The sequence below is a fragment of the Nocardia sp. XZ_19_369 genome (assembly GCF_015355715.1).
GTDB lineage: Bacteria > Actinomycetota > Actinomycetes > Mycobacteriales > Mycobacteriaceae > Nocardia.
In genome coordinates, this window is the sequence record NZ_JACVED010000010.1 from 171375 (window position 1) to 228476 (window position 57102).

Annotated in this window: 55 protein-coding genes and 1 pseudogene (2 of these 56 running past the window's edge); 24 read left to right on the top strand and 32 right to left on the bottom strand. The window is 67.4% G+C overall.

Annotation, left to right across the window (positions count from 1 at the left end):
- On the top strand, positions 1-800 hold the 3' portion of the coding sequence (locus IBX18_RS33670) for a hypothetical protein (RefSeq protein ID WP_194837519.1). Its footprint begins 400 nt before the window's first position; only the last 800 of its 1200 coding nucleotides appear in the window; its start codon lies beyond the left edge, outside the window; it ends in the stop codon at positions 798-800.
- A 310-nt stretch (positions 801-1110) separates the two neighbouring features.
- Here the strand turns inward: IBX18_RS33670 and proB are convergent, their stop codons facing one another.
- The 10 genes and pseudogenes from proB to IBX18_RS42465 form a co-directional block, all read right to left on the bottom strand.
- The gene (gene proB / locus IBX18_RS33675) at positions 1111-2247 is read right to left on the bottom strand and encodes a glutamate 5-kinase (protein WP_194837520.1); all 1137 of its coding nucleotides are present in this window, start codon (positions 2245-2247) and stop codon (positions 1111-1113) included.
- Positions 2248-2341: 94 nt separating this feature from the next.
- Positions 2342-3796: a GTPase ObgE gene (gene obgE, locus IBX18_RS33680; protein ID WP_194837521.1), complete on the bottom strand. Its 1455-nt coding sequence runs from the start codon at positions 3794-3796 to the stop codon at positions 2342-2344.
- A 116-nt stretch (positions 3797-3912) separates the two neighbouring features.
- On the bottom strand, positions 3913-4179 hold the full coding sequence (gene rpmA, locus IBX18_RS33685; RefSeq protein ID WP_040732806.1) for a 50S ribosomal protein L27: 267 nt from the start codon (positions 4177-4179) through the stop codon (positions 3913-3915).
- Positions 4180-4201: 22 nt separating this feature from the next.
- Positions 4202-4513 carry a 50S ribosomal protein L21 gene (gene rplU, locus IBX18_RS33690; RefSeq protein ID WP_040732804.1) on the bottom strand — a complete coding sequence of 104 codons (312 nt, stop codon included), beginning with the start codon at positions 4511-4513 and terminating at the stop codon, positions 4202-4204.
- A gap of 342 nt (positions 4514-4855) precedes the next feature.
- Positions 4856-7990: a translation initiation factor IF-2 N-terminal domain-containing protein gene (locus tag IBX18_RS33695; protein ID WP_194837522.1), complete on the bottom strand. Its 3135-nt coding sequence runs from the start codon at positions 7988-7990 to the stop codon at positions 4856-4858.
- Between the two features lie 429 nt (positions 7991-8419).
- On the bottom strand, positions 8420-8836 hold the full coding sequence (gene ndk, locus IBX18_RS33700; protein ID WP_107654803.1) for a nucleoside-diphosphate kinase: 417 nt from the start codon (positions 8834-8836) through the stop codon (positions 8420-8422).
- Between the two features lie 99 nt (positions 8837-8935).
- Positions 8936-9352, bottom strand: a complete 417-nt coding sequence (locus tag IBX18_RS33705; RefSeq protein ID WP_147128828.1) for a DUF4233 domain-containing protein — start codon at positions 9350-9352, stop codon at positions 8936-8938.
- Entirely contained in the window at positions 9349-10719 is a 1371-nt protein-coding gene (locus tag IBX18_RS33710; RefSeq protein WP_228542243.1) for a folylpolyglutamate synthase/dihydrofolate synthase family protein, read from the bottom strand. The genes IBX18_RS33705 and IBX18_RS33710 overlap by 4 nt, the downstream gene beginning before the upstream one ends.
- Before the next feature lie 95 nt (positions 10720-10814).
- Positions 10815-11066, bottom strand: coding sequence for a hypothetical protein (locus IBX18_RS42460; protein WP_306796545.1), 252 nt, complete (start codon positions 11064-11066; stop codon positions 10815-10817).
- Positions 11043-11378, bottom strand: a pseudogene (locus IBX18_RS42465) (class I tRNA ligase family protein); the annotation flags it as partial. The pseudogene IBX18_RS42465 and the gene IBX18_RS42460, both read right to left, overlap by 24 nt.
- A gap of 172 nt (positions 11379-11550) precedes the next feature.
- On the opposite strand from IBX18_RS42465, the gene IBX18_RS33720 reads away from it, so the two are divergent.
- Positions 11551-11865, top strand: coding sequence for a helix-turn-helix transcriptional regulator (locus IBX18_RS33720; RefSeq protein ID WP_240771706.1), 315 nt, complete (start codon positions 11551-11553; stop codon positions 11863-11865).
- A 132-nt stretch (positions 11866-11997) separates the two neighbouring features.
- Here the strand turns inward: IBX18_RS33720 and IBX18_RS33725 are convergent, their stop codons facing one another.
- The gene (locus IBX18_RS33725; protein WP_194837524.1) at positions 11998-12921 is read right to left on the bottom strand and encodes an NAD(P)/FAD-dependent oxidoreductase; all 924 of its coding nucleotides are present in this window, start codon (positions 12919-12921) and stop codon (positions 11998-12000) included.
- 173 nt (positions 12922-13094) lie between these two features.
- Between IBX18_RS33725 and IBX18_RS33730 the strand changes: the two genes are divergently transcribed.
- Together IBX18_RS33730 and IBX18_RS33735 are read left to right on the top strand one after the other, a co-directional pair.
- The gene (locus IBX18_RS33730) at positions 13095-13688 is read left to right on the top strand and encodes a helix-turn-helix domain-containing protein (protein WP_194837525.1); all 594 of its coding nucleotides are present in this window, start codon (positions 13095-13097) and stop codon (positions 13686-13688) included.
- Positions 13689-13819: 131 nt separating this feature from the next.
- Positions 13820-14494, top strand: a complete 675-nt coding sequence (locus IBX18_RS33735) for an AAA family ATPase (RefSeq protein ID WP_306796528.1) — start codon at positions 13820-13822, stop codon at positions 14492-14494.
- A 97-nt stretch (positions 14495-14591) separates the two neighbouring features.
- Here the strand turns inward: IBX18_RS33735 and IBX18_RS33740 are convergent, their stop codons facing one another.
- Entirely contained in the window at positions 14592-15536 is a 945-nt protein-coding gene (locus tag IBX18_RS33740) for a diacylglycerol kinase (protein WP_306796529.1), read from the bottom strand.
- Positions 15533-17110 carry an FAD-binding oxidoreductase gene (locus IBX18_RS33745; protein ID WP_194837689.1) on the bottom strand — a complete coding sequence of 526 codons (1578 nt, stop codon included), beginning with the start codon at positions 17108-17110 and terminating at the stop codon, positions 15533-15535. The genes IBX18_RS33740 and IBX18_RS33745 overlap by 4 nt, the downstream gene beginning before the upstream one ends.
- 138 nt (positions 17111-17248) lie before the next feature.
- On the opposite strand from IBX18_RS33745, the gene IBX18_RS33750 reads away from it, so the two are divergent.
- Positions 17249-17869: a TetR/AcrR family transcriptional regulator gene (locus IBX18_RS33750; protein ID WP_194837527.1), complete on the top strand. Its 621-nt coding sequence runs from the start codon at positions 17249-17251 to the stop codon at positions 17867-17869.
- The gene (locus IBX18_RS33755) at positions 17866-19416 is read left to right on the top strand and encodes a glycerol-3-phosphate dehydrogenase/oxidase (protein ID WP_194837528.1); all 1551 of its coding nucleotides are present in this window, start codon (positions 17866-17868) and stop codon (positions 19414-19416) included. Before IBX18_RS33750 ends, IBX18_RS33755 begins: the two co-directional genes overlap by 4 nt.
- 166 nt (positions 19417-19582) lie before the next feature.
- Here the strand turns inward: IBX18_RS33755 and IBX18_RS33760 are convergent, their stop codons facing one another.
- Both IBX18_RS33760 and IBX18_RS33765 read right to left on the bottom strand, forming a co-directional pair.
- Positions 19583-20128, bottom strand: a complete 546-nt coding sequence (locus IBX18_RS33760; RefSeq protein ID WP_306796530.1) for a GNAT family N-acetyltransferase — start codon at positions 20126-20128, stop codon at positions 19583-19585.
- A gap of 16 nt (positions 20129-20144) precedes the next feature.
- Positions 20145-20873: a TetR/AcrR family transcriptional regulator gene (locus tag IBX18_RS33765; RefSeq protein ID WP_228542186.1), complete on the bottom strand. Its 729-nt coding sequence runs from the start codon at positions 20871-20873 to the stop codon at positions 20145-20147.
- Between the two features lie 131 nt (positions 20874-21004).
- Here IBX18_RS33765 and IBX18_RS33770 point away from each other — a divergent pair, with 131 nt between their 5' ends.
- From IBX18_RS33770 to IBX18_RS33780, 3 genes are all read left to right on the top strand, one after another.
- Complete coding sequence (locus IBX18_RS33770; protein ID WP_228542187.1) at positions 21005-22420, top strand: MFS transporter; 1416 nt, start codon at positions 21005-21007, stop codon at positions 22418-22420.
- A 66-nt stretch (positions 22421-22486) separates the two neighbouring features.
- A complete protein-coding gene (locus IBX18_RS33775) occupies positions 22487-23323 on the top strand; it encodes an SDR family oxidoreductase (protein ID WP_194837529.1) in 837 nt (278 codons plus the stop codon).
- Positions 23324-23684: 361 nt separating this feature from the next.
- Entirely contained in the window at positions 23685-25016 is a 1332-nt protein-coding gene (locus IBX18_RS33780) for an FHA domain-containing protein (RefSeq protein WP_194837530.1), read from the top strand.
- A gap of 165 nt (positions 25017-25181) precedes the next feature.
- Here the strand turns inward: IBX18_RS33780 and IBX18_RS42470 are convergent, their stop codons facing one another.
- From IBX18_RS42470 to IBX18_RS33795, 3 genes are read right to left on the bottom strand one after another with little or no spacing between them, the layout of a single operon-like run.
- Positions 25182-27767 carry a protein kinase gene (locus IBX18_RS42470; RefSeq protein ID WP_306796531.1) on the bottom strand — a complete coding sequence of 862 codons (2586 nt, stop codon included), beginning with the start codon at positions 27765-27767 and terminating at the stop codon, positions 25182-25184.
- A complete protein-coding gene (locus IBX18_RS33790) occupies positions 27764-28603 on the bottom strand; it encodes a hypothetical protein (RefSeq protein WP_194837531.1) in 840 nt (279 codons plus the stop codon). Before IBX18_RS33790 ends, IBX18_RS42470 begins: the two co-directional genes overlap by 4 nt.
- Complete coding sequence (locus IBX18_RS33795) at positions 28600-29718, bottom strand: hypothetical protein (RefSeq protein ID WP_194837532.1); 1119 nt, start codon at positions 29716-29718, stop codon at positions 28600-28602. The genes IBX18_RS33790 and IBX18_RS33795 overlap by 4 nt, the downstream gene beginning before the upstream one ends.
- Positions 29719-30097: 379 nt before the next feature.
- On the opposite strand from IBX18_RS33795, the gene IBX18_RS33800 reads away from it, so the two are divergent.
- From IBX18_RS33800 to IBX18_RS33815, 4 genes are all read left to right on the top strand, one after another.
- Positions 30098-32395, top strand: a complete 2298-nt coding sequence (locus IBX18_RS33800) for an FdhF/YdeP family oxidoreductase (protein WP_194837533.1) — start codon at positions 30098-30100, stop codon at positions 32393-32395.
- Positions 32388-33227 (top strand): formate dehydrogenase accessory sulfurtransferase FdhD, encoded by an 840-nt coding sequence (gene fdhD, locus IBX18_RS33805; protein WP_194837534.1) that lies wholly within the window; start codon positions 32388-32390, stop codon positions 33225-33227. Before IBX18_RS33800 ends, fdhD begins: the two co-directional genes overlap by 8 nt.
- Before the next feature lie 80 nt (positions 33228-33307).
- Positions 33308-33838 carry a hypothetical protein gene (locus IBX18_RS33810; RefSeq protein ID WP_194837535.1) on the top strand — a complete coding sequence of 177 codons (531 nt, stop codon included), beginning with the start codon at positions 33308-33310 and terminating at the stop codon, positions 33836-33838.
- A gap of 112 nt (positions 33839-33950) precedes the next feature.
- The gene (locus IBX18_RS33815) at positions 33951-34466 is read left to right on the top strand and encodes a hypothetical protein (protein WP_194837536.1); all 516 of its coding nucleotides are present in this window, start codon (positions 33951-33953) and stop codon (positions 34464-34466) included.
- A gap of 191 nt (positions 34467-34657) precedes the next feature.
- Here IBX18_RS33815 and mihF read toward each other — a convergent pair whose 3' ends face one another.
- Complete coding sequence (mihF, locus tag IBX18_RS33820) at positions 34658-34972, bottom strand: integration host factor, actinobacterial type (protein WP_029895202.1); 315 nt, start codon at positions 34970-34972, stop codon at positions 34658-34660.
- A gap of 539 nt (positions 34973-35511) precedes the next feature.
- On the opposite strand from mihF, the gene IBX18_RS33825 reads away from it, so the two are divergent.
- The 6 genes from IBX18_RS33825 to IBX18_RS33850 all read left to right on the top strand — a co-directional run bounded on the left by IBX18_RS33825 (position 35512) and on the right by IBX18_RS33850 (position 40158).
- Entirely contained in the window at positions 35512-35889 is a 378-nt protein-coding gene (locus IBX18_RS33825; RefSeq protein WP_135235480.1) for a nuclear transport factor 2 family protein, read from the top strand.
- 191 nt (positions 35890-36080) lie between these two features.
- On the top strand, positions 36081-36896 hold the full coding sequence (locus IBX18_RS33830) for a hypothetical protein (RefSeq protein WP_107654784.1): 816 nt from the start codon (positions 36081-36083) through the stop codon (positions 36894-36896).
- 191 nt (positions 36897-37087) lie between these two features.
- Positions 37088-37687, top strand: coding sequence for a DUF3558 domain-containing protein (locus tag IBX18_RS33835; protein ID WP_194837537.1), 600 nt, complete (start codon positions 37088-37090; stop codon positions 37685-37687).
- A 1-nt stretch (position 37688) separates the two neighbouring features.
- Complete coding sequence (locus tag IBX18_RS33840; RefSeq protein ID WP_194837538.1) at positions 37689-38075, top strand: hypothetical protein; 387 nt, start codon at positions 37689-37691, stop codon at positions 38073-38075.
- A complete protein-coding gene (locus tag IBX18_RS33845; RefSeq protein WP_194837539.1) occupies positions 38072-39376 on the top strand; it encodes a hypothetical protein in 1305 nt (434 codons plus the stop codon). The genes IBX18_RS33840 and IBX18_RS33845 overlap by 4 nt, the downstream gene beginning before the upstream one ends.
- Positions 39377-39378: 2 nt before the next feature.
- Entirely contained in the window at positions 39379-40158 is a 780-nt protein-coding gene (locus IBX18_RS33850) for an ESX secretion-associated protein EspG (protein WP_194837540.1), read from the top strand.
- Positions 40159-40162: 4 nt separating this feature from the next.
- Here the strand turns inward: IBX18_RS33850 and IBX18_RS33855 are convergent, their stop codons facing one another.
- Positions 40163-40609 (bottom strand): DUF4254 domain-containing protein, encoded by a 447-nt coding sequence (locus tag IBX18_RS33855; RefSeq protein WP_194837541.1) that lies wholly within the window; start codon positions 40607-40609, stop codon positions 40163-40165.
- A 702-nt stretch (positions 40610-41311) separates the two neighbouring features.
- Between IBX18_RS33855 and IBX18_RS33860 the strand changes: the two genes are divergently transcribed.
- Both IBX18_RS33860 and IBX18_RS33865 read left to right on the top strand, forming a co-directional pair.
- On the top strand, positions 41312-42190 hold the full coding sequence (locus tag IBX18_RS33860) for a helix-turn-helix transcriptional regulator (protein WP_194837542.1): 879 nt from the start codon (positions 41312-41314) through the stop codon (positions 42188-42190).
- Positions 42187-42393, top strand: coding sequence for a DUF397 domain-containing protein (locus tag IBX18_RS33865; RefSeq protein WP_194837543.1), 207 nt, complete (start codon positions 42187-42189; stop codon positions 42391-42393). The genes IBX18_RS33860 and IBX18_RS33865 overlap by 4 nt, the downstream gene beginning before the upstream one ends.
- A gap of 64 nt (positions 42394-42457) precedes the next feature.
- Here IBX18_RS33865 and IBX18_RS33870 read toward each other — a convergent pair whose 3' ends face one another.
- The 4 genes from IBX18_RS33870 to IBX18_RS33885 form a co-directional block, all read right to left on the bottom strand.
- The gene (locus IBX18_RS33870) at positions 42458-43360 is read right to left on the bottom strand and encodes an ADP-ribosylglycohydrolase family protein (protein ID WP_194837544.1); all 903 of its coding nucleotides are present in this window, start codon (positions 43358-43360) and stop codon (positions 42458-42460) included.
- A gap of 186 nt (positions 43361-43546) precedes the next feature.
- Positions 43547-43741, bottom strand: a complete 195-nt coding sequence (locus IBX18_RS33875; RefSeq protein ID WP_194837545.1) for a hypothetical protein — start codon at positions 43739-43741, stop codon at positions 43547-43549.
- A gap of 440 nt (positions 43742-44181) precedes the next feature.
- A complete protein-coding gene (locus IBX18_RS33880) occupies positions 44182-44757 on the bottom strand; it encodes a DinB family protein (RefSeq protein WP_194837546.1) in 576 nt (191 codons plus the stop codon).
- A gap of 60 nt (positions 44758-44817) precedes the next feature.
- Complete coding sequence (locus IBX18_RS33885; protein WP_194837547.1) at positions 44818-45342, bottom strand: hypothetical protein; 525 nt, start codon at positions 45340-45342, stop codon at positions 44818-44820.
- A gap of 166 nt (positions 45343-45508) precedes the next feature.
- Between IBX18_RS33885 and IBX18_RS33890 the strand changes: the two genes are divergently transcribed.
- On the top strand, positions 45509-47209 hold the full coding sequence (locus IBX18_RS33890) for an alpha/beta fold hydrolase (protein WP_194837548.1): 1701 nt from the start codon (positions 45509-45511) through the stop codon (positions 47207-47209).
- A gap of 287 nt (positions 47210-47496) precedes the next feature.
- Here IBX18_RS33890 and IBX18_RS33895 read toward each other — a convergent pair whose 3' ends face one another.
- Positions 47497-48114, bottom strand: a complete 618-nt coding sequence (locus IBX18_RS33895; protein WP_194837549.1) for a LysE family translocator — start codon at positions 48112-48114, stop codon at positions 47497-47499.
- 110 nt (positions 48115-48224) lie between these two features.
- On the opposite strand from IBX18_RS33895, the gene IBX18_RS33900 reads away from it, so the two are divergent.
- Positions 48225-48677 carry an Lrp/AsnC family transcriptional regulator gene (locus IBX18_RS33900; protein ID WP_107654769.1) on the top strand — a complete coding sequence of 151 codons (453 nt, stop codon included), beginning with the start codon at positions 48225-48227 and terminating at the stop codon, positions 48675-48677.
- A 60-nt stretch (positions 48678-48737) separates the two neighbouring features.
- Here IBX18_RS33900 and IBX18_RS33905 read toward each other — a convergent pair whose 3' ends face one another.
- From IBX18_RS33905 to IBX18_RS33935, 7 genes are all read right to left on the bottom strand, one after another.
- Positions 48738-49016 carry a 50S ribosomal protein L7/L12 gene (locus tag IBX18_RS33905; RefSeq protein WP_194837550.1) on the bottom strand — a complete coding sequence of 93 codons (279 nt, stop codon included), beginning with the start codon at positions 49014-49016 and terminating at the stop codon, positions 48738-48740.
- 36 nt (positions 49017-49052) lie between these two features.
- Positions 49053-49379 carry an STAS domain-containing protein gene (locus tag IBX18_RS33910; protein ID WP_306796532.1) on the bottom strand — a complete coding sequence of 109 codons (327 nt, stop codon included), beginning with the start codon at positions 49377-49379 and terminating at the stop codon, positions 49053-49055.
- Positions 49380-49742: 363 nt separating this feature from the next.
- Positions 49743-51023, bottom strand: coding sequence for an ATP-dependent Clp protease ATP-binding subunit ClpX (clpX, locus tag IBX18_RS33915; protein ID WP_107654767.1), 1281 nt, complete (start codon positions 51021-51023; stop codon positions 49743-49745).
- A gap of 448 nt (positions 51024-51471) precedes the next feature.
- Positions 51472-52143 (bottom strand): ATP-dependent Clp protease proteolytic subunit, encoded by a 672-nt coding sequence (locus tag IBX18_RS33920; protein WP_107654766.1) that lies wholly within the window; start codon positions 52141-52143, stop codon positions 51472-51474.
- A 68-nt stretch (positions 52144-52211) separates the two neighbouring features.
- Entirely contained in the window at positions 52212-52799 is a 588-nt protein-coding gene (locus IBX18_RS33925; RefSeq protein ID WP_107654765.1) for an ATP-dependent Clp protease proteolytic subunit, read from the bottom strand.
- A gap of 194 nt (positions 52800-52993) precedes the next feature.
- Positions 52994-54394 (bottom strand): trigger factor, encoded by a 1401-nt coding sequence (gene tig / locus IBX18_RS33930; protein WP_194837552.1) that lies wholly within the window; start codon positions 54392-54394, stop codon positions 52994-52996.
- Positions 54395-54564: 170 nt separating this feature from the next.
- Positions 54565-55140 (bottom strand): FKBP-type peptidyl-prolyl cis-trans isomerase, encoded by a 576-nt coding sequence (locus IBX18_RS33935; protein ID WP_194837553.1) that lies wholly within the window; start codon positions 55138-55140, stop codon positions 54565-54567.
- A gap of 111 nt (positions 55141-55251) precedes the next feature.
- Between IBX18_RS33935 and IBX18_RS33940 the strand changes: the two genes are divergently transcribed.
- A protein-coding gene (locus IBX18_RS33940; protein WP_228542190.1) for a phosphoketolase crosses the window boundary here: on the top strand, positions 55252-57102 show its 5' portion. Its footprint extends 609 nt past the window's final position; only the first 1851 of its 2460 coding nucleotides appear in the window; its start codon is at positions 55252-55254; its stop codon lies beyond the right edge, outside the window.

The window sequence follows — 57102 nt, forward strand, 5'->3', positions numbered from 1 at the left end:
CGGCGCACGTCATCGACGCGAAGATGGCGGAGGAGGCGCTGCGCCAAGAAGCCGTGCTGGCCATGAACATGGTGTACAAGCCGGCCTACGGAATGGCAGGCAAAGCCGTTCCCGCACTCCCCCCGCCCCCGCAGTTGCCCGCGGAAGTAGCGCCCGCGCCCACCATGCCGCAGCAGCGGCGAACGGTGCCGATCCAACCGGAATGGGTGCCGCCACAGCAGGATCAGCCGGACGGGCAGCGCCCCGACGGGCAGCAGCCGAACGGTCGCCCGTCGACCCCCACACCCTCGGTGCCGGAATCGCAAGCGCCGCCGAGCACTACGACCCCACCGCGACCAGTGCCCGACCCGACGCCGACGCCACCGCCGACAACACAGGCACCCCCGTCGACCCAACCGGCACCACCGCCGACCACTGAGGCACCGCCGACGCAGCAAGCACCACCCTCCACGCAACCGGCACCACCGACTACTCAGCAGGCACCCCCACCGACCGCCGAGGCACCACCATCCACGCAACCGGCGCCTGCCCCGTCAACTCAACAGGCACCCCCACCGGAGCCACCCCCGACGCAACAGGCCCCACCCCCGCCACCACCGGCTCCGCCGACCGAGCAAGCACCGCCACCCCTCCCCTCGCCACCACCCCAACAACAGATCCCAGACCCGGCACAACCCCCTGTGCCGCTCCCGGATCCAGGTGGCCAACCAGGTGTCACCGGCCCCATCCCCTCGGAAGACGAACAGCCACAACCCCCTTCAACCACCAACCAGCCAGGCGTGGTCCCCTCCCAGAAGTAGCCTGTCAAGCCTGGTTTCCGTGACCAATGGGGCATGGCGGCGCAAACCCCGCCACCATGCCCCGGCTCGGCGCGCAGCCAGTCGACAAGGGGACATGTCGGCGGGGAAGTGCGCGTAGGAGCGCCCCTATGTCCCGCTCGGCGCGCAGCCGGTCAACGAGGGGACATATCGGCGGAGAAGTCAGCGTAGGAGCGCCACCACGTCCCGCTCGGCGCGCAGCCAGTCAACGAGGGGGACATGGTGGCGGAGAAGTGCGAGTGCGGGCGCCGTGATGTCCCGTCGATCATGAACGGCACCGTTGGTGCTTGGGTCAGACCTTGACGAGGTCGTCGGCGTGGATTACCGGGCGCTGCATGGTGTCCGGGAGTTCGGCGGTGGAGTGGCCGAGCATGGTGGACAGTTCGGTGCTGTCGTAGGCGACTACGCCGCGGGCTACGACGTGGTTGTCGGGGGCGACGAGGTCTACGACGTCGCCGCCGTAGAAGCGGCCGCGTAGGCCGGTGATGCCTGCGGCGAGGAGGGAGCGGCGGGCTGCTACCGCGTGGGCCGCGCCTTCGTCGATGAGCAGGGCGCCTCGGCTGTCGGCGGCGTGGCGGACCCAGAACTTGCGGGCGGACAGGCGAACTGGGCGGGCGGCGAATGCGGTGCCGACCTTGCCGCTGGTCAAGGCCTCGTCCGCTGCGGTGGCGGCGGCAAGGAGCACGGGGACGCCGGCGTCGGCGGCGAGGCGGGCTGCGGACAGCTTGGAGGCCATGCCGCCGGTGCCGAGCGCGCCTCCGCTGCCTGCGATCACACCGTCCAGGTCGGCGCTGCTGCGCACCTCGGGGATGAAGCTGGCGGCACCCTTGCGCGGGTCGCCGTCGTAGAGGCCCTCCACGTCGGAGAGCAGCACCAGCGCGTCGGCGCCGACGAGGTGGGCGACCAGCGCGGCCAGCCGGTCGTTGTCGCCGAAACGGATCTCTTCCGTTGCGACGGTGTCGTTTTCGTTCACCACGGCGACCGCGCCGAGCGAACGCAAGCGGTCGAGGGTGCGCTGCGCGTTGCGGTGGTGCTCGCGGCGCGCGAAGTCGTCCGCGCTCAGCAGAACTTGGCCGACGGTACGGCCGTAGCGCGCGAACGAAGTCCCCCACGCGTGCGCCAGCGCCAGCTGCCCGACACTCGCCGCGGCCTGCTTCGTCGCGAGATCACGTGGGCGCGTGGTCAATCCGAGCGGCGCGATACCCGCGCCGATGGCACCCGAGGACACCACCACCACATCGGATCCCGCGCGCATCCGCGCCTCCACCGCATCGGCGAGCCGATCGAGCCGTTCGGTGTCCAGCCCACCTGCCAAACTGGTGAGCGCCGACGAACCGATCTTCACCACCACCCGGCGCGCCGAAGCGATCGCCAGCCTGGCCTCACTCAACCCCGAATCCGCCGCCGTAGCACCCGAACTCACCGTCATCGCCCTCGAACTCCCTGCGCAACAACAACACTCGCCGACACCGAACCCACCATTACAAGCTCCCGCTCAACGAAGCATCGAAACGCGGGCACGGCTACTCCTCGTCGTCCTGCACCAACCCGCGGCGCACGCGCGAGGCATGCTTGCGCTCGGCGGCGCTGATCCGGTCGTCCTGTTCCAGTCGAATGTCGGTGCCTCGCCCGGTGGGCACCCTTTCGATGCCCGCGGTGATCTGTGGTTCCCACTCGAAGGTCACATTGCCGATCGTCACCGGAGCACCAGGTTCGGCACCCTGCTTGACCAGTTCGTCTTCGACGCCGAGGCGGGCCAGGCGGTCCGCGAGGTAACCGACGGCCTCGTCGTTGTCGAATTGGGTCTGCTTCACCCAGCGTTCCGGCTGTGCGCCGCGCACGATGAAGCCGCCCGGCTCCTGCGGATCCGCGATCACGCTGAAACCGGACTCGTTGACCGCGATCGGCCGGATCACCGGACGTGCGGGCGCGGCCTTCGGATGCGCCGCGCGATACTGGAGCACCAGGTCCGCGAGCGCGAAGGTCAAGGGCCGCAAGCCTTCCCGGCTCACGGCGGAGATCTCGAAGACCGGCCAGCCGCGCGCGGTGAATTCGGGGGTGACCATTTCGGCCAGCTCGGCGGCGTCCGGCACGTCGATCTTGTTCAGGATCACCACGCGGGGCCGATCGGCCAGATCGCCGAGGTCGGCGTCGGCGCTCAGCGCGGGCTTGTAGGCGGCCAGTTCGGCTTCCAGCGCGTCCACATCGGACACCGGGTCCCGACCCGGCTCGAGGGTGGCGCAGTCGACCACGTGCGCGAGCACCGCGCAACGCTCCAGGTGCCGCAGGAAGTCGAGGCCGAGACCGCGCCCTTCGCTGGCACCCGGGATCAGGCCGGGCACGTCGGCGACGGTGAAGGTGGTGTCGCCGCTGAGCACCACGCCGAGGTTGGGCACCAGGGTGGTGAACGGGTAGTCGGCGATCTTCGGCTTGGCCGCCGACAGCACCGACACCAGCGAGGACTTGCCCGCGGACGGGAAGCCGACCAGGCCGACATCGGCGACGGACTTGAGCTCGAGCACCAGATCGCACTCTTCGCCGTCCTCGCCGAGCAGCGCGAAGCCGGGAGCCTTGCGCGCCTTCGAGGCGAGCGCGGCGTTGCCGAGCCCACCCCGGCCGCCGCGGGCGGCGATGAAGCGGTTGCCCGCGCCGACCAGGTCCATCAAGACCTTGCCGTCGCCGTCGAGCACCATGGTGCCGTCGGGCACCTTGAGCAGCAGGTCGATGCCCTGCTTGCCGTCGCGGTTGCTGCCTTCGCCCGGCTTGCCGTTGCCCGCCTTGGCGTGCGGGTGGAAGTGGAAGTCGAGCAGGGTGTGCACGTTGGGGTCGACCTCGAGGATCACATCCCCGCCGTGGCCACCGTTACCGCCGTTGGGTCCGCCGAGTGGCATGAACTTCTCGCGGAGTACCGAAGCACACCCGTGTCCGCCTTTGCCGGCCCGCACATGCAGTACGACACGGTCGATGAACTTGGACATATGCCGAATCATCCTCCTTCAGGACTGGTCGATCGCAGAGGTACGTCTGATGAAACGCGAAAACGGGCCAGGGTTGCGACCCTGACCCGCTCGGCTGTTGTCTGGAGAGGTAAGGCCTAAGCCTCCACCGGCTCCGGGACGACGATGTTGACGGTCTTGCGTCCGCGCTTGGTGCCGAACTCGACCGCGCCCGCCGCGAGGGCGAACAGGGTGTCGTCACCGCCACGGCCGACGTTCACGCCGGGGTGGAAGTGGGTTCCGCGCTGACGCACCAGGATCTCGCCTGCGTTGACCTTCTGGCCGCCGAACCGCTTGACGCCGAGGCGCTGGGCGTTGGAATCGCGACCGTTCCGGGAGCTGGACGCACCCTTCTTGTGTGCCATAGCTGAATCTCCTCGGGATGTCTTACTTGATGCCGGTGACCTTGATGACCGTCAGCGGCTGACGGTGACCCTGACGCTTGTGGTAGCCGGTCTTGTTCTTGAACTTGTGGATGCGGATCTTCGGGCCCTTGGTCTGCTCGACGACCTCTGCGGCCACGGAGACCTTGGCCAGCTTCGCGGCGTCGGTGGTCAGGTCGGCCCCGTCAACGACGAGAACCGGATCCAGGGCGACGGAAGTACCCGGCTTACCCTCGATCTTCTCGACCTTCACCAGGTCACCGACCGCGACCTTGTACTGCTTTCCGCCGGTCTTGACGATCGCGTACGTTGCCATCGGTCGGCTTCCTCCACTCGAATAAGTACAGTCATGTTTCTTCTCGCGACACAAGTGCGCGACGCGAGATGTGTTCTTGGCTGGCTTGCTGCGCGGGGCGTGGTATAACGCCCATCGCCAGGCAGCGACCGACCAAGGTTACCAGAGCACCCCTTCAACGACACAATCCGCCTGTCGGCAGCCTGCGAGCAACCCTTTGCCAGTGGGGTTTCGGGGCCTTCCGGCACTGCGGCGGACACCTCCGGTGCCGTCGTAAACGCCCCGTCCGTGGCCACCACCCGACGAAGCGGCCGACCGCACCACGAGGGTGCGACCGGCCGCGTCGAAGCTGTCAGCGCGCTACTACGACTCCGCAGGCGGCGGGCCTGCCGGACGGCCCACAGCACGGCGCCGTGGCCGTCGCTGCGGCACCTCGACCGGGGCCGAGGCGGTGAAGTCGACAGTGGGGGCGGGAGCCTGGTCCGCGGGCGGCAGCACGAACACCGCACCGCTGCTGTCCGCGGCGGGCGCGGCGGCCGAACGGGCGACTCTGCGGCGCCGTACGGTGCGAGCGGCCGGAGCCGGCGCACCGTTGGTTACCGCACGATCCTCGGCAGCGGGTGCCGTCGTTTCCGCAGGTGTTTCGGCGACCGGTGTCTCGGCGACCGGCACCGTCTCCGTGACGGTTTCGACGACCTCGACCACCTCGGCCGGTTCGGCGTCCACATCATCGGCGGGCACGGCCACCGCGACGTCGGTGACGACCTCGGTCTCGAGCGGCTCGATATCCGACTCGTCCTCGGTGACCTCCGACTGGTAGCCGGTCACACCCGACTCGTCCTCGTCATCACCGTGATGCGCGGCCATTGCCAAGGCGACCGGGTGCGCCCGCTTGACGGCGATGTCCTCCTCGGACTCGACCGGAACGGTGCCGTTGCTCGCGGCGACCGGCGCGGCGGGTGCCGCAGTCTTGTCACGACCACGACGCCGGCGCGATCCGGTTTCCCGGGTCCCGCGTGCGGCACCGTCGTCGCCGGAGGACGGCTCCACCGGGTAGGCGTGCACCAGGATGCCGCGCCCATGGCAGTGCTCACAGGTGGTCGAGAAGGCCTCGACCAGACCGGTGCCCAGCTTCTTACGGGTCATCTGCACCAAGCCGAGCGAGGTCACCTCGGACACCTGATGGCGGGTGCGGTCACGGCCGAGCGCCTCGGTCAGCCTGCGCAGCACCAGGTCACGGTTCGACTCGAGCACCATGTCGATGAAGTCGACCACGATCATGCCGCCGATATCGCGCAACCGCATCTGGCGCACGATCTCCTCGGCCGCCTCCAGGTTGTTGCGAGTGACCGTCTCTTCCAGGTTGCTGCCGCCGGAACCGGTGAACTTGCCGGTGTTCACGTCGACCACCGTCATCGCCTCGGTGCGGTCGATCACCAGGGTGCCGCCCGAGGGCAGCCACACCTTGCGATCGAGCGCCTTGGCCAGCTGTTCGTCGATCCGGTAGGCCTCGAACACGTCGACGTTGTTGTTGTCGTGCCGGGAGACCCGGGCGAGCATCTCCGGTGCGACGGTGCCGATGTACTTCTCGACCGTGCTCCAGGCCCGGTCACCCTCGATGACGAGCTTGGAGAAGTCCTCGTTGAACAGGTCGCGGATGACCTTGACCAGCAGGTCGGGCTCTTCGTACAGCGTCTTGGGCTGACCGTCGTTCTTGCCTCCGGCAGCCTTCTCGATGGTGCGCCAGGTGGCCTGCAGCCGTTCCACGTCGCGGGCCAGCTCGTCCTCGGCGACGCCCTCGGACGCGGTGCGGATGATCACACCGGCGTCGTTGGGGACGATGTCGCGCAGGATCTCCTTGAGCCGCTTGCGTTCGGTGTCGGGCAGCTTGCGGCTGATACCGGTGGAGGTGCCGCCCGGCACGTACACCAGGAAGCGTCCGGCCAGGCTGATCTGCGTGGTCAGCCGGGCGCCCTTGTGCCCGACCGGGTCCTTGGAGACCTGGACCAGCACCAGTTCGCCTGGCTTGAGCGCCTGTTCGATCTTGCGCTCTTTACCGCCGAGACCGGCGGCCTCCCAGTTCACCTCGCCCGCGTAGAGCACGCCGTTGCGGCCGCGGCCGATGTCGACGAACGCCGCCTCCATGCTGGGCAGCACGTTCTGCACCTTGCCGAGGTAGACGTTGCCGACCATCGACGCGGACCCGGTGCTGGTGACGAAGTGCTCGACCAGGATGTTGTCCTCGAGCACGGCGACCTGGGTGGCGGTCGGGTGATCCGGGAACGCCTTCTCGCGCACCACCATCACCCGGTCCACCGCTTCGCGACGGGCCAGGAACTCCGACTCGGTCAGGATCGGCGGGCGACGCCGGCCGGCCTCGCGGCCGTCGCGCCTGCGCTGCCGCTTGGCCTCGAGCCGGGTGGAACCGGTGATGCCCTGCACCTCGTCGACCGTGGTGGCGCGGGCGCGGCTCTTGTTTCGCGGCTCGCGCTCGTGCACCACGGTGTGCGGCGGGTCGTCCTCGGTGGTGACGGCCTCGGCCTCGGCGGGCTCGCCGGCCACCTTGCGACGGCGGCGACGACGGCGGCGACGGCTCGCGCCCTCCGGCTCGTTCTCGTCGTCGTCGGAGTCGGTGTTGTCGTCGGCGGAGTCGGTCGAGTCCGGGGTGTCGGCGGTGTCGCCGCTCTGCTCGTCCTCGGTGTCGTCCGAGTCGTTCTCGTCGTCGGCGTCGCTGTGCTGTTCCCCGCGACCGCGACCACGGCCACGACGGCCCCGGCGCCTGCGGCGCGGCTGATCGTCGGCATCGCTCTGGTCGGCCGATTCCTGGTCGGCCGACTCCAGGTCGTCCTCGACCGCCTCGGGCTCTTCCTCGGGCTGCGGCTCGACCACCGGCTCTTCGCGGCGCACATCGCGCCCGGTGCGGCGCTTGCGGCGGGTCTGCTCGGCGGCCGCGGCATCCGGCGGCAGGAACAGCGGTGCCTGCACGACAGCGGCGGACTCGAAGACCACCGGCGCCGCGACGTGCGGCTCTTCCCGGACGGGATGGGTGAACAGTTGCACCGACGGCTGGTGCGCGACCTCGTTCGGGTTCTCTGCCCCGGAGTGGCCGATCAGCGGTTCAGGCGCGGAAAAGACCAGTCCGCCGTGGCCCCTGCTGGGCGCGGCGGCAGGCTCTTCCGGAGTCTCGGCCGGTCGCTCGGCCGCGGTCTCGGGCTGGTGTTCGATCGGCGTCGCCGGCTGCTGCGCGACCGGAGTCTCGGCCGCTTGCGCCGCCGGAGCGTCACCTTCCGGCGGGCCGAGCGCGTCGCGGACGGATTCCGCGACAGCCCGGTCGACATTGGATTGCGCGCTGCGCGCGTCGGACCCCAACTCGGTGAGCTTGGCCAGGATGCGCTTACTCGTTACCCCCAGCAGCTTGGCGAGTGCGTGAACTCGGATTCGCTCCGGCAATTGTTCGGCATCCTGTGGTGTTGTTTCCAATGGCTCTTTTTCGGCCACGAAGTCTCCTCGGACCCCCGGGCGCGTCCCTCCCGGTAAGGAGTGAAGCGGCCGACGCGGGGGCACTGTCCGTTCGCCTCACGCCGCTCAGCGCAAGGTCATATGGTCTCGCCCCGCATGTCCGGTTATCACCATGTTGTTCGTCGGTTTGGGCTAACTGGTCACGCGGCGCCTGGCTGTTGGCTGAACTCCGCAGTTGTGAGCGCTCATCCAGCGTGCCGACGCGAACAGCAAGCCCAGCGACCGGGCCTTTTGTCCGTGGCAGCGATGATCGGCATCGAACCGCGGTGTGTCATCCGGCTGCGATGGCCCCGATAGTCCACGTACCTGCGCGAACAGTCGGCATCAAAAGCAGCCGATGTCAGTATCCCATACCGAGCGCCGCGGGCTCACCGCGGCGCACGACTGTGTTCAACTCGCAAACTATTTTCAGGCGGGAAACTCCGGGAACCACAGAGCAATCTCGCGCTTGGCCGATTCGGGCGAATCGGACCCGTGTACCAGGTTCTCTTGCGTCTCCAGGGCGAAGTCTCCGCGAATGCTGCCGGGCACCGCCTTTTCCACCGGATCGGTGCCGCCGGCGAGTTGCCGGAACGCCGCGATCGCGCGCGGCCCCTCCAGGATGGCCGCGACAACCGGGCCGGAGGTGATGAATTCGATCAGGGAGCCGAAGAACGGCTTCTCGGCGTGCTCGGCGTAGTGGCCCTTGGCCAGGTCCTCGGACACATGCTTCAGCTCGAGGGCCGCGATCTTCAGGCCCTTGCGCTCGATTCGTACCAGCACCTCGCCGACGAGGCCACGGGCCACACCGTCCGGCTTGATGAGTACCAACGTCTGCTCAGTCACGGCGCACACTCTAACCGGCACCCCCGCCAGGTACCGAACCAGCGTTCGTCTGGGGGTGCGACAGGGGTCCCGCAGGGTGGTGGCGAGCCCGGCTAGGGGTCAGGAGGAACGCTGGATCCGCTGGCTCGGCAGCAGGCCCTTCTCCATCCGCCCGCGGACGTCCGCGCGCAGCACCAGGATGAACCCCCAGACCACCGCGAACACCACACCGATGATCCCGATGGACAGGTGAATGAAGGTGCCGAGCAGCACGAAAACCTGCAGCCCGAGGTTGAACGACATCGCCCATGACCGGCGCTGCAATCCGGCACCGAGGAACATCACCACGGCGAGCACCACCAGGTAGGTCCCCGAAGCCCACGTCACTCCGCCGCCGACCGAGCCGACGACCGGCAGCGCCAGCAGCACCACGATCGCCTCGAGGATCAGCGTGCCCGCCATCACCCCGCGGAAGCCCTTCCACGGATCGGTCGCGGGTTCGGGCACCGAATCGGGTTGTGCGGTGGGCTCGGTCATGCGGGGTCCTTTCCGAACAGCGCACGCGTCGCGCCCGCCGTCACTACGGAGCCGGTCACCACGACCCCGGCGCCGGACACCATCTCCCCGGACTCGCCGACTTCCTCGGCAATGGCGATCGCGGTCTCCAACGCGTCCGGCAGCGTCGGTGCCGTGATCACCCGCTCGTCGCCGAAGCGCTGCACGGCGAGGTCGGCGAGCAGGTCGACGTCCATCGCGCGCGGCGAACCGTTGGCGGTGACGACGATTTCGTCGAGCACCGGTTCCAGCGCGGTGAGGATGCCGTCGGCGTCCTTGTCGGCGAGCACGGAGACCACACCGACCAGCTTGCGGAAGTCGAACTCCGCGGTCAACGTCGAGGCCAGCGCCTGCGCGCCCGCCGGGTTGTGTGCGGCGTCGATGAAGATGGTCGGCGCGCTGCGCATCCGCTCGAGCCGGCCCGGGCTGGTCACGCTCGCGAAACCCGCACGGATGGCCTCGATGTCGAGCTGCCGGTCGGCACCGGCGCCGAAGAACGCCTCGACCGCCGCGAGCGCGAGCACCGCGTTGCGCGCCTGATGCTCGCCGTGCAGCGGCAGGAAGATCTCGTCGTACACCCCGCCGAGGCCTTGCAGTTCGAGCTGCTGGCCGCCGATCGCGATCTGACGGGCCAGCACCCGGAACTCGCCGCCTTCACGCGCCACCGCGGCGTCTACTTCGACGGCGCGGCGCAGCAGCACCTCCATCGCCTCGGGGTCCTGTTCGGCGATCACCGCGACGGTGTCGCGCGGAATCAGGCTCTCCGGCGCGCGTTTGATGATCCCGGCCTTCTCCCCCGCGATGGAGGTGAGATCGGTGCCGAGGTAGTCGGTGTGGTCCAGCCCGATCGGGGTGATCACCGCGACCTGACCGTCGATCACGTTGGTGGCGTCCCAGGTGCCGCCGAGGCCGGTCTCCACCACCGCCACATCGACGGGCGCTTCGGCGAACGCCGCGTACGCCATGCCGGTGAGCACCTCGAACTTGCTCATCCGCGGCCCGCCCACCTCGGCCGACTGCGCGTCGATCATCTCGATGAACGGCTGCAGCTCGCGGTAGGTCTCCACGTACCTGGCCGGCGTGATCGGCGCGTTGTCGATGCTGATCCGCTCGGTGGCCAGCTGCAGGTGTGGGCTGGTGATCCGGCCGGTGCGCCGGTGCAGCGCGGTGAGCAGCGCGTCGATCATCCTGGTCACCGAGGTCTTGCCGTTGGTGCCCGCGACGTGGATCGCGGGGTAGCTCTGCTGCGGCGAGCCGAGCAGATCCATCAGGGTGGCGATGCGGGTGAGCGACGGCTCGATCTTGGTTTCCGGCCAGCGGGTGTCGAGTTCGGCCTCCACCAGCGCCATTTCGGCCAGCTCGACCGGTGACGGCCCGGAGCTCAGCCGTGGCCCGGCGGCCGGGTGCCGGAGCTCGTCGCCGTACTGGGGTTCGGGTTCGTGGTTCATTTGCTACTCAGTTCCGCGAGCCGGGCACCGATGCGTGCCACCTCGGCGGCGGCGACTTCCTGGCGGTCCTTGATCTTCACGACCACCGGCTCCGGCGCCTTGGCGAGGAAGGCCTCGTTGCCGAGTTTGGCTGTGGTGCCCGCCAATTCCTTCTCAGCGGCGGCCAGGTCCTTCTCGAGGCGACGGCGTTCGGCGTCCAAGTCGACCGCACCCGAGGTGTCCAGCTCGACGGCGAGCTGCTTCTCCACGATGGTCTGGGTGGCGATGCCCGCGTGGTCCATGCCCGGCAGCCACAGCACCTCGTAGCCCTGCATGCGCTTGCGGCGGGTGAGGGCGTCCATGATCGTGTGGTCGAGGGCGTGGCCCATGTGCAGGTTGCCGGTGACGTTCGGCGGCGGCAGCACAATCGAGTAGGGCGGCTTGTCGCTGGTGGCGTCGGCCTCGAAATAGCCAGCGGCTACCCAGCGCTCGTACATCGAGGCCTCTACCTCGCCGGGGTTCCAGCTCTTGGGGAGGGCATCGGCACGATTACGCGAATTGTCAGGGGCTGCGCTGGTCACCCGACGATTCTAGTGGTCGGGCTCAACCGTTTTCCGCAGGGTGCGGGGCGGCGCCGGAATCAATCCCGTCGTGCGGCGATTCGGCGCGCGGTGGCGGCCGGACGGCGGCTGAGCCCGGCGGCCCGCGGCGCGGTGGACAGGCCGAGCCTCGGGTCATGTGAAACTTGCCGACGTGAGTGAGCTCGGCGAATTCCTGAGGGGCAAGCGCGCGTCGATCGCGCCGGAGCAAGTCGGTCTGCCACCCGTCGGCAACCCGCGCCGGGTGAGCGGGCTGCGTCGCGAAGAGGTGGCCCAGTTGGCCGGGCTGAGCGTCGATCAGTACACCCGGCTGGAGCTCGGCCGGGTGACCCATGTCTCGGACGAGGTGCTCGCCGGGATCGCGCGGGCCCTGCTGCTGACCGAGGAGGAAGTGTCCTGCCTGCGGCGACTGGGGTCGCGGCACCGGTTGCCGCACAACGAGATTGCCCGGGATCCGGACAAAAAGTAAGGCGGAGTCTTCGGTGGATGAGGGACACCGAAGACTCCGCCTACACCAGAAAGCTTACCGTCCCAGCTGGAAGGGTTCTCGAATCCATAAGCAATTCTCAGCTTCCGGCATTTTCTACCCCTGATCTCCGGATTAACCGGTCGAAACGGGCATCTGGGCGGCCGCTTGCGCCAGGTCGACATTGATCGCGACCGCCGCCGAATAGCCCGCCGACGCCGCGCCGACGACCTGGGCTGCGGGGTTCGCGACGTTGCCCGCTGCCCAGACGCCCGGCACGCTGGTCCGCCCGGACGGGTCGGCGATCACCCAGCCCTTCTCGTCGAAGTCACAACCCAGGGCGTGCAGCAGGTCGGCGTTGGGCACGAAGGTAGGCGCGACGAACATGGCCGAGCAGGGCACCGCGCGTCCGTCGGCCAGTTCCACGCCGCGCAAGGTGCCGTCGACGACGAGTCGAGCGACCTCGCCCTCGACGATGCGGACGCCGCGCGCGGTGAGCTGGGCCCGATCGGTGTCGGGCAACTCCATGGTGTGCTGGAACAAGGTCACCTCGGCCGACCACTGCGGTAGCACCAGAGCCAGGTGCGGCACCCGTGGATCGGCACCGCCGAGCAGACCGAGCGGCTGATGGCGCACCTCGTAGCCGTGGCAGTACGGGCAGTGCAGCACGTCGATGCCCCACCGCTCGCGCACGCCGGGCAGGTCCGGCAGCTCATCGCGCAGACCCGTGGCGACCAGGATGCGCTGTGCGGTAAGGGTCCGCCCGCTTGCCAGTCGAACGGTGAAATCATCATCGGGGCCGGGCTTTTCGGCGCTGGTCACGATGTCGTCAATCAGCTCGCCGCCGTATCCGGCGACTTCCGCCGCGCCTCGCTCCAGTAGCTCGCCCGGCGACATGCCGTCTCGGGTGAGGAATCCGTGCATGTGTTCGGCGGGGGCGTTGCGTGGCGCACCACCTCGCACTACCGCCACCGTGCGCATGGACCTGGTCAGCACCAGCGCTGCGGACAGTCCCGCCGCGCCCCCGCCGACGACCACTACGTCGTACTTCTCGCTCATGCCTCCGCCTCGCTGACGCTCGGCTCCGGCACGAGCGAATGCTCGGCTGTGTCCATTGTTCGCTCGCTTCGCTCGCTCATCTAGCGATCACCTCCACTGAAGAGGTTGCCGGTCTCGTCGCGATTACAGCAACTTATATTGCCGTTTCCGGGAATTCGAGGTGCACTGGAGTCATGCAGAACCAGCCGACCATCGCCGCCGCGCTCGCCGACATCGGTCCGCGGCTCAAGGCGGCGCGCACGCACCGCGATGTCACGCTGACGGCGTTGGCGGAGTCCACCGGGATCTCCAAGAGCACCCTGTCCCGGCTGGAGTCCGGGCAGCGCCGCGCCAGTCTGGAACTCCTGTTGCCGATCGCGCTGGCCCTGCAGGTGCCGCTGGACGAACTCGTCGCCGCACCGAGGATCGCCGACCCCCGCGTGCATGCTCCGGCACGAAAGGTGAACGGTATCACCGTGTTTCCGCTCACTCGTCAGCCAGGACCGTTGCAGGCATTCAAGATGGTGATGCCCGCCGACCGCACCGAGCCGGAGCCGCGCGTGCACGAAGGGTACGAGTGGCTGTACGTACTGTCCGGTCGGCTACGGATGGTGCTCGGCGAGCACGACATCGTCCTCGGACCTGGCGAAGCCGCCGAATTCGATACCCGGCAACCACATTGGTTCGGCTCCACCGGCCGCGGCCCGGTCGAAATTCTCAGCCTCTTCGGGAGCCAGGGCGAGCGCATGCACGTCCGCGCGCGCAGCCGCGGCGGCCGATCGGGATAGTCACGATTCGACCGCGCCCGTATTGTCCGTTGTTGCGATATCGGCCGCGGATGCGGAGGCTGGAGGGTGTGAGTGAAAAATCAGGGTTTTCCCCGTTGCCGGAACAAGTCCGGCTAGGGACTCTGGAAGAGGTGAACCCTCCGCTCGTCGTGCTGCCACCGCACCCCCCCGAGGCGATATCGTCTTTCCTCGCACCGGATGCCGTGCACGATCTGCGCGGCCGGGTCATCGATGAATTGCAGTATCCGCCGATGGCGGCGCTGGTCGTCGCCGGGATACCGGGGGCGGGCAAGAGCACGGTGCTGCGCCGGTTCTTCGGCGCCACCACCGAGGCCGAAGACCCCTCCGGCGGGCCGGAGGGATCGCTCGTGCTGGACTCGCTGCAAGCCCGGAATCGGTTGCGGCACCGGCTCGGCTGGCTGCCGTATTCGCTGTGGCGGCCGGTCGTCCATGTCGTGCACTTCGCGGGAATTCGTCGGGCACTGCGGGATACGGAGGGACCGGTGGTCATCCACGACTGTGCCACCACCGGCTGGGCGCGGTGGATCATCGCCCTCTGGGCCGCGGGGTACGGCAGGGAGCTGCACGTGATCCTGCTCGATGTGCCCGCCGCGGTGGCCCGCGCCGGGCAGCAGGCGCGCGGGCGGCGGTCCAATCGAATGACCTTCGTGCTGCACTGCTTTCGCTGGCGGCGGTTGATGCAGCGACTGCGGGCGGGTGGCGGTCTGCGGCCCGCGCCCGAGTCACTGGTGATCGTCGACCGGAGCAACATCAATCAGATGAACCGGGTCACCTTCGCCGCGTAGAAGACCCGTTCCCGCCAGTCGGCGCGAAGGGTCGGATCGGTGAAAGCCCTGTGACACCATTCGTTTCCCGCCTGCGCGGGAACCGGGCGATGCAAGCTCAGGGAACCAGCACTGTCAGCGCACTCGGTACGGCACGGATGGTGATCGGTAACGTGCCTGCGGGTTCACCGTCGGCGGTCGCCGGGGCGCCAGGCGCGGTCAGGGTGATCTCGGCGGCGCGATACTGCTTGACCTCCGGGTGATTCTGCCGTTTGCCCGCGGACAGTGCGGGCAGCAGCCGCAGCATCTCCACCCGGGACAGACCGCCGACCACGGTGAGGTCGAGCAGGCCGTCGTCCAGCACCGCATCCGGGCAGATCAGCATGCCGCCGCCGTAGGTGCGGGTATTGCCGACCGCGACCATCACCGCGTTGGTCGCCACTTCCGAACCCGCCCCCGGGTTCGTCAGCCCCTCGGTGACCGCGCCGGTCAGCTCGACCCGATAGGGCACGGTGAAGCGGCCGGAGATCTCTGCCAGCGCGGCGACGGTGTAGCGCAGACGACCCTTGGGCCAGCGCATAGCGTTGGCGCGCAAGGTAACTCGGGCGTCGAACCCGGTGCCGGTGACGGTGACGAACCACATCGGCGCCGATCCCGGCGCGGACGGTTCGATCCGGCCGAGGTCGATGGTCCGGACCTTCCCGTCTGCCACCAGGTCGGCCGCGGCGACCGGATCCTCGGTGGGCACGCCCAGTTCCCGGGCGAGGTCGTTGCCGGTACCCGCCGGGACCATGCCGAGCGGCACACCCGTGTGCGCGACGGCGTCGAGGGTCACGTTGATCAGGCCGTCGCCGCCGATGCAGACCACCGCGTCGCCGTTGCCCTGCGCGATCGAGTCCCGCACCAGCCGAACCGTTTCGGCGGCCGACGGCGCGCGCACCTCGGCGACGTCGACACCGCGTGCCCGCAACTGTGCCATCGCCGCATCCGCGACGTCGTGTCCTGCACGCGGGTTGGTCACCACGGTGACGGCACGCACGGTTCGGATCGAATTCTGCGTCACGGGATCAGCTTTCCAGGATTGAGGATGCCCGCCGGGTCCAATTCGGCCTTCACGGCGCGCAATACGCGGACACCGAGATCGCCGACCTCGGCGGGCAGCCATGGGCGGTGGTCGGTGCCGACCGCGTGATGGTGGGTGATGGTGCCGCCGTTGGCCACGATCGCGTCGCCGACAGCCTGTTTCGCCGTGTGCCACTGCGCGATCGGATCATCGAGCTGCTTGGCGACGACGGTGAAGTACAGCGATGCACCGGTCGGGTACGTGTGCGAGATGTGGCACATGACCAGCGGCGGGGTGCCCTGCCCGGTGAGCGAATCGGTCAGCGCGGCAGTCACCTTCGCCTTGAGCGTAGCGAGGTTCGCCCAGGTCGTCGCGGTCTCCAGCGTTTCGCACAGCACGCCGACGTCCAGCAGCGCATCGCGCATGTACGGCGCGCCGAAGCGGCCGTGTTCCCATTCCCTGGCCGGAGTTTCGCCGAGCGCGGTGCCGCCCGCCGCGGTGAGCAAGGCGCTCGCCTCGGTGCTGCGTGCCGCGACATGCGCCGCGGTGCCCTCGAAGGTGGTGATGGCCAGGCAGCCGGCGATCGCGTTGCCGCCGATATCGCTGGAGCGGGCCAGATTGACCCCGGTCTCGGCCTCGTCGGACAGACGAAGCACCGTCGGTGCGGCACCCGCCTGCACGACCGAACGCAGTGCGGCGGCGCCGGTTTCGAAGTCGGGGAACGACCACCCTTGGTAGGCAGTGGTTTCCGGTACGGGGTGGACGCGCACGGTGACCTCGGTGATCACACCGAGCGCGCCTTCCGAGCCGACGAACAGCTCACGCAGGTCCGGGCCCGCCGCCGAGGCGGGCGGACGGCCGAGTTCCAGTGTGCCGGTGGGGGTGGCGATCTTCAGCCGCTGCACCATGTCGTCGAACCGCCCGTACCCCGCCGAGGCCTGCCCGGACGACCGGGTGGCGGCGAACCCGCCGATGCTGGCGAATTCGAAGCTCTGCGGGAAATGGCCGAGCGAAAGCCCTTGCGCCCGAAGCAGTTCCTCCGCGCGCGGGCCGGTGAGCCCGGCCCCGAGGGTGGCCATGCCGCTTACGGGGTCGATCTCGGACACCGCGTCGAGTCTGCGCAGGTCCACCGCGATCACGGTGTCGAAGCGGCCGCGCACTGGATCGACGCCGCCGACCACGCTGGTGCCGCCGCCGAACGGCACGACCGCGATGGCGTGCTCGGCGCAGTAGGCCAGCACGGCGAGCACCTGGTCGTGATCGGCGGGGAAGACGAGGGCGTCCGGGGCGTCCTGCGGGCCCTCGGCACGGCGACGCAGCAGGTCAGGGGTGCTCTTGCCGCCGGCGTGCCGTAAGCGGTCGCGGTGGTCGGTCGAGACGTTGTCCGCGCCGACCACCTCGACCAACCCGTCTCGTCGGGTAGGCGTCAGCGCCGACTCTCGAAGTGGCACTTCGCCCTCATCGCGGCGCGCCACCGGGTCGCCGGACACTCCGAACACCTGCGTGAGGAGGCCCCGGATCTGTGCCGATAGCGGCTTGTGTCCGGCCGGAATGCCCCAGGCATCCCAGACCATACTCGCCACGGCCTCGGCTGCGCCCGAGTTTTCCGCCGGAGCCGATGCGTCGCCGGGGTACTTCTGCGTCTCGACCATGCGTTACAGTTTGACATAGAATGTCAAGCAGTAACGAGCCAAGCTCACCGAGGTGAACCTTTGACCGCTCCCGACGACCCGCTTTCCGCCATCGATCTCGCGATCCTCGATGCCGCCCGCCGCTGCGTGGCGGAGTTCGGCGTGCGCCGCACCACCCTCACCGAGGTGGCCCGGCGCGCGGGCGTCAGCAGGCCGACCGTCTACCGACGCTGGCCCGACACCGGGGCGCTGGTCGCCGAGCTGCTGGTCCGCGAGCTGCGCGCGATCGTCGACGCCACCATGCCCACCGGGGGTCCCGGCCGCACCCGGCTGGTCACCGGCATCGTCGCGGGAGCCGCGAAGGTTCGCTCGAACCCGTTGTTCGGCAAGATCTTCCGTGCCGACACCGACCTGATGCTCACCTATGTCTTCGGCCGCCTCGGCCGCAACCAGCGCGCGCTGATCGAGCTGTTCGCCACGGGCATCCGAGCGGGCCAGCAAGACGGGTCCATTCGCGACGGCGACCCCGTGCAGCTGGCCACCATGCTCCTGCTGATCGCGCAATCCGCGGTTCAGTCGGCAGGCACGGTCGAACCACTGCTCGCCGGAGCCGACCTGGACACGGAGCTGTCCCACGCACTCGACGGCTATCTCGTGCCGGCCGATCGGCACGGCACCGACCTCGGAAAGGCATTGCGATGACCAGGAATTCGGTTGTCACCGGCGACTCGGCCCTCAACGCGGAACGCCGCACCAGGGAGCTGCGGCAGCTCGGTGACGGGCGCGAGATCGACGTCCTGGTGATCGGCGGCGGTGTCACCGGTGTCGGCGCCGCGCTCGACGCGGTGGCGCGCGGGCTGCGCACGGTGCTGGTGGAGCGACACGACCTTGCGTTCGGTACCAGCCGGTGGAGTTCGAAGCTGGTGCACGGTGGGCTGCGGTATCTGGCCAGCGGTCAGGTCGGCATCGCGCACGAGAGCGCCGTGGAGCGCGGCATTCTGATCCGCACCACGGCGCCGCATCTCGTCCGTCCGCTGCCCCAGCTGGTACCGCTGCTGCCCGGCATCGGAGCCGCGCAGAGTGCGCTGGTGCGGGTGGGTTTCCTGGCGGGTGACGCGCTGCGCCGCGGAGCGGGCACCCCGGCCGCGATCCTGCCCCGCTCGCGCCGGGTCGCGGCCGCCGAGGCGCTGCGGCTCGCACCGACCGTGCGCCGCGACGGGCTGCGCGGCGGGCTCCAGTCGTGGGACGGTCAGCTCGTCGACGATGCCCGCCTGGTGGTCGCGTTGGCGCGTACCGCGGCAGCGCACGGGGCGACGGTGCTCACCCGCATGGAAGCCCTTGACGTGAACGGCAACTCGGCCCGACTGCGGGACACACTGACCGGCGAGACCATGTCCGTGCGCGCCCGCGCTGTCGTCAACGCCACCGGTGTGTGGGCCGGCGAGGTCGATCCCAGCATCGAGTTGCGCCCCAGCCGCGGCACCCACCTGGTGTTCGACGCCGCGTCGTTCGGCGGGCTCACCGCCTCGCTGACCGTCCCGGTGCCGGGCAGCACCAGCCGTTTCGTCTTCGCCTTCCCCGCCGCGCACGGCCGCGTGTACCTGGGCCTGACCGACGAGGACGCCCCCGGTCCGGTCCCGGACGAGCCGAAACCCACCGAGTCCGAGATCGACTTCCTGCTCGACACCATCAACACCGCGCTGCGTGAACCGTTGACCCGTGCCGACATTCGCGGCACCTACGCGGGCCTGCGTCCGCTGCTGAAGACCGCCGACGACAGCACCGCCGACATCTCCCGCAAGCACGCGGTCCTGCACTCCCCCACCGGAGTCATCACCATCGTCGGCGGCAAACTCACCACCTACCGCCAGATGGCCGAGGACGTCATCGATGCGGCCGTCACCCGCGCCGGACTCACCGCGGGCCCGTGCCGCACCAACCGACTTCCGTTGGTGGGCGCGGTGTCCGGCGCCGCGCGCGATCGCATCGACGCGCCCCCGGTGCTGATCGACCGCTACGGCAGCGAAGCAGCGACCGTTCTCGCTGCCGCCCAACACAATCCGGCACTGGCCCAACCGGTGACACCCGGAATAGACGTCACCGCAGCGGAATTCCACTTCGCCGTCACCCACGAAGGCGCACTCGACGCCGACGACCTGCTCGACCGCCGCACCCGGATCGGCCTGATCGCCGAAGACCGCGCAGCCGCCACCCCAGCCGCGGTGGCCGCTCTGGCACCGGCCACCTAGGTCCCTGCGCGACTACCAAAGGTTGCGGCCACAGCCGCACACCTTCTGAGGTCCCGCACTCGGACTCGCCGCCCTGACACGCGTGCGGATGCCGAAGTGGGTGCGGCTGTGGCGGGGTGGAACCGCGGCGGTCGGTGCAGCGGCCACTCAGGTGCTGGGGGGCCGTTCAGGTTTCCGAGACGGATCCGTCGAACGTCCACGAGTCGATATCGGCGCACATAATGGCACGCGGCCAGTCGTCCAGGCCGTGAGCCGCTTCGGCGGCGCGGATGGCGTGCAGACCCGGTGTCTGCTCCTCTTCGGGCAGGTAGCGGAAGCCGAGGCGCTCGTAGTACGGGCCGTTCCAGGCGACGTCGACGAAGGTGGTGAGGGTGATGGACTGCATGCCATGGTCTTTGGCCCAGAACACGGCGTGGTCGATGAGCTGCTTGCCGATCCGGCGGCCCCGGTGGTCGGGGTGCACCGACACCTGATCGATGTGCGCCATCTGGTCGACGACGCCGAGGACCAGATAACCGATCGGGTGGTCGCCGTCGTCGGTCCAGACCCACGCGCGTCCGGCGCGCTGGAATTCGCGCAAGGTTTCTAAGGGCGGCGGTTCATCCTCCGCCACGGCTGTCATACCGATTTCCGCGAACGGTCTACCCGCTGCGATCTCGATATCCTGCAGGACTGGCAAGTCGTCGTCGGTCGCCGGTCGGATCACGGACACCTTCGCATCATAGAGATCAGGTGGCGGGCGTGGCGAGAATGCCCTCGATCAGCACCCGAAGTGCCCATCGGGCACGCTGGTCTCCCTCGCCCGACATCATGGTGTCTCCCAGGGCCACGATCATCGGATAGCGCTCGGCCGGCAGCGCGGCGAAGCGCTCGCGGACCTCGGCGAGGTGCGCCTCGGCGCGCATCCCTTTGGTGTTGTAGGCGCTCTGTTCGGCGGCGACCGCGGTGATGTGCAGGAACAGCAGGTCGACGGCCCACGAGTTGGTGCGCTCGTCCACCCCGCCCTCGGCGAGCAGGGCCAGCATCCGATCGACGAGCACGAGTGCGTTCGTCCCGGTCGGGATCGCTCCGAGCGCAACGAGCGCCAGTCCCTCGTGCCGGCTCATCGCTACGACCGCAGCCTCCACCAGGGCGAACAGTCGTTCGCGCCAGGTGCCGCCGGTCGGTTCCTCGATCGTGCCGAGCACGTGGTCGAGCATGGCGGCCATCAGGTCGTCGCGGTTGGCGACGTAGACGTAGAGCGAGGCCGCGCCGGTGTCGAGTTCCTGGGCGACGCGGCGCATGGTCAGCGCGGCTTGGCCGTCCTGATCGAGAACGCGCAGGCCGGTTTCGATGATCACGTCGCGGCTCAGCGGTGCCTTCGCCGGGCGAGCTCGGCGGCTGACAGGTGCTGGATTCATGACCACGCCTCGCTCGGCCGTGCCGAAACCACCTGCTCGCTTTCCGCGCTCGCTCATGGCGTCGAGCATACGCGTTGAACGAACGCCGTTTGACACGAACAGTGTTCGTTTCGTAGTGTCTTCGCAACGAACATCGTTCGTAACGATCAAAGTTCGATCATTCTCCTCCACCTCGAAGGAGGTGTCCCATGACCATCCCCACCCAGTCCACAGCGGCGAACCACCAGGTCAACAGCCGCATGTGGGCAATACTCGCCGTCATCCTCGCGGCCGACATCCTCGACCTGCTCGACGCGACGATCACCAACATCGCCGCTCCCACGATCGCCGCGGACCTGCGCGGCGGGCAGGCCCTGATCCAGTGGCTCGGCGCGAGCTACGCCCTCGCTTTGGGCGTGCTGCTCGTCGTCGGCGGCCGGCTCGGCGACCGCTTCGGTAAGCGCCGCCTGTTCCTGATCGGGCTCGCCGGGTTCACCGTCGCCTCGGTCGCCTGCGGCCTGGCCTTCGATCCGGTCTCGATCATCGTGGCCCGGCTGGTGCAAGGCGCGTTCGGTGCGCTGCTCATCCCGCAGGGTTTCGGCATCCTCACCGCGGTGTTCCCGCGTGAACAACTGGGCAAGGCGTTCAGCGTCTTCGGCCCGGCTCTGGGCCTTTCCGCGGTGGGCGGGCCGATCGTGGCCGGCTTACTGATCGATGCCGATCTGTTCGACCTCGGTTGGCGCGCCATGTTCCTGATCAATATCGGGCTGGGCGGCGCTGCGTTCGCCGCCGCTTATCGCCTGCTACCGCCCGACACCGGTGACCGCACCATCGCCATCGACGGGCTCGGCGCGGCACTGCTCGGTGTCGCCATGTTCGGTGCGCTGTTCGGGCTGATCGACGGTGCGGCCAGCGGCTGGACCGTGCTGCCGCTGGGCTGTCTCCTCGGCAGCCTGGTCTGCTTCGGCCTGTTCATCCGGCGTCAGCTGACCGCCGCGGAACCGCTGATCCGGCCGACGCTGTTCCAGAACCGCGGCTTCACCTCCGGACTGCTGCTCGGACTGGTGTTCTTCGCCGCGGTGTCCGGATTGCTCTTCGTGCTGTCGCTGTTCCTGCAAACCGGGCTCGGCTACAGCCCGACCGGCGCCGCGCTCGGTCTCGCGCCGCTGGCCGTGGGCATCGTGCTCGCCTCGATCGCGGCGCATCAGTACATCGCCCGGCTCGGCCGCAATCTCATCTTGATCGGCTTGCTGATCACCCTTGTCGGCATCGGGCTGCTGCTCGTGCTGGCGCTGACCGCGGGAACAACCGTCGGGCCGTGGGCGCTCGCCGCGCCCGTCTTGGTCCTCGGGCTCGGCATGGGTACCTGCTTCGGCACCGTCTACCAAGTCACCATCGGTGATATCGAGCAGGCTGAAACCGGCAGTGCCAGTGGGTCTCTCACTGCCGTGCAGCAACTCGCGAATGCCATCGGCGCGGCCGCCGTCACCACGGTGTACTTCCACACCGTCGGCTCGGGGCAGGCGCACGCATTGATCGTCAGCCTGGTGCTGGTTGCCGTGGGCACCGTCGTCTGCTGCGCATTCGTTCGGCTGATGCCGCGTAACGCACCGGCCGAGCTCTGACCCACCCGCTATGAACGTCCGCCAACGACGATCAGCACCCAATTAACTACTCACCAAGGACTTCTCATGATTCTCGTTACCGGCGGCCGCGGCGCGGTCGCTACCAACCTGCTCGACCTGTTGCGCGCCGACGGCCTCGCCGTCCGTGTCGGATCCGCCCACCCCGAGCAGCTCGGAGTTCCCGCGGACGTGCCGACTGTCGCCTGTGACCTGACCGATCCGACCACTTTCCCCGCGGCCCTCGCCGACGTCACCTCGGTATTCCTGTACGCGGAGGGCACAACCATCAGCGAATTCGTCACCACCGCAACCGAATCCGATGTCGAGCACATCGTCCTGCTGTCGTCGTCCTCGGTGCTCGATCCCGACGCCGCGACCAACCCGGTCGCGAAATCACATCTCGACGCCGAACTCGGACTCGCCGACGCCCCGATGACCGTCAGCGTGCTGCGCCCGGGGGCCTTCGCAGGCAATGCCCGTAGCTGGGCCTGGGCGATCAAGGCAGGTCAACCGATCAGCCTGCCGTACCCGAACGCGTACGGCGATCCGATCCACGAGCTCGATATCGCCGAGGCCGCGTATGCCCTGCTCGCCAAGCCGGACTCGCGGGGCGGCCAGTACCACCTGACCGGTCCCGAGACCCTCACCTTCACCGAGCAGCTCGACCGCGTCGCCCAGGTCATCGGCCGCACCATCGCCATCGACCACGTGACTCCCGAAGCGTGGAAACACCAGATGGCCGAGCACATTCCCGCTCATTTCGCCGACGGTCTGCTCGCATACTGGCGTCGCTGCGACGGCGTCCCGAGTCCAATCACCGACGATGTCAGCACCCTCACCGGGCGACCGGCGCGCAGCTTCACCAGCTGGCTCGAGGAGAACGCCGCCGTATTCACCGGCTGAACTTGTGCCATTGATCCGTTTCCGACAGCCGCACATCCGGCTGTCGGAAACGTTTGCACCGACCGACGACACGGGCGACGCGCGGACTGGTGCTCGAGCCGAGTGTCGGCGAGATGGTCGCCACACTTGCGCCCCGGACCGAATAGGACGAACGCCACCACCGCCTGTGGCGTGCCCGCCGCCGACCGACCGACCAGAATCATGGCGGCACTGGCGAATTCAGCGGTCCGCAGATCCTTCCGATCGGTAGCTCCGACGTGCCCGGACGTGGCCCCGCCGCCCCTCGGCGCGCCGATCCACCCCGCGCACACGCTCTATGCTGGCTTCGAATGTCGGTAGTGCGCCGGGAAGGAGGGCGCGGATGCGCAGCAAATCACCCACCGTTGGTATCGCGCAGGGTGACGGCCTTGTCGCGCGCTTCGGTGGCGTCGTCGTCTATCTGGCTGGGGAAACCGCCTCCACGGACCGGATCCTCGGCGCGATCGAGGCGGTCGCGGAGGCGGCGCATCCCGGCGCGGCGCTCGCGCAACGGCTGGCCGCCGTGGTTTTCGGCAGCACGTCCGAGACGCCGCCGTTCGGCGTGGTGGCGCCGACCGACGACGGCACCCTGATCCTGCTGCGCGGACCGGTCTTCGCCGAGATCAGCGGTGCGGAGGGCACCCGGCGGCTGGATGGGTCGCGCGCATTCACCTGGGTGGACGAGATCGTGCGCGAACCGTTGCGCCGGATCACCGTCGGCACCGACATCGGCAAACCGCTGAAAGCGTTGCCGCGCACCGATCTGCGCGCTGGTGTGGTGCCCGGTGGTGGCTTCGTCCTGAATGTCGCGCTCAAGCGTGCGAGCAAAGCGGCCAAGAGCGCTGCGGCACCCCGCCCGTCCGCCAGCGACTCGGCAGCCGAGCCGCCGCCGACCGCCGCCGGATTCGCCGCGACACCCGAACCCACCGGTGCCGATGCGGCGGTCGACGCGTCGCCCGCCACGGTTTCTCCCTCCGATACCGCGGCGGCCGCGAACGTGTCGTCGGTCATCCGGGCAGCGCCGACCGGCCGGGCCCCCTCGGCTACCCGGTCCGGCGCGGCGCAGTCCCCGTCGGCGCCCGCACCCACGTCCACCCGGGCCGCCACCTCCACCACGAGCCAGCCGTCGGAATCGGCGCGGCCACGCATGCGGCCACGGCCGCCGATCGGCAACCGTCCCGCGGCGGACCGTCCACTCGCTTGGTCCCAAACCCACCACCCCGGCCCACGGCCCGAACCTGTTGCGCTGCACAAGACCTCGGCCGACCGCGTGGCCCGCATCGTCCGCCCGGCCGCCGAGCAGGACCAGGCCGTCGGCAACCTGATCCTGGAGAACGGCGCGGCCTATCCCCTGGACCGCCCCTACGTCATCGGCCGCGGCCCGCAGGCCGACGACTCCGTCCGCTCCGCCACCGCCGCGCCCATCGTGATCCAACGCGACCGCCACGTCTCCCGCGTGCACGCCTACGTCTCGGTCGACCGCGGCAAGGTCTTCGTCCGCGACGCCACCGCCACCTCCGGCACCTTCATCGCCCCACCCGGCACCGACCAGTGGACCCGAATCGGCACCTCCCCCACCGAGCTCCGCCCCGGCTGGAGCGTCCGCATCAGCGACCGCGTTATCACCTACCGCGGGACTGACGAGGCGGATGGCGACCGCCGCGAATCCGAGTGACGCACGCGGTGGCGTGAACCATCGCGAATCAGATGCCGTCGCAATTGATTACGGCAACCGGGACAGCTGGCTCCTCGTTGATGGCGAGCACGGCGATCACGATCATCCCGCCGCAGCCTCATCGTCTACGGCGGGCGCAGCGACCCACGACTACCGGCAGCTGACTCAGCGTTGACGACGGGCACGTCGAAGAAAGCGGCGGCGCTTGCCTATTCGGCGTGCACCGAAGGACGCTGCCAGGCCTGCGGCGGCAGCTAGGGCGGCGGAGCCTGCGGTGGTGGCTATTTGCGGTGGGTGGCCGAGGAGGATCCAGGCACCGCCGACGAGGGCGACGGCGAGCAGGGCGGCACTGATGATCAGGCCGACACTGTTGGCGAATCCACCGCGGCCCCTGCGTAAGCGGCGCATGTTCGACTCTAGGTAGGCGAGGGAGAACAGGGCGAGCAGGGCGACGCTCGCGGCGGTGACGGTGGTTGCCGGGCGCTGGACAGCCTGCATTTCGACTCGCTCGGTGGCGATTTCGCTGTTGTTCCGCAGCAGGACGAGCTCCCCGGTGAGGTGCCCGGCCATCACGTACTGATTGACCGGCGCGGGCAGCATGGCCCCTGGCTCACCCGGTACGAACGGCACGACTTCGCCGACGAGTGGCACACCGAGCACCGTCACCTTCAGCGAAGCGGCGTCCGCATCGATCTCGTTGACGCGCAACGGGATCGGCTTCGTCAGATCGACTTCGACAGGTGTCGTGGCCGGATCGACCCCACCGAGGGTGACCGCACCCGGCGCCAAGTCACCACCGATCGATGACTGACCGAACCCCGAGACCACCAGCGCCACTGCCGCAATCGCGAGGACCGCGGCAAGGGCGAACGGTACCCGCGGCGATTCGAAGGTGACGACCTCCTGGATGAGCACCAGGTCCCGTCGATCGATCTCGGCCAGCCGTGCCCCGTTGTCGGGCATCGGCTGCAATGGCCGCACCCGAGTCACCGGCCCACGAAACGGCATCGCGCCCTGCGCCTGTGCCGCAGGCTCTACCGGTGGCCGAGCCCCAGCCGGAGGGAACGCACCTGAAGGCCGACCGCCCATTGGATGACCGCCCACCGGTCGCGGACCAGTCGGCGGCCGCGGACCAGCCTCGGGCCGCGATCCGGCCGGATACCACTGCACGGTTGGCGGAGCACTCCCCGCCGACCCGGCCGTCGACCGCGGCGGCTCACTCTCCCGCGCAGGCCCGAACGGCGGCGCCACCCCGGATCCCTCGGGTGGCGCAGCGGATTTCGATGCCCCGCCAGGAAACCACGGCGTGGTCGGCGGGGCAGCACCGAATGGCTGATCCGTCGCCAGCGACTCCGTGTCCGACGACGCCGACGATATATCTCGCTCCGAAGGTGCGCCCGACGCGGCCGATCCCGATGGAGCTGTCGGCTCCCGCGCCCCGCTGGGCATTGCCGGTCGAAACGGCGGCGGGGTTCGATAGGTATCCGGAGGCACGTTATCGCCCGGGAGTGGGCCGGTCCTGCCAAAGGATGAGCCGGTTCCGCCGGAGGGCGAGCTGGTTCGACCAGAGACCGGGCCAGCTCCTCCAGAGGGCGAGCCGGCTCCTCCAGAGGGTGAGCCGGTTCCGCCGGAGGGTGAGCCGGTTCCGCCGGAGGTCGGGCCAGTTCCACCTGAGGGCGACCCGGTTGATCCAACAGCTCCGCCAGCCTCGCCAGTTCCACTGGGGGACAGCGCTGTTCCGCCCGCCGGATACGGTTGGGCACCAGGTCGCGGCCCCGGGGTGACCGGCGGTGTGCGGCGGTGACCGCCCGCACCACGACTCGACATCCGCCCACTTCCGGTGGCGGCAGCAACAATCGTGTCCGCGCCGATCACCGGAATACCCACGGGCGTAAGCCAATCCTCGCCCCAGCAGTAGGCTGCGGGCTGAGCGAGAGCGATACCGAAGGACTCCGCAGTGTCGAACCGATCCGCGGGATCGGTTGCCAACCCACGCATCACCACCGCGGCGATCGGTTCCGGCACGCTCGGAGCGACGGCACTCAGCGGGGTCGGCTCATCGAAGGCATGCGCGAACAACATGGCCAGCGGTCCGTCACCCGGCGGAAACGGCAACACCCCCGACAGCAACTGATAGAGCATCGTCGCCAGCGCATACACATCCGTGGCGGGTGAAAGTTGTTGCCCCCGCGCCTGCTCCGGCGCGATGTAGGACGGCGTGCCGATGATGTCGCCCGCCTTGGTCACCCACGTCTCGTCGCCACCGACGATCTTGGCGATACCGAAGTCGGTGAGCTTGATCGCCCCGCCGGCCCCGAACATCAGATTCGCCGGCTTCACATCACGGTGCAGCACCCGATGCCGGTGTGCGGCGGCCAATCCCGCCGCGCAGGACAGCGCGATCGCAACGGCGGTCGCGGAATCGTAACCGTCCGTGGCGAATCGCTCGCCCACCGTGCCGCCCGGCAGATACTCCATCACCAGCAGGCAGAGCTCACCGTGCTCCAGATAGTCGAAAACCCGCACCACATGCGGATGGTCGATCGCCGCGAGCACTCGAGCCTCCGCGACGAACCGGCGGCGGACCTGCTCGTCGTGCGCGAACTGCGGCGGGATCTGCTTGATCGCGACCGGCCTGCCCAGCCTGCGATGCGTGCCCGCAAGAACCACCCCGCATCCGCCACGGCCGAGTTCGGCGCCGATGTCGTAGGCGGGCAAGGCAGCCCGCACCAGCTCGTCCTGCTCGGTCACGACGCCGATCCTTCGGCAGGCAGGCGGTAGGCGACGGCATCGGCGATCTCATCGGTATCAGCGTCGGCATCCACGTCGTCGTCCTCGTCCGGTTCCGGCGTCGGCGACGCGTAGCCGAGCAGGAAAGCTACGGCCGCCGTCGTTCCCGCGAACGCCAGCCACAAACTGGTATCCGGCACCCACCATCGCGCCACCGACGCGGTGAACGCGAACACCAGCCCGATCCCGAGCCCCGGAGCGAGCAACCGCAGCCCGCGCTGCCAGCGGTTGGCCGAAAGCCGGTGCCGGGCAATGGCCAACGCGGCGTCGGCAATGGCCAGCGCGGTCAATACAGCCAGCGCGATCCCGAACAACCCGTACACCGACCACAACGATCCGCGCACATCGGTGACCAAGGGAATCTCGGCCACCGCCGTTCCGCTCGCGCCGTACACCGCGAGTTCACCGCCGATCAGCCCGGTCGCCTGTCCGGCGAGCCCACGCAACTCCAGCCGATACCGCAGCGACTCGGATTTCCCTGGCGCAATGGTCAATTCGACGGCGGTGGAGTACGAGAAGAAGCTCAACCCGAGCACCCGCCCCGCGAGGTCGACGTGCCGGATCTCCAGCGGCGCACTCGTATTGTTGGTCAACTCGATCGCGACCCGGATCGTGCTGTCCGGCTCGAGCCGCAACGGCTGCTCCACCGAGGTCCCCGCGATATCGCGCCCATCGAAGTTCGCGGACATGTCGACCCCGTCGGGCTTCGCACCCGCCTGCGCCGCGGGCCACAGCAGCGCGATCAGCAACAGCACCGGCCAGACAACTGCCCGAATGCCTTGGAAACCACCGCTCATTCGCCCCTCCGCGCGGGTAGATGCGACACGAGGCGATGGCAGTAGTACCACCCGCCGAGCACCAGGAAGAACAGAATCACGGTCAGCGTCGACGTCCCCGACCCGACGCTGCCGACCAGCACCACATCCAACGGTGCCGCCAGGGTGCGCCCGCACTTCGCGGTCACCTGATGCCTGCCGACGTCCATCGCACCGGTGGCCAACGACACCTCGAACGCACCGTCCACCCCGGCCACGGTCTTACCCACGGCGACATCGCCGATGGCGACATCGACCGGCACCCCCGGCTCACAGCCGTGACCGCTGGCCGTGACACCGACCCCGGGGCCGACCGCCGAAGGTGTGAGATCCATTGCGGCAGGCGGCAATCGAGGAGGCGGCGGGGGCGACGGCTCGGGCGCGGGCGGCACAACCGCCGGGGTGCGCACCGGATTCCGCGGCGGCGCAACAACATTCGGCGTAGTCGGCGGGTCGACGACTTCAGGAGGCGGGGGCGGTGGGGGTGGCGGCGGTGGAATCAAAACCTCGGGCAGCGGCGGGATCACCACCTCCGGCGGTGTGATCGGCGGCGTGGTGACCTCCGGCGGCGTGGTCGGCGGCGTCGTAATATCCGGCGGCCTCGGCCTATTCGACGGCGGCACCGGCGGACAGGTCGGCCCATCGGACCCACCGCATGGATCGGGCGGCCGATGCGGCGGCACCGCTCGGCCGGGTGAAACGGGCCCGTCCTGGGCCCCACTGCCATCCTGCGGTGGCGGTGCGTCCCGGCCGCCGCTGCCATCCTGGCCAGGAGCGGGCGCACCCGTCCCATCCCTGGTCCCACCGCCATCATCCGGCGGCGGCGGTAGCGGACTCGACGGCTGCCGCACCGGAACCACCGCCGGCGGCCGATCACCCGGCTCGACGCCGTCGTCTACCCCGCTATCCAGCAGCGCGGGCGTGGAACGCCCGACGAAGCCGTCCCACGGTCCCGATATCGGTGACAGCCGTTGCGCGTCCTCGACCACCGCTGTCGAATTCGAATCCCCGACTGCGAGCGCCCCTGGCGACCCGGCCAGCACACCCCCACACAGAATGGCGCCCAACAGCACCCGACCCGCGCGCCTCTGTCCCACCTGCCGACGCGCTGCGCCGGCACGCGAAGCACCTGGTGCCAGCGTCCCCATCGGCCATGCTCTCGCTAGGCATACCGCCGCCCGCGCGCCGACCCTGCCCGGCGCGCTGACGGACTCTGTACGACCGCGCCCATCGTGCGTGCGATCCCTAGCATCGTAAGGCCGTGTGCGCCAACGCGGAGCCAACTCCGACGAGCCGACCTCGGGGATTGCCCGCGTACGTACGTTCAAGATCTGGGGACGCACGCGGACTCCGCACGCCCGTTATGGTCAGCGCGGGCAACCAGCGTGTTCCGCACCCGCATCGCCGCGAGTGCATACCATCGAAGTAGCTGGTCCCCTGCCCGACTCAGACACCGCGAAGAGGACAATACGAACTATGCACCGTAACGGTCCGACCGAGGACATCGACGAGTCCGCCCTGAGCGTGACCGCGCCGAAAGAGCAGGCTGCGGGTGTCACCGCGGTCGCGGTGTCGTTGCAGCGTGCGGTCGGCGAGATGGGCGTGATTCGCACCGCTCGCACCCTCGCGCGGGTCAATCAGGTGCACGGTTTCGACTGCCCCGGCTGTGCCTGGCCGGAGCCGACCGGTCATCGCCGCCCGGCCGAGTTCTGTGAGAACGGTGCGAAGGCGGTCGCCGAGGAGGCGACGCTGCGCACGGTCACCCCGGAGTTCTTCGCGGCGCACTCGATCGACGAGCTGGCGGACAAGTCGGGGTACTGGCTCGGCCAGCAGGGCAGGCTGACCCATCCGATGGTGCTGCGCCCCGGCGACACCCACTATTCCCGCATCGCCTGGGACGACGCCTACCGGATCGTCGCGGATCACCTGGGCGCCTTGGCTTCTCCGGACGAGGCCGTCTTCTACACCTCCGGCCGCACCAGCAACGAAACCGCGTTCCTCTATCAACTGCTGGTCCGTAGTTTCGGCACCAACAATCTGCCAGACTGTTCGAACATGTGCCACGAGTCCTCGGGCGCCGCGCTGACCAGCTCGATCGGCATCGGCAAGGGCTCGGTCTCGATCGACGACTTCGCCGCCGCGGATCTGATCGTCGTCGCGGGCCAGAACCCGGGCACCAATCATCCACGCATGCTCAGCGCGCTGGCGAACGCCAAAACCGAAGGCGCCAAGATCATTGCGATCAACCCGCTGCCGGAGACCGGCCTGCTCGGCTTCCGTGACCCGCAGACGGTCAAGGGTTTCACCACCGGCGTCTCCATCGCCGACCACTTCCTGCAGATCCGCCTCGGCGGCGACATGGCGTTGTTCCAGGCCCTCGGCAGGCTGCTGTTCGAGGCCGAGGACCGCGCGCCGGGCACGGTGGTGGACCGGGAGTTCGTCGACGAGCATTGCGCCGGCTTCGCCGAGTACGAAAAGCAGGTTCGCGCGGTCGATTTCGACACCGTGCTGGCGGCGACGGGCCTGACCCAGGCCGAATTGGACCGCACCGCACAGCAAATGGCCGAGGCGAAGAGCATCATCATCTGCTGGGCCATGGGCCTCACCCAGCAGGCGCACGGCGTCGCCACCATCGAGGAGGCGACGAACCTGCTGCTGCTGCGCGGGATGATCGGCAAGCCGGGCGCGGGTGTCTGCCCGGTGCGCGGGCATTCGAATGTGCAGGGCGACCGCACCATGGGCATCTGGGAGAAGATGCCGGACGCGTTCCTCGACGCGCTGGACCAGGAATTCGGCATCACCAGTCCGCGTGAGCACGGCCTCGACACGGTCGACGCCATCCGCGCCATGCGGGACGGGCGTACGTCGGTGTTCGTCGGCATGGGCGGCAACTTCGTCTCGGCCACACCGGATACCGCGGTGACCGAGGCCGCGTTGCGCAATTGCGCACTGACCGTGCAGATTTCCACCAAACTGAATCGCAGTCATGTCGTGCACGGCCAGACCGCGCTGATCCTGCCCACCCTCGGCCGCACCGATCAGGATCTGCGCGACGGCCGCAAACAGCAGGTGTCGGTGGAGGATTCGATGTCGATGGTGCACTTGTCGACCGGGCGGCTCACGCCGGTGAGCAAGCACCTGCGCAGCGAGGTCGCCATCGTCTGCGATCTCGCGCTGACCCTGTTCGGCGCGGACCACCCGGTCCCGTGGGCAAAGTTCCGGCGCGACTACGACACCATTCGCGACGCGATCTCCCGGGTCGTGCCCGGCTGTGCCGACTACAACACGCGGGTCCGCGCCCGCAACGGCTTCGTGCTACCGCACCCGCCCCGGGACAGCCGCGAATTCCGCACCAGCACCGGCAAAGCCAACTTCGCGGTGAACGAGCTCAGCTGGACCCCGGTCCCCGAGGGCAGGCTGATCCTGCAGACGCTGCGCAGCCACGACCAGTACAACACCACCATCTACGGCCTGGACGACCGCTACCGCGGCGTGCACGGCGGTCGCAAGGTGGTGCTCGTGCACCCCGAGGACATCACCGCGCTCGGTTTCGCGGAAGACGAACTCGTCGATGTGATTTCGGAGTGGACCGACGGTACCGAGCGCAGCGTCAAGGGTTTCCGGCTCGTCGCGTACCCGACCCCGCGCGGTAATGCCGCGGCTTACTATCCCGAGACGAATCCCCTTGTCCCCCTTGACCATGTCGCGGCACGGTCGAACACCCCGGTGTCCAAGTCGGTCACCATCAGATTCGAGCGGACCACTGATGAGTAGAGTCACCGCCCGCCGCAGAACGCGCCGGATCTCCCCGTCGGGTGAGATCCAGCGCCCCGACACGCTCGCCGTGGAAGAGCCGCTGGAGATCCGGATCGGCGGCCAATCCCTGGCCGTCACCATGCGAACCCCCGGTAACGATGTCGACCTGGTGCACGGATTCCTGTTGAGCGAGGGCATGATCGGCGTCGCCGAGGAGATCACGGCGGCCCGCTACTGCACGGGCACCGACGACGACGGCCGCCAAACCTACAACGTCCTCGACCTCACTCTGCGCACCGCTGTGCCGGTGCGTACCCGCAGTTTCCTGTCCACCGGCGCGTGTGGGCTGTGCGGCAAGACCGCGCTCGACGAGGTCCGCACGCTCTCCCGGTATCCGATCGCCGAGGGCGGACCGGTGGTGGACACCCAGGTGCTCGCGGGAATGCCGGATACGTTGCGCAGCAAGCAATCCCTGTTCGAGGCGACCGGCGGTCTGCACGCGGCCGGGCTGTTCGCGCCGGACGGCACCGCGCTCGCGGTGCGCGAGGATATCGGCAGGCACAACGCCGTGGACAAGGTGATCGGCTGGGCGCTGCGCCAAAACCGCGTCCCCGCACGGGATCTGGTGCTCATCGTCAGCGGTCGCGCCTCCTTCGAGCTGGTGCAGAAGGCGGTGATGGCGGGCATCGGGTTGCTCGGCGCCGTCTCCGCCCCCAGTTCACTGGCCGTCGATCTCGCGGCGGAGGCGGGGCTGACGCTGGCCGGTTTCCTGCGTGGCGAGACGATGAACGTCTACACCCACGGGGGCCGGATCACCGCCTCGCCGAACAGGAAACCGCGGCTGGCCTGATCACCCCTTGCCCGGGCCGGACGTCCGCTTTACCGTGACAGCACGTAGTCGGAGCAGTTCGGGCGGGAACGGAGAGACCGATGCGGTTCTCAGTGGAAGGCACCCAGGAGGGCCTACGCGTCCGGATGCGGTTCGAACAGCACCGCCGTCGTCTCCTGGCCACCCGGATCGTCTTGGCAGTCCTTGCCGTACAGGGTGCCGTCATCGGCCTGTGGGCGACCTTCGCGCCGCACTCCTGGTACACCAGCTTTCCCGGCTTCGGCATGCAGTGGATCTCCCCCGACGGCCCGTTCAACCATCATCTGGCGGCCGACGTCGGTGCCTTCTTCCTGGCGCTCACCGCGGTGACCATCGGTGCGCTGGTCCTCAACAGCACCGCGGCGGCGCGTCTGGCGGGCCTCGGCTGGCTGACCTTCAGCCTGCCGCACTTCGTCTATCACGCCTTTCACCAGCCTGCCGAGATGAACACCGCCAGCCTCATCGTCAGCCTCGTTGCCGCAGCCCTGCTGATCGCTCTCGGCCTCGCCTGCCTGGTCCTACCGCCGCGCGGTGATATCCCGATGACCGATCCCGCACCGGTCCACGTGCGGTTTCCGCGGCGCCGCCGCTGAGCCACGCCAACCCCAGCTCGCCCGTCGTGGATTGCGACAGCCGAGTGGGGGTATTGCCGTCGAGCACTGCTTCACCCAGGTCTTCCAACGAGCCAAGGAGAAGGAGTTCACGATGGCACTCTCTCGCAACATCGCGGCGCTGGCCATGGTCCTCGCAGCCGCCGCCGCCCCGCTGGCCGTCGGCAGTCAAGCGGCAGCCGAATCGATGAACGCCTCGTGTGGCGGCGGCACGGTCTACTACGACACCGATCCGATCGGCTTCCAATCAATGCCGATCAACGCCGGAGTCCGTGGCAACCTTTCGGGCTGTCAGGGCACACCCACGCACGATGCCACGATCGACGCGCAGTTCACCGGTGCCGCGAGCTGCATGGATATCAACGGTCAGGTCGATGGCACGGTGACGTGGTCCAACGGTGAGGTCAGCGCCGTGTCCGGCCCGTTCCACGTGCCCGGCGGCTTCGGCGCTCCGGCGACCAACACGCTGACTATCGAGAGCGGCCCCGGCGCGGGCGGGCAGATCGTCATGGATCTGGGACCGGTCAACGGCGCCACCCTGGCCGTGGCCTGCGCCATGGGTCAAGCCCAGCACGGCGAGCTGCCGATTCTCGGGCTCCGCATCGTCTGATCGATCGACCTGTTCGACCGACGACAACGCCCCACAACCCGTCTAGGCGCTGTGGGGCGTTTGCATTGTCTGTGCGGCTGGGGGCTGAGCTACGCCGTCCGGACCGCGAGCAGGCGGTCCTTCGCGAGGCAGAGCCGCGCCACCGACGTGAGTATTCGTTCCCCGGTTAGATCAACCGCGAACTGTTGCTGTCAGTCCTTCAGTGCATCGAGCAGCGCCGCACGCTGACGTGCGCCGAGCCCGCCGATCCGACGATCCTCCGGGATCTCCGCCTGATCCATCAGCTTGGCAGCCTTCACCGGTCCGACGCCGGGCAGAGCCTTGATCACCGCGGCGACCTTCGTCTTCTTGACCAGCTCATCAGAGTCGGCCTTCTTCAGCAGGTCGGCGACCGAAACCTTGCCCGCCTTCACCTTGCCGATCAGTTCGGAGCGCGCCTTGCGGACCGCTGCCGCTTTGGCCAACGCTTCAGTGCGCTGCTCCGCGGTCATGGTAGGCAGTGCCATGTCTCCTCCGCTTCCACTCGTCACTCGAACATCTGGTTGACCGGACCGAGTAAACAGCACTTCACCGGCAGCGCAAGGTCGACACACCGGGATCGGTTCGGCGGAGTTAGCGATGAGTTTCCTGGCTTCGCGCCGCCGAACGCAGTAATCAGCGGGCAAAAAGGACGAAAACCGCCCCCGGTCCGCTGACCGGATCAAATGCGTCCAACCGGTAACGCCGCGCCCGGTCAGCGCGACAGAATTAACGAAAGCATCAGCGCGGGATAAAGGTTCAACGGCGAGCCACGGGGGATCAACGACGATCCCCGGCACCGGGCGCGAACGGATTTTCCGGTCGTCACCGTGTCCTATTGCGAGGATGCTGACAACAGCACAGCGGAAACGGGGGCAGGTAACTTTCGGGGGGACTCCCCACGGCCCGAGCCACATCGATCGCCGTGGACAGCGCAACGAGAGCGCGGAACCGATCCTTGACCGCCCCCGCCGCTGTGCTGCTACGCTGCCGAACTAGAACAGGTTCCAATTCGGCAGGAGTTCCGATGGCCAAGCAGATCCGCGACGTGGTCGAGCAGTACGTGAAACTGGTCGGTTCCGGACCGACCGAGGCCGTCGTCGAGCTCTACGCCCCCGACGCGACCGTCGAGGATCCCGTCGGCACCCCCGTTCGGCACGGGCACGCCGCCATCCGGGAGTTCTACGACGTGCTCGCCGCACTCGACCGGGAGACCGAACTGCGGCCCGAGACCATCCGCATCGCGGGCAACGAGGCGGCGTTCATGTTCACCGTCGTCACCCGGGTCGGCGGTCAGCGCTTCACCCTCTCGCCCATCGACGTGATGGAATTCGACGACGAGGGCAAGATCGTGCGCATGCGCGCCTTCTGGAGTCAGGAAGACATGGCGATCGAACCCGAGTGACTCGCCGGGTTTTTCGGCGCAGATAGCGCTTCAGCGTGTCCTCGGCGCGCGGAATCGACTATGAAGAGTAGGTGTCGATGCCTCCTGTCCGCTACCCTCGCAGCGAGCTACTACCCAGCTCCCGGTGATCGGGCAGCCCGGCATCTCCCGATTTGTCGAGTTCCGTTCCGCCCATCCACTTTTGGAGCCGCATGCCCGAGGAACACCCCTTCGACGATGTCGCGCAGTTGGCCAGGCGGGTCGAGCGGGCCCGCGGCCGGCTGGCCTACCAGTTCGATCCCGCGCTCACCGAGGCCCTGGCCGAGGACGAGCTGGAGGCCGAGCGTGAACTGGCCGAACGCATCCGCACCCAGGACCGCGGGCAGCGCTGGAAGTACGCCGAAGCCGTCTCCGCCGCCGCCGACCGCGCCAGGCAGACCAAAGAAGCCATCGAAAAGGCCGACATCCGCGACCTGCTGATGGCGCGCAAAGCCATTGCCGCCCAGCGCCGCGAATCCAGCCCGCACGCCCAGCTCGCCTCGCTCTACCGGCATCGCGCCTGGTCGCTGCGCGCGCTCGCGGGCGTGGTGATCGCGGGCATGCTCTGGTCGGCGGTCAACGTGCAGCACAACATCGCACCCGACGGCATCACCGACCCGTTGTACTGGTTCAGCTACCTGGTCGAGGCGATGATCAGCGTCTGCCTGGTCATCATCATGATCGGCACCACCAAACTCTCCGAGTGGGGCGTGCTGAACAGCCGCCGTCAGGTCGTCTCCGCCGAAATCGTGCTGCTCGCACTGACTGTCGGGCTGAACACCTACCCGCACGTCAAGGACGCACGGTGGTTCGACGCCGGCGTGCACGCGGTCGCACCGATGATGATCGGTGTCGCGCTGCTGACGCACAATGCGGCGAGTGCGCGATACAGCCAAGCGATCACCCGGGCCACCGAGCACATCCGCGAGAATCCTGATCGGCCGCGGCCGATGCACGACAGCACCCTGCTCGGCGCGACTCGCGGGTAATTGTCAGGGAGACGGCGGTAGGGGGACCGCCGTGCCTGGTCGCTGTGTGAAGTACTGACCGGCTGCCCGAATCGGCCCGTGTTGTTGCGGGTCGTGCGGGGTCGGCGGTACGGTTTGCGCAGGTAACGGGGGTGGGCACCGGGACGTATCCACCTCGGATGGATTTCAGGCACCGGCGGTTAGGGGAACGGATGACCAGCAGGGGGAACAGGCTGCGGGGGATCGCGCTGGTTGTGGGTGTCGGGTTGGTGTTGGCGGGGTGTGAGAAGTCGACGGATGGGGTGCCTACTAGTAGTGGGCAGAGTTCGGTGAGTTCTACTGCGAAGCGTTCGGGTTCCACGGATGTGGATGCTGCGATCTGGGATCCGTGTACTCAACTCCCCGACGATGCGGTGCGAGCTGGCGGCCTCAGCCCCGATACGCGTAGCAAAGACGTCTCCGGCGTTGACCCGACAGGCTGGAAGGTTTGCGGCTGGCGATCCTCAGCCCGCTGGTACACCCTGGGTGTGCTTTCCGGAGCGGTCGCCTTGGACCAGTTTCGCGCGCGGCCCGAGTACGAAGCATTTACACCCGTGACCGTCGCTGGTCGTTCGGCGCTGCGGTTCCTGGACGTCGGCGACGATAAACGCCTCGATTGCGGTGTGGCGGTTGAAGTGCAGCAGGGGCAGGCGAAGGGAACGGTAACCTTCTACGTCATCACTCGCGCCTCCGTCGGAAAGCTCGGCGAGCCATGCGACGAAGCGTTGCGGCACGCCAACGAATTCGCAAAGTTCCTGCCTGGAGGAAACTGACATGGTCGCCGAGGGTGTGTCTGAGTGGCAGAACCTGTTGGATCGGGCCAATGCCGGTGAATTAGCGCTGAGCCCGGATGTCGGTAGGGAACTCGATGCCAAATGCGAGGCGTATCTCGAGGGTCTCGATGACGTCCGAGCCATGACGAAGTTCACGATTCTCGTCGGTGGATTCGGGACCATGCCATCCGGCCCCATCCTCGAGCAGAAATTCCAGGTAAAGGGCAAGGGCGAGAACTCGATCGACGCATCGATCCAAACCCACATCGAAGAAGTCCAGCTGATGCGCCAGGTCTTCGCCAAAGCCATCGCGAACTATCAAGCGGTCGATGAGGCTACGGCTGTCAACATCGCCGCGCTCGACGTCCCGGGGAAGGGCGGCTCATGAGTCAGGACGACTACCGAGCCCGCATCATTGCTGCTCAGCAACAATGGAACGACGAGCGCACCGCCATCTACTCCCACAGCAGCCGTCTGGCACGAGACTTGGAGCAGGGCTACGATCCGCCGTCGATCACTAACCCTGGCGAGGACCTGTTCGTCATCGAGACCGGTACGTTGAACGACCTGGTCAGCAGAGTCGAAGCGATGAAACCCGGTCAGGCGTGGGAATCCTCCCAGATGTGGCAGAACACCAGTACAGCGTTCCGGGAGAAGTCGCGCGCATTCGGTGACGCGATCAAGGCGACAGTCGCCAACGGGTGGGAAGGCCAAGCCGCTGACCGAGCGGTCCAATCGGTCAACAAGTACGTCGACCAGTCGCAACAGCTCACCCTCGCAACCGAACTCATCTCGGTGAAGCTCAACGAGCTCTACACCGGTCTCCATCAAACGCAGGCGCTGATGCCTCGCGCCGGCGACAGCAGCCCCGACCTCCGAGGCAAGAAACTGCCCAGCGAAGGTGTGCTGAAGGTCGACGACCACAACCAGACCGAGGCAACCGCGGAGGCGCGGCGGGTGCTGCGCACGGTGTACTGGCAGGTCGCGAACCAGACCGACAATGGTGTTCCGGTGGTGCCGAACTCGCCGACGCTGGTGAACAATCCGGATCAATCGGTGTCTCCCCCGTCGACTTCCTCCGGCCCGACGACATCCTCCGCCACAGGCGATCCGTCGAAGCAGGAAGATCCGACGTCGGCCGAGAACCAGGCCGCGGATCCGAAGCAGGATCCGAACTCGTCCACCCAGCCCGCCGGCCAGAACTCGCAGACCAACCCGGCCGGCACGACGACACCGCAATCCACCACGCAGGCAACAAATCCCACGTCGCCTTCAAGTACCACTCCGGCCGGCACGCCGAACCCGAACACTCCGAGCACCACAACGACTCCAGGGACTCCGGTACCCAACCGCAGCACCTCGCCAGGTAGCCCGGCAACTACGCGTTCGCCGGGCAGCCCTGGAAGTCCCGGCACCCCAAGCACTCCCGGCACGCCCGCCCCGGGACGCAGTATCCCGGGCAGCCCTCAGCAGCCCGGGACCGTGGCCCCAGCGGCCGCCCGCACCGGGACAAGTACCGGCGCCGCCGGACGTCCCGGAATGAGCGGTATGCCGATGGCTGGTGCCGCCGGTAAGCAGGACGACGAGGAAAACACCCACCAGACCAAGGACTACTTGATCCGAGATTGGTCCGAAGAACTCCTCGGCGAACCGACCAAAGCTGTTCCCCCGGTGATCGGGGAAAACTGAGCGTGCGCAGTTGGAGATTCACCGGCCAGGAATTCGACATCCTCTGGTCGGCTTACGATCGCGATCGCCTGCCCTACCCGCTGGCCTTCCGCCCCACCACCGCCGTCGACTGGGACGACCTTGTGCGGCAACGAGAGTCGGCGGTCGAGGCGCTGCTCGGCCAGTATTCGGAGAATCTGGAACTCGCCTTGTCGACGTTGCTGGAGCCCGAAGCACGCGTCGAATCCAAGGGTTTCGGCGGTTCGGGTCTCACCGCGGTGTTCCGATTCCACGGCGCGGTCCGAAACGGTTCCGGCGCCACCCTTGTTCAGCTGCCCGGCCCGGCCGAAGACACTGGCGGTGACGTGATCATGGGCTTGTGCGCACCGAGCGAGGTGGCCACGGCAGCGGTGTCGGCACTGCCGAAGGCCCAGGCAGGCAAGCAACCTGCGGTCAGTTTTCGCAGGGACGAGATCGCCGCGGACCGTCAGCGCTACTCCCGTCGCGCGAACGAGGTCAGCATCAACGATCAACTCAACCGCATGTTCAAACGCGATCGCACGGCAGTCGGCGAGATCACCGTATTTCCTGGCCCCGCAATGGATTCCAGACCGACCACGGACGGCCGAGGATTCCTCTGGACCGACTACGCCGACGACGGTCGCTACTACATCAAATCCGGCGACCCGATCGTCGCCACTCCCATGAGCCCCACCTCGATGACCAACGAAATAGCCCGCCTGCTCGACCTGACCCGCCGCTACTACCGCATGGAAAACGAGCAGACCAAAGCCACGTGGTGAACGGCTACGGTCCGCCCGGTAGGCGTCTGCGTCCAGCACACACCTCAGCGGCCAAATCGTCATAACCGACGGCTAATTCGGCGAGTTGTTCCCAAGCATCACCCAGCTCCCACTGCGATGCACTCGCCAAGGCCGCGAAGGCGCACGCGGTGAACTGGGCAAGACGGTCGATCACGGCTCCGACAGTCTCGGTATGGATGTACGCGGCACCGTGCGAAGGCGGTAGTTGCAGGGTGACCCAGCGATCGATGTCGCGCACCAATCTTGCGCGCCGCACGTCGATTTGATCGATATGCCTGCGGTCGGCAATGGTTTCCCGGGCGGCATACAACCGTTGTTCGTGTAGGTCCGATAGCTCGCGCGCCAAGCGCAGGAGCGGATGGTCCACCGATTGATCGCCCCGACAGGCTTGCAGCAGTTGATGTTTCGGCGGCAATGGATCGGTCAGCATCGAGGGTTCCTTGGGGCACAGGAGCGCAACGCGGCGAGGACGGTCAGCCCGGAAGGACGAAAGGTATCCCGAGGCGGAACTACCCAATGACGGTGACCGGTTCGGGTGTCGATGGGTGCAGGGAGCGCGATTTCGGCGCCCGGCGGCACCAGGGTGACATTGAGGCGCAGCAATTCCGCGGAGAGGGACAAGTCGTTCGGCAGGTCGGGTCGGCAGAGGAACGTCCACCGCCTGGACCGCAAGTGAGACACGATCGGCCCGAGGCTGTTTCGGCGATGCACCATGTCGTCACGGACGCGCTGACCGAGCAGTGCAGGCATCGTGACCGCCCCGACGATGCCCGCTCGCAGAACTATTCGGCCGACCTCCGGGCGAATACTCACCGGTAGGCCACACGTGCGCCGGTAATAGGCGCAGCGAGAAGCTGGTGTGTCAGCGAACATCAGGTTGTCCATCAAAGGCCTCGACTCGCATCGCCGTTTCAAGGGTGCGCCCGGCCGACAACGAAACTGTTAGGTTTGAGGTGGACTCCCTAACCGCGTCGACCGGGCGCACATCAACAAAACACCTGCCAAGGTGGCGATGTGTGCGGCTTCGGGCGGCCCGAATGAACTCCCCCGAATCCCCAGCAAACCTCCCGCGGCAGTTGCCATGATCTACCCGATGCGGGTCGAACGGCCCGCCCGAAGTGGGGAGGACTTCATGCCGGAAACCGGATCTACTCTGCCGCGAAGGCAACTCGGTCGGTATCTCATCGAATGGCGCACACGTGCGGGGCTGAGCCAACAGAAGGCTGCGGAACTCCTGGAGATCGGTTCGAGCAGCCTCCAACGCCTGGAGCGTGGGCTGAACGGCCGAGTCCATGTGCGCGACATCCAGGCAGCATGCGATCTATACGGGATTCCGGACGACCTTGCCGGATTCTTGGTCCTCCTTGCCCGCCAGTCGAGTGCAAAGACGTGGTGGTATCAAGTGACGGACCGCGCACCGATTCACTTCAATGGCTACGTCAAGTTGGAGGCATCCGCACTGGAGCTGAAAACCTTCCAGCCACAGCTCATTCCTGGCCTGCTACAGACTGAAGACTACGTTTGTGCACTGTTCGCCAGCTATCCGGACGAGACTGTGAGCGAGCATGAAGGTTGGATCCAGCTCAAGCGGCAGCGGCAAAACAACGTGACGCGCAAGCTCAGGCCATTGACTCTCTCCGCCGTGGTGGGTGAAGCCGCGCTGCGCCGTGTGGCGGGAAGTACGCAGGTTATGGCCGCACAGCTGCGCCACCTTGCCGACATGTCCACTCGGCCGAACGTCAGCATCCGAGTGCTGCCCTTCAGTGCTGGGTTTCCCCGTGGAGCGGGCAACGGTTCTTTTGTGATCCTGGAATTCGGGACCACGGCAACCGGCATGCCGACCGAGCCCACAGTGGTCTACCTGGAGGGAATCATCGGCAACATGTACCTCGAGGAGCCAACAGACGTCGCGGAATACCACAAGTTGCACGCCGCCATCGAGCATGCGGCGTTGGATGCGGTTGCGAGTAGGAATTTGATCCGCCAGATAGCAAGAGAGCATTCTGCGTGAACGTCCACCTATCCTGCTCTACAGGTAGTGAACTGCTGTCAGCTAGTAAGGACAGCGGAGGGATTACCTACCTCTCTGCTGGCACGGTCGGTGTCCGAGACTCCAAGAACCCCAACAGTTCCGCCCTGACCTTAACTCCTGGCGAGTGGAACGCTTTCACCACCGCAGTCGTCGATGGGGAGTTCAACCACCCCCAGCTCTGAACGCGTCCAGTGACCAGCCCTCGGATCGGCTTACTGAAATATCCGAGGGCGCTTCACATTTGCGTCACTCTGTCACCCAAGCGGGCAGCGGCTCCCGCGCCGCCAACCAGTCCTCCGGCACCCCGCGCATCTCCCCTCGCCGCCCCACCCCCGTGTGCGCCGCCACAATCCCCCCAACGATCGCGGCCGTAGTGTCCGCATCCCCACCGGCCGCCACACACGCGGTAACAGCCCCCGGATAGTCATCGAGAAAGCTGGCGGCCACCCACAACGTGAACGGCACCGTGTCCTGCGCGCTGACCTCCGCACCATTCCCGAGCTCATACGCCGCTTCGCCCACCGACCGCCCCAACAGCTTCCGCGCGCGCCGCACACCATCCGCCGTCCGCCCGTCAACCAGATACGGCTCGACCACGTCCAGCAATTCGCTTGGCGCACAACCCTTCCCACGAGTCATTGCAGCATAACCGGCCGCGACCGCAACTACCATCGCCCCCACGATCGCCTCCGGATGCCGATGCGTAACCTCCGCGGACAACGCCGCCTCCCCCGCCGCACGATCCAAATCTTCAGCGAAGTACACCCCCAGCGGAGCCACCCGCATCGCAGCCCCATTCCCCCAAGACCCGCGCCCCCCGAAACCGGCCCCCGCCGCTTCCCGCCACGGCCGCCCATCCCGAATCTCATGCAGCACAACAACTGTGCCCCCACCGTAACCCCGATAAGGCTCACAACGATCGGCGAACACCGCCGCAAGCGCATCCTGATCAACCCGCCCATGGCGACAAACTTCCGAATACACCGAACAAGCCATCTCGGTATCGTCAGTCCACTCCCACGGCCCCGCCGGCGGTCGCCCGGCAATCAATTCACTGACAGACCGACCAGGCACAAAGAACTGCGCACCCAGCGCATCACCAACAGACAAACCCTCCAGGCTGTCCCGAATACAATCAAAATCCGGCATGCTGCCGCAATAGTGCCAACCCCAACCACCCCACCGCAACTCTGCACCACCATCAGTGCGGTCCACACCCACTTATCAACCCTGGCCGCTGGTCGGATGATCACGAGGAACTGGTGTCGGCATCGACCGAGGTGCAGCGCAGTCACCTTTGCAACACAGACAACGCGGCGGGTCCGAACGGTATGACTAGCAACGGGTTACGAATACTCGGCCGTTCGCTGGTTTGTCCTGTGGCACGATCGAGGCCGCGCCCTTGACGGCCTCCGTGCCCGGTGCGGCGAGCACGACATAGCCGACGGAAGCCACTGCCAGCAGCGCGGTGCCGACTGCGAACGGACCGCCACGCTTGTCGCCACGAGTATCCGGTGACTTCCGTTCCATCGATCCTTCGTTACCCAACGCAGAACCTCTCCTTTCACGGGACGAGCTCCAAGCAGCCGTCGATCGGGTGGGCGGCTGCCACGATCGGGAGCGCCGGCGACACGTACCGCCGACCCGCTACCCCTCGTGTTCGTGCGAGTCGCGGCGGTCCGGAACGCGTTCGGGCACCACGAGCAAGAACCGCGGCACTCGGACGCCGCGGCGGAAACCGACGACGCCACCTATTCGTTGCCGACGCGCAGACGGATGGATCGAATTCGATCGCATGGTTGTTCGGCGGCGGTGCGCCACTGCGGAAGCCATCCGCGACAGGCAGGTTCCGCAGTGGGCCCACCTTGTTCACCTGTCGGCAGTGGCGGGGGATGACGGCTGCTGGAAACGGACCGGACCTGGTAGGTCTACTTCTCTTGCTGCCTGCGCACCATTTCGGTGATCCGTAGTTATCCGGTGGCGGTTTTAGTGTGGAGGTAGAGGTCGCGTAGCAGGCAGACCTCGGACAGGTGATGGATCAGTTCGCGGTGGATGTGCAGCACGAGAGCGGCCATGGGCAGCTCCGGGTAAGGCTCCTTCTCGCCGACCGGAACGCCGAGTCCGTCGGCACCGAGGCTGCGCACTCCGGTCAACCAGGTGTCGAGCTGGGTTTCGAGTTGGTCGAGCGCGGTGGTCGCGGTGCCCGCGTATTCCCAGGTTTCGTAGGACGCCGCCGGTGCGCCGAAGTGTGCCGCGTTGCGGGCGGCGAGCACGCCGACGATGACGTGACCGAGTTGCCAGGCGATCGTGGTGAACGGTGCGGGGATCGGCTCGGGGAAGGCGTAGTCGATCGTGAAATCTCCGGCACCGGCTTGTACGGGCGCCGTCGAGGTGCCGCGCGGTCGCACGCTCCACGCGTTCGGGACCGGTGACCAGAAGTACTCGTCATCGGTGAGGCCTTCGAGCCGGGCGCGGATCTGATGATTCCAGTGGAACTCCCACTGCTCGCGCAGCGTCTGGTTCCAGTCGAGTTCGTCTGCGTTCATGGCGCAATCCTGACAGCGTTAGCGGACAGGATCGGTCCGCAATATGCAGTGTCGGCACATCTACGGGTTCAAGGATCGCGGACTGTACCGCCACGACCTGCCGGGACTGATGTCCGCCGGTTTCCCCACGCCCAACGATTTCCGGACCTCGCCGATGAACCGGTCTCGACACTCCTGCTGGTGTCGACGCGCGACGTGCCATGTTTCGTCCGGTGGGACAGGGCCGTTGAACGCCACGGTCATCGCGTCGACATCCGCGAAATGTAATTGCTCGGCGGCGGCAACGACCTCGCGCGGAGCGATCAGACGCAGTCTGGAGAGGCTCGTCATCGCGCGCCTGCAGGCGGCGTCGGAACTGTCCTTCTGCTCGACCAGTCCGGCGTGGTCGTCCGCCGCACGCAGTTCCAGCGTCCGCGGCGAGCGCGTGGCGAAGCTTGCCTCCACGTACTCCACATAGGCCTCCACCAGGGAGTCTCGCAGCCAGCGCCGATGTTCACGTCGACCCGTGACGTACAGCGTTCCGAACGACAGGATCGCCGCCAAGGTGGCGGCAATCGCACTGAGGATTGACGGAAGCTGTTCCATGGGGACCCTGCTGTCGGTCGAAACCGTTGCACTACAGCGTAATGCGAGTGTCGGGTTCTCGGAATTGCCAGCCGACGCGACGATCACACGGGAGTCCTATCGGACGCGATCCAGGCTCATCTCTGATTAGACTGGCGCCCGGCCCATTGGGGTGGAGGGGGATACCATGCGCCGAACGCGGCGACCTGTCATCGTGCTGCCGTTGCTGGCGGTTGTCCTGTCGGTCGCGGCCGGGCACGCCTCGGCGGACAGCGACTCGTACAATCTCGAATTCGCACCGGCGCCAGCACGTTTCACCGAATACCCCACTGGCGCACCAGAGATCCCCGCGGAGATCGCCAACCAGCGCTTGGACTGGAAGCCGTGCATCGAGGCGGGGCTGATCGCCGCCGCGAACGGCAATCCGGAGGCCGGTGTTCGCGCTCCCTTGCTCGACGGGCTCGATTGCGCGACGGTCCGCACCCCACTGGATTGGACGCAACCCGACGCCGGTCCGGTTGCGACGTTCGAGATCTCACGATTGCCCGCCCGACAGCCAGCAGCCCGACCACGTCAGTTGCTGACCAGCCCGGGCGGTCCGGGGGCCGGTTCGTTGATCAACCCGGCCGAGTGGGCGGCCGCGATTCCCGAACTGCTGGACACCTATGACCTGCTGGGTTTCGATCCGCGCGGCACCCGCCTGTCCAGCACCGACCAGGTTTGCGACGCAAACGTTTCGGGCGATCCGCTGCTCCTCGGCACTGGCCGAAACGACCGCACCGACGTGCTGGACTTCTCGACGGAATCGGTGCGACTCCAGCTGGGGCAGGCCCGCGATTGGGTCCACTCATGCGTCGATCGCACCCCGGCCGGTACCGCCGGAACCATCACCTACTGGCAGACCGTCCGGGACCTGGACCTGGTACGCGAACTCTTGGGCACCCCGACCTGGAGCTACCTCGGCGTTTCCCAGGGCACCCTGCTCGGAGCCGAACTGGCCCGAACCTTCCCCGATCGCCTCGACCGCGTGGTCCTCGACTCGGTAGTCGACCCGACCGTGTCCAGCGCGGCAGCCTACGCCGAACGAGTCCTGCGCCAGCAGAACGTGATCGAGCAGCGGTTCGCACCGTGGCTCGCCGCACGCGGCACAGTATTCGGCGACAACACCGACGCAGTTCTCACGGCGCTGCGAAAGCTGCGCGCCGACCTCACCGCGCACCCGATCCCACTGCCGTTCGATCGAACCTTCAGCGGCAACGACCTCAACACTCTCTTCTTCGGCGTCGACAACAGCCCCTATGAGGCGCTGGAACGCAAACTACTGACCTTGCGCACCTCGGTCGACAATCCCACGCCTGCCGCACAGCTCAACGCCGCCATGGCATTTCGGATCCCGCGACTGCTGGAGGAGCTCGCCCAGGACGTCTTGGCCGCCGGTTCACGCGTCGGTTGGTGGACCGCTCGCAACTGCAATATCGGCGCATGGAGCCACGACCTCGACCACATCGTCGACACCGCACGACAACTCGCCACTCGCGCACCGTTGACCTACCTCGGCATGAACTTCACCGTCGCGTGCGCGTTCTGGCCCGAATCCCACACCGGCACAAGTCCGCTGGGCTACGACAAGATCGGCTCCGCGGTGCTCATCGCCAACGAGAAGGACCCGGTGACGCCGATCTCGGGAGCCCGCGCCGTCCGCGCGCTGATCCCCACCGCACGGCTGATCACCGTGGTCGGCACACCCGGTCACCTCGTGCTGCCGCAACGACCCAAGGGATTTCCCGCGGCGATCCCCGGCACCAGTTCGTGCGCCCGCACCATCGCGGTGGACTATCTCGTCCACGGACGAATCCCCGAATCCGACACACCGTGCCAGCCGGGCTGACAGTCCCCTGGACATGAAACTGCCCCAAGGTTGCCGTCGAAGCCAACCTCGGGGCAGGGATCGCACGAACCGCGGATGCCTGCAGGTGTTGTCACCCGCGACCCTTTACCTACCGGAGGAAACCGGAGCGCCCACCACGCCGCCGACACAGTCGGAACCCGCGATATCCGCGGCAGCGAGGGACACCGAAAGAAACCCCACAACCACTACATCGCCCCTCCCCCACAATCCGTTAACAAAATCTATCGGTGACTTTCCGCCGCCCCGCTGAACCCACTCGGCGCAGCTCACAGCAGGCGTTCCAGTAGGAGGAGGGTGCCGATGAGGATCATGGCTATGCCGGAGATGCGGGTGACGAGGCGGGCGGCGGCGGGGCGGGCGCGGAGGACGGTGCGGGCGAGGGTGCCGACGCAGAGGTAGATGGCGGCGCAGCTGAGGGTGTGGATGAGGCCTAGGGTACCGATTTGGGCGGCTAGGGGCCAGGAGCCGGTGCGGTCGGTGAACTGTGGGAGCAGGGCGAGGAAGAGGAGGATGGCTTTGGGGTTGAGGCCGCTGATGCCGATGCCGCGCAGGACGCTCGCGCCCCACGGGGCGGGGTTGGTCTGTTCGGGGAGGGCGGCGGGGGTGCTGGCGGTGGCGAGTGTGGTGCCGCCGAGCCACATCAGGTAGAGGCCGCCGAAGACGGTAAGGGCGGTCAGCACAACGGGATTGCGGTCGACGACCGCGGCGACACCGGCCGCGACGACCGCGGTCAATGCGACGTAACCGAGTAGCAGTCCTCCGACGGCGGGCAGCACCGAACGTTCGCGCAGACCTGCGGCGATCGCGTAGGCCCAGTCCGCGCCGGGCACGAGGATCAGCAGGACCGACACGGTCCAGAACGCGGCGATGTACCCGACTGCCATGCGGAGCTGCTCCCTTCGAATGAATACCCGCAGGAAGAATAGGCGGGATCGACGGGGAGGTGATTCCAAGTTTTCGCAGCTGAGTGGCTGTTTGTGGAAGGATCTTCTGCATGGATCGTGTCGACCGGAAGATTCTTGCGGAGCTACAGCACAACGGGCGTTTGACGATCACCGAACTCGCCGCCCGGGTACGGCTGAGCCTGTCGCCGTGTCACCGGCGGCTGCGGGAGTTGGAACGAACGGGTGTGATCCGCGGTTACCGCGCGCTGGTCGACGCGGCGGCTGTCGGGTTGACGTTCGAGGCGCTGGTTTTCGTCACCATGCGCCAGGAGGATCGCACGACGGTGGCCGCGTTCGAACAGGCGGTCGCGGAGATACCGCATGTGTTGCAGGCGCAACGACTGTTCGGGGATCCGGATTTTCTGCTGCGCATCGTCGCGGCGGATCTGCCTGCGTTCCAACAGCTTTACGACGAGAAGCTGGCCACGCTACCTGGTGTGCAGCACTTGACGTCGACGCTGGTGATGAAGCATGTGGTGCACGAGCGGCCGGTGCCGCTGTAGTGAAAATCAGCGCTCTCCAGCCGTGGCCTGCGCGGCAACCCAATTCGCCTGCGCGACAACTCAGTACGGATAGCGCTGTTCGACAGCGTCCTTGGCTTCCTTGAGACCACAGCCGGTCAGCTCCCGATACCGCTTGATCGCATGAATCTTCTTGCCATCAGCCAGAAGTGCGTCGATCTCGGCGAAGCTGAAGGATGCGGGTCGAGCATGGGAGGGCACAGCCCGGACCGGTTCGGCGGGCATGGGCGGCAGCTCCTGGATCCCCAGATGCTGGAGGATCAGGTCCGTTTTGAAGTGCAGCGCATCAATCTTCCGCTCGAGGCGGCGGCGGGCAAACATGATCGAATCGTAGTGACCGCCGCCGTGTCTCGATAACTAGGCGGCGCCGAGCAGCGCTTCGGCGAGGTTGGCTGCGGTGTCGAAGGCGACGAAATCGCCTGCTACCGCCAGCAGCCGGTCGACGCAAGGAGGGCCGGTGACCAGGCGAATTCGGCGGTCGGTGTGCTCAGCCCAGGTTCGCGCCTCGATCAGCACGTGTAGACCGGCGACGCCGAAGAACGTCACCTGGGACAGGTCGACGACCACCAGGGGTGCTGCGGTATTCAGCGAGCCGATCAGTTGGGACCGGAACTGGTCGGCGGTATAGAAATCCACTTCACCCGCGATGGCGCACAGCGTGACTGTGTCGCTCGGCGCGGTCACGGAAACACGCAATCGAGCTTCCGGTTCGGTACGACTCGGCAACACTGCTCGACTCGGTGCCACACCTCGACTCGCCCTAGGGTCGGGTCTCGATGTGGTGGTTGCGGGGCTTGCAGGAGTAGCAAGAGTTGACGACATGCGGATCTCGGTCCTGTCGCGCACGGCAATTGACGTCTGTTGCCGGCAATGCGTTGCGTCCCGGGCTGACAATGAGCACCAGAACTAGGCTGTTCGCTCAACCCTGAATCCGGGTTACCCATTCCACATCAGACCTACACCTCATTGGTGCAGATTTATTTCCTGCTGGAACGAAAGAAGCCACCGCGCACTGCGCGATGGCTTCTCTCAGCTCTGTCGAGGGGACTACGCCGACTTCTCCCGGCGCTCGGCCCGCTGCGCCTTGCGGGGCACGATGGTCGGCAGCACGTTCTCGGTGACGGTGTCGGAGTCGACGACCACCTTGGCGACGTCGTCGCGGCTGGGGATGTCGTACATCACCGGCAGCAGGACTTCCTCCATGATGGCGCGCAGACCACGAGCACCCGTGCCGCGCAGGATCGCCTGGTCGGCAATCGCTTCGAGGGCGTCGGTGGTGAACTCGAGGTCGACCCCGTCCATTTCGAACAGCCGGACGTACTGCTTGACCAGCGCGTTCTTCGGTTCGGAGAGGATCTTGACCAACGATTCCTTGTCCAGGTTGGTCACCGAGGCGACGACCGGCAGACGGCCGATGAACTCGGGAATCAGACCGAACTTGATCAGATCCTCCGGCATCACCTCGGCGAAGTGATCGGCGGTGTCGATCTCGGACTTGGACCGGACCTCGGAGCCGAAACCGATGCCGCGATGGCCGGTGCGCTCGGAGACGATCCGCTCCAGACCCGCGAACGCGCCCGCCACGATGAACAGCACGTTGGTGGTGTCGATCTGGATGAACTCCTGGTGCGGGTGCTTGCGCCCACCCTGCGGCGGCACGCTCGCCTGGGTGCCCTCCAGGATCTTCAGCAGCGCCTGCTGCACGCCCTCACCGGAGACGTCGCGGGTGATCGACGGGTTCTCGCTCTTACGGGCGATCTTGTCGACCTCGTCGATGTAGATGATGCCGGTCTCGGCGCGCTTCACGTCGTAATCCGCGGCCTGGATCAGCTTCAGCAGGATGTTCTCGACGTCCTCGCCGACATACCCGGCCTCCGTCAGCGCTGTCGCGTCGGCGATGGCGAACGGGACGTTGAGCATCTTGGCCAGCGTCTGCGCGAGGTAGGTCTTGCCGCAGCCGGTGGGGCCGAGCATGAGGATGTTCGACTTGGTCAGTTCGACGACCTCGCCGCGGCTGTCGCGGCCCTTGTCGCCGGCCTGAATGCGCTTGTAATGGTTGTAGACGGCCACCGCGAGGGTGCGCTTGGCGGTGTCCTGCCCGATCACGTAGTTCTCCAGGAAGTCCCGGATCTCCGCGGGCTTGGGCAACTCGTCGAGCTTGACCTCGCTGGACTCGGCGAGCTCCTCCTCGATGATCTCGTTGCATAGATCGATGCACTCGTCGCAGATGTACACCCCTGGTCCCGCAATGAGCTTCTTGACCTGCTTCTGGCTCTTTCCGCAGAACGAGCACTTGAGCAGATCGCCGCCATCTCCGATGCGCGCCATCTCGTGGGTCCCTACTTCCTTGTCCGCGTGCAACCGTCCGTCCAGGTTGCCAGCTATCTGCCGCCTTGCTTGTCCGCGCCACCGGCTGTGATCGCAAACGCATCGACCGGTTCCGGCGGGTGAGGCAGTGCTGTCAACCGGGAGCAAAGGTCCCTAGGTTGACCGTACCTGGTGTGTGCGATGGAGGTCGACAACTCGAGCATGTTTCTCCGCCGGGTTGTGCGAGTTCTCACGACACCGAAGCGCGTTACGTCCGTTCAGCAGCCATTTCATGCGCCGGCCGCTTGTTTCATCGGGGCTGCGGGCCCGAGCGTTTCCGGGTCCGCCGTGTCACTGGAGCAGTCCGGCCGGGCAGCACGCCACTGGGCGCACTTCCCGGCCGGAAATCCCTGGGGTACAGCAATTTACGGGCGAATCGCCGCCGGGGTCGGCGATTCGCACGACGCGATCACTTCTTCTGCGCGCTGAGCTTGCGGTAATCGAACACCTGGTCGATGATCCCGTATTCCTTGGCGTCTTCGGCCGTGAGGATCTTGTCGCGGTCGGTGTCCTTGCGGATCTGATCCGCGTCCTTACCGGTGTGGCGGGCCAGCGTGGTCTCCATCAGGCGACGCATGCGCTCGATCTCGGCCGCCTGGATCTCCAGATCCGACACCTGCCCCTGGATGCCACCCTCGAGCGACGGCTGGTGGATCAGCACGCGGGCGTTGGGCAGGCAGGCGCGCTTGCCGGGGGTACCGGCGGCGAGCAGCACGGCCGCGGCCGAGGCGGCCTGGCCGAGGCAGACCGTCGCGACATCGGCACGCACGTACTGCATGGTGTCGTAGATGGCCATCAGCGAGGTGAACGAACCACCGGGCGAGTTGATGTACATGGTGATGTCGCGGTCGGGGTCGAGCGACTCCAGCACGAGCAGCTGCGCCATGACATCGTTCGCCGAGGCGTCGTCCACCTGCACGCCGAGGAAGATGATGCGCTCCTCGAACAGCTTGTTGTACGGGTTGGATTCCTTGACGCCGAAGCTCGAGTGCTCGATGAACGACGGCAGGATGTAGCGCGACTGGACGCCCTGCGGTGCCATACCGCCGAGGCCTGCGCGTGGGTCAAACTGGTTGGCCATCTTCGTCTCCAAAGTCTGTGTGGGAAAGCGGCTGATGCGCTGAACGGACGAAAGAGTCCGGATGGCGCCTAGTTGCCTGCGCCGTTGGCCTGGTTCGCATGGCCGATCACGTGATCGATGAAGCCGTACTCGAGCGCCTGCTTGGCGGTGAACCAGCGGTCGCGGTCGGCGTCGATGGTGACCTGTTCCACGGACTTGCCGGTGTGCAGCGCTTGCAGCTCGTTGAGCTCGCGCTTGGTGTGCGCGAACTGCTCGGCCATGATCGCGATGTCGGCGGCGGAACCACCGATGCCCGCCGACGGCTGGTGCATCATGATCCGCGCGTGCGGCAGTGCGTGGCGCTTGCCCTTGGTGCCTGCGGTGAGCAGGAACTGCCCCATCGACGCGGCCAGGCCCATGCCGAAGGTGGCGATATCGCACTCGGCGAACTGCATGGTGTCGTAGATGGCCATACCGGCGGTCACCGAACCACCGGGCGAGTTGATGTAGAGCTTGATGTCCTTGGACGCATCCTCCGCCGAGAGCAGCAGGATCTGCGCGCAGATCTTGTTCGCGATGTCGTCGTCGACCTGGGTGCCGAGGAAGATGATGCGCTCGCGAAGCAGTCGCTCGTACACCGAATCGCTGAGGTTGAGACCAGCAGTCGGGGATGTCATGACGACCCCTGCCTGATTGACTGTCACGGATACCTGCCTTTTCTTACCGGCTCGTTGGCCGACGGCCATCTCTGGTTCGTTGTCACAAACATTAACGAAGCAGGGCGGCACCGAACTCCCGGTACCGCCCTTCTTCGCTTACAGCGCAATCAGCCCAGCTGAGAGCTGTACATCACGCTGCCACTTCATAGAACTCATTCGGCCTTCGCCGCGGCGGTCTCGGTCGACTCGACCTCGGCCACGCCTTCGGCCTCGACCTCGGGGGCGGAATCCTCAGGGGCACCGAACATTTCGGCGGTGTCCACCACATTGCCCTCGGAATCGGTGACCTTGACCTTGCCGACAACACCCGCAAGGGCCTTGCCGCGCCGGACGTCGGCGAAGATCGCGCCGAGCTGGCCGGCCTGCTGCACCTGCTGGATGAACTGCTCCGGCGCCAGGCCGTAGCGCTGCGACTGGAACAGGATCCGCTCGGTGAGCTCTTCCTGGCCGACCTGGGTGTTCTCCGCCTCGGCGATGGCGTCCAGCAGCAACTGGGTGCGCACCGACTTCTCGGCGGACTCCTTGGCGTCCTTGTCGAACTCTTCGCGGCTGGAACCCTGGGCCTCCAGTGCCTCGGCCAGCTTGGCCTCGTCGTGGTCGAAGCCGTGCACCGCGTCGTGGGTGACGGCGTCGATCTCGGCCTGCACGACGGCCTCGGGCAGCGGCACCTCGACCTGCTCGAGCAGGGTCTCCAGCACCTTGTCCCGGATCTCGCCGGCCTGCTGCACCTTCTTGCTGCGCTCGACCCGATTGCGCAGGTCTTCCTTCAGCTCGTCGAGGGTGTCGAATTCGCTTGCCAGCTGGGCGAAGTCGTCGTCGGCCTCGGGCAGCTCGCGCTCCTTGACCGACTGCACGGTGGCCTTGATGACGGCTTCCTTGCCCGCGTGCTCGCCGGCCACCAGGGTCGAGGTGAAGTCCTTGGACTCACCGGCGGCCAGACCGATCAGCGCCTCGTCGAGGCCCTCGATGAGCTGGCCGGAGCCGACCTCGTGGGACAGGCCGGTGGTGGCCGCCTCTGGCACGTCCTCGCCGTCGACGGTCGCCGACAGGTCGATCGACACGAAGTCGCCGTCCTGGACCGGGCGCTCGACACCGGTGAGGGTGCCGAAGCGCTGGCGCAGCGACTGCAGCTGCTCCTCGATGTCCTCGTCGCCGATGGTGAAGGCGTCGACGGTCACCGCGATGTTCTCGTACTCCGGCAGCGTGATCTCCGGGCGCACGTCGACCTCGGCGGTGAACGCGAGCTCCTCGCCGTCCTCGATCTTGGTGATCTCGATCTCGGGCTGGCCGATGACCTTCACGTCGGCGGCGGTGACGGCCTCGCTGTAGCGGCCGGGCAGCACGTCGTTGACGACCTGCTCCAGCACCGCGCCGCGGCCCAGACGCGCCTCGAGCAACTTGGCCGGCGCCTTGCCCGGACGGAAGCCGGGGATCTTGACCTGCTTGGCGAGTGCCTTGTACGCGCGGTCGAAGTCCGGCTTCAGTTCCTCGAAGGGCACCTCGACATTGATCCGGACCCGGGTCGGGCTCAGCTGCTCGACGGTGCTCTTCACGGACATGCTCCTTGTTCGTCGTCTGTTCTGGTTGAGACGCGATCCCCCGTCGGCCCGGACTTCTACCGGGACCCCGGCACCCGCCGGGCTGGCGAGGGACGCGGCGTACGCATCCCGACCAGGTTAGTTGACCGGCCGGGGCGGGCTGCACTCGGCCGCTTTTCGGGCCGCTACTTCCCCACCGATACCGCATCGGTGACGAAGACCAGCGTCTCGTTCGGCGCGATACCGCGACCGCCCGCGCCGTAGCCGAGGTCCGGCGGCACGATCAGCAGCCTGCGGGTGCCCTCCTGCACGCCGACCAGTCCCTCGTCCCAGCCCTGGATGACCTGGCCGCCGCCGAGGGTGAGCTGGAAGGGGGTGCCGCGGTCGAACGAGCTGTCCTTCTTCTGCTTGTTCGACCAGGTGACGAGCGCGTAGTTCATGGTGAGCGGCTGGCCGGAGGCGGCGCCGGGGCCGCTGCCCTGGATCAGGTCCTTGGTGATCAGCGTCTTGGGCGGATCGCAGTTGTCCGGGATAGTGATCTTCGGTGCGGAACCGAAGTCGCCGCTCACGCCGATGTCCTCCGCGGTGCATTCCCGGCCCTTGCTCTGGGCCGGCGCAGCCGGTGCCGTCGGGGAGAGGCTCTTCGCGGGAGCGGTAGTGGAAGGAGTAGAGGACGCCTTGTCGTCCGACCCACAGGCGACCAGAGTGAACGCTGCCGCGGCCATGGTGCCGATCCCGATGATCCTGCCGAGTGTGTGCATGCGGCGGACCCTAGACCATCCTCGCGGCGAATGTCCGAGTCGCCCGGCGCGCGTCGGACTGCCGTTACGCTGACAAGTGGAATCTCCCCCTACGACGAGGAGAGTCGGCGCATGACCCACATGGCGAGCGCGGGTGGCGATACCTCGGCCGACAATGTCGGCAGCGCGGGCGGCGAGAGCGTCGCCCCGCAGCCCTATCGGCTGACGGATATCGCTGGCCCGCTGGACCGCGACGAACTGACCTCGATCGACGCGTGGTGGCGAGCCGCGAACTACCTCGCCGTCGGGCAGATCTATCTGATGGCCAATCCGCTGCTGCGCGAGCCGCTGCAGGCCGAACACATCAAACCGCGACTGCTCGGGCACTTCGGCACCGTGCCCGGTTTGAACCTGGTGTGGGTGCACGCCAATCGGGCGATCCGGCAGCGCGGGCTGAACGCGGTCTTCGTGGCGGGACCCGGCCACGGCGGGCCGGGGCCGAACGCCTGCGGCTGGCTGGAGGGCACGTACTCCGAGCTGTACAGCCATATTCCGCAGGACGCCGGGGGCATGGGTGCGCTGTTCGCGCAGTTCTCCTGGCCCGGCGGGGTGCCCAGCCACTGCGCGCCGGAGACGCCCGGCTCGTTCCACGAGGGTGGCGAACTCGGCTACTCCCTGCTGCACGCCTTCGGCGCGGCGCTGGACAACCCGGACCTGACGGTGTTCTGCGTAATCGGTGACGGCGAGGCGGAGACCGGGCCGCTGGCCGGCAGCTGGCACGCCAACAAGTTCCTCAACCCGGCGCGCGACGGCGCGGTGCTGCCGATCCTCGCGCTGAACCAGTACAAGATCGCCAATCCGACCATCCTGGCGCGTATTCCGGAGCAGGAACTGGTTTCGCTGATGCGCGGGTACGGCTACGAGGCGATCGTCGTCTCGGGCAGCGACCCCACCGCGGTGCACCAGGCGATGGCCGTCGCGGTCGACACCTGCATGGAACGCATCGCGCAGATCCAGCGTGCCGCACGCAGCGGCAGCGATGGTGCGCGGCCGGTGTGGCCGATGATCGTGTTGCGCACCCCGAAGGGCTGGACCTGTCCGCCCGTGGTGGACGGCGATCCGGTCGAGGGCACGTTCCGCGCGCATCAGGTGCCGCTGCCCGGTGCGCGTTCCGACGCCAGCCATCGAGCGGTACTGGAGCAGTGGCTGCGGTCCTATCGGCCGGAGGAGTTGTTCGACGAGCTCGGCAGGCCGGTATCGGAGCTGCTCGATCAGGTGCCCGAGGGCGACCAGCGGATGAGCGCGAATCCGATTGCCAACGGGGGCAGGCTCGTTCGTGATCTGAACCTGCCGAACTGGCGCGATTTCGGGGTGGAAGTCGCCACACCGGGTGGGTCTTCGCACGAGGCGACCCGGGTGCTCGGCGCCTGGTTGCGCGAGGTCACCCGGAACAACCCGGACAACTTCATCACCTTCGCGCCCGACGAGCTGGCCAGCAACCGGCTCCAGGACATCCTGGAGGTGACCGGCCGCAACTGGCAGGCCGAGATCGATGAGTACGACGAGAAACTCGACCGCACCGGCCGGGTGATCGAGGTGCTGTCCGAGCACATGTGCCAGGGGCTGCTGGAGGGTTATCTGCTCACCGGCAGGCACGGGGTGTTCACCTGCTACGAGGCGTTCATCCACATTGTCGACGCCATGTTCAACCAGCATGCCAAGTGGCTCGACGCCAGCGCGGGGGTGCCGTGGCGGCGGCCCATCGCGAGCCTCAATTATCTACTGTCCTCGCATGTTTGGCGCCAGGACCACAACGGGTTCACCCACCAGGATCCCGGCTTCCTCGACGTGGTGCTCAACAAGAAGCCCTCGATCGTGCGGGTCTATCTGCCGCCCGACGCCAACACCCTGTTGTCCACCTACGACCATTGCCTGCGGTCCCGGCACTACGTCAACGTGGTGGTGGCGGGCAAACAGCCTCAG

Excerpts from the sequence above, each read along its gene's own strand:
- IBX18_RS33860 (WP_194837542.1), top strand. The coding sequence starts at position 41,312 with ATGCCGGAAACCGGATCTACTCTGCCGCGAAGGCAACTCGGTCGGTAT.
- IBX18_RS33835 (WP_194837537.1), top strand. The coding sequence starts at position 37,088 with ATGACCAGCAGGGGGAACAGGCTGCGGGGGATCGCGCTGGTTGTGGGT.
- obgE (WP_194837521.1), bottom strand. The coding sequence starts at position 3,796 with ATGTCCAAGTTCATCGACCGTGTCGTACTGCATGTGCGGGCCGGCAAA.
- IBX18_RS33825 (WP_135235480.1), top strand. The coding sequence starts at position 35,512 with ATGGCCAAGCAGATCCGCGACGTGGTCGAGCAGTACGTGAAACTGGTC.
- IBX18_RS33845 (WP_194837539.1), top strand. The coding sequence starts at position 38,072 with ATGAGTCAGGACGACTACCGAGCCCGCATCATTGCTGCTCAGCAACAA.
- IBX18_RS33725 (WP_194837524.1), bottom strand. The coding sequence starts at position 12,921 with ATGAGCGAGAAGTACGACGTAGTGGTCGTCGGCGGGGGCGCGGCGGGA.
- IBX18_RS33765 (WP_228542186.1), bottom strand. The coding sequence starts at position 20,873 with ATGAGCGAGCGCGGAAAGCGAGCAGGTGGTTTCGGCACGGCCGAGCGA.
- IBX18_RS33855 (WP_194837541.1), bottom strand. The coding sequence starts at position 40,609 with ATGCTGACCGATCCATTGCCGCCGAAACATCAACTGCTGCAAGCCTGT.
- IBX18_RS33870 (WP_194837544.1), bottom strand. The coding sequence starts at position 43,360 with ATGCCGGATTTTGATTGTATTCGGGACAGCCTGGAGGGTTTGTCTGTT.
- IBX18_RS33790 (WP_194837531.1), bottom strand. The coding sequence starts at position 28,603 with ATGAGCGGTGGTTTCCAAGGCATTCGGGCAGTTGTCTGGCCGGTGCTG.
- mihF (WP_029895202.1), bottom strand. The coding sequence starts at position 34,972 with ATGGCACTGCCTACCATGACCGCGGAGCAGCGCACTGAAGCGTTGGCC.
- IBX18_RS33830 (WP_107654784.1), top strand. The coding sequence starts at position 36,081 with ATGCCCGAGGAACACCCCTTCGACGATGTCGCGCAGTTGGCCAGGCGG.
- IBX18_RS33900 (WP_107654769.1), top strand. The coding sequence starts at position 48,225 with ATGGATCGTGTCGACCGGAAGATTCTTGCGGAGCTACAGCACAACGGG.
- IBX18_RS33780 (WP_194837530.1), top strand. The coding sequence starts at position 23,685 with ATGCGCAGCAAATCACCCACCGTTGGTATCGCGCAGGGTGACGGCCTT.
- clpX (WP_107654767.1), bottom strand. The coding sequence starts at position 51,023 with ATGGCGCGCATCGGAGATGGCGGCGATCTGCTCAAGTGCTCGTTCTGC.
- IBX18_RS33775 (WP_194837529.1), top strand. The coding sequence starts at position 22,487 with ATGATTCTCGTTACCGGCGGCCGCGGCGCGGTCGCTACCAACCTGCTC.
- IBX18_RS33815 (WP_194837536.1), top strand. The coding sequence starts at position 33,951 with ATGGCACTCTCTCGCAACATCGCGGCGCTGGCCATGGTCCTCGCAGCC.
- IBX18_RS33875 (WP_194837545.1), bottom strand. The coding sequence starts at position 43,741 with ATGGAACGGAAGTCACCGGATACTCGTGGCGACAAGCGTGGCGGTCCG.
- IBX18_RS33920 (WP_107654766.1), bottom strand. The coding sequence starts at position 52,143 with ATGGCCAACCAGTTTGACCCACGCGCAGGCCTCGGCGGTATGGCACCG.
- IBX18_RS33880 (WP_194837546.1), bottom strand. The coding sequence starts at position 44,757 with ATGAACGCAGACGAACTCGACTGGAACCAGACGCTGCGCGAGCAGTGG.
- fdhD (WP_194837534.1), top strand. The coding sequence starts at position 32,388 with ATGAGTAGAGTCACCGCCCGCCGCAGAACGCGCCGGATCTCCCCGTCG.
- IBX18_RS33745 (WP_194837689.1), bottom strand. The coding sequence starts at position 17,110 with ATGGTCTGGGATGCCTGGGGCATTCCGGCCGGACACAAGCCGCTATCG.
- rpmA (WP_040732806.1), bottom strand. The coding sequence starts at position 4,179 with ATGGCACACAAGAAGGGTGCGTCCAGCTCCCGGAACGGTCGCGATTCC.
- rplU (WP_040732804.1), bottom strand. The coding sequence starts at position 4,513 with ATGGCAACGTACGCGATCGTCAAGACCGGCGGAAAGCAGTACAAGGTC.
- proB (WP_194837520.1), bottom strand. The coding sequence starts at position 2,247 with ATGACGGTGAGTTCGGGTGCTACGGCGGCGGATTCGGGGTTGAGTGAG.
- IBX18_RS33905 (WP_194837550.1), bottom strand. The coding sequence starts at position 49,016 with ATGTTTGCCCGCCGCCGCCTCGAGCGGAAGATTGATGCGCTGCACTTC.
- IBX18_RS33755 (WP_194837528.1), top strand. The coding sequence starts at position 17,866 with ATGACCAGGAATTCGGTTGTCACCGGCGACTCGGCCCTCAACGCGGAA.
- IBX18_RS33770 (WP_228542187.1), top strand. The coding sequence starts at position 21,005 with ATGACCATCCCCACCCAGTCCACAGCGGCGAACCACCAGGTCAACAGC.
- IBX18_RS33710 (WP_228542243.1), bottom strand. The coding sequence starts at position 10,719 with ATGGCGCTGGTGGAGGCCGAACTCGACACCCGCTGGCCGGAAACCAAG.
- IBX18_RS33800 (WP_194837533.1), top strand. The coding sequence starts at position 30,098 with ATGCACCGTAACGGTCCGACCGAGGACATCGACGAGTCCGCCCTGAGC.
- IBX18_RS33885 (WP_194837547.1), bottom strand. The coding sequence starts at position 45,342 with ATGGAACAGCTTCCGTCAATCCTCAGTGCGATTGCCGCCACCTTGGCG.
- IBX18_RS33840 (WP_194837538.1), top strand. The coding sequence starts at position 37,689 with ATGGTCGCCGAGGGTGTGTCTGAGTGGCAGAACCTGTTGGATCGGGCC.
- IBX18_RS33810 (WP_194837535.1), top strand. The coding sequence starts at position 33,308 with ATGCGGTTCTCAGTGGAAGGCACCCAGGAGGGCCTACGCGTCCGGATG.
- IBX18_RS33895 (WP_194837549.1), bottom strand. The coding sequence starts at position 48,114 with ATGGCAGTCGGGTACATCGCCGCGTTCTGGACCGTGTCGGTCCTGCTG.
- IBX18_RS33890 (WP_194837548.1), top strand. The coding sequence starts at position 45,509 with ATGCGCCGAACGCGGCGACCTGTCATCGTGCTGCCGTTGCTGGCGGTT.
- IBX18_RS33925 (WP_107654765.1), bottom strand. The coding sequence starts at position 52,799 with ATGACATCCCCGACTGCTGGTCTCAACCTCAGCGATTCGGTGTACGAG.
- IBX18_RS33730 (WP_194837525.1), top strand. The coding sequence starts at position 13,095 with ATGCAGAACCAGCCGACCATCGCCGCCGCGCTCGCCGACATCGGTCCG.
- IBX18_RS33705 (WP_147128828.1), bottom strand. The coding sequence starts at position 9,352 with ATGACCGAGCCCACCGCACAACCCGATTCGGTGCCCGAACCCGCGACC.
- IBX18_RS33935 (WP_194837553.1), bottom strand. The coding sequence starts at position 55,140 with ATGCACACACTCGGCAGGATCATCGGGATCGGCACCATGGCCGCGGCA.